Consider the following 57671-nt stretch of genomic DNA (forward strand, 5'->3'; position numbering starts at 1 on the left):
GTGTGTGTCAGTACTCGGTGGTTCTTGCTAAAGATTGATAAACCTGGCTGCTGTCCGGGCGGGGAGTGCTACGCCAGTGGATCACGCCAGGGGTAGTGGCCAGCTCAAACGGCTCGTCGTCGTGCGCGCGATTCAGAATACGCGCGGCGCGCCAGGCCATCAGGCTGAGCTGGGGTTCGGCAATGCCAAGACGGTGCATCCCGGCATTCACGGCGAACAGGCGGTTGCTCTGCGGACCGTCCCATTCAAGGGTGAAATCATTGTTGATGCAGAAGGTTTCGTCGGCGTCCAGACGCAGGCGATGGGAGAGCGGTGCCAGAAACGCAGGCTGCACGGTGCGATAGCCGGTCGCGAAAATCACCACGTCGGTATCGAGTTGTTCACGGCCGCCGTCAAGGTGATGCTGTAACGTCAGGCGCTTGCCGTTCTCCTGCTGCGCGATCGCGGTGACCGAGCGAGAGGGCAGGAGGTGTGCCCACGGTTTTTCCCGCAGCACTTCGAAGCGGTGATACATGGCGCGATAAATCGCCAGCAGAGACTCCGTGGTGATGCCGTCGGAGGTCATCTTCTGCTCGTGCAGCATCTGACGACGCGCCTCTTCGCCAAGCGTGGAGAAGCTGTCTACATATTCCGGTGTGAAATACTCGTTGGCGAAAGCCGCTTCATCCAGCGCGTTATAATTGTTGCGTCGGGAAACCCAGTTCAGGCTCAGTGGCTGACCCCACTCCCCGCGGAAGATATTCAGAAACAGATCCGCACCACTCTGACCTCCGCCGACGACGGTGACGCGCTTGCCCGCTAAGTCCGGCGTGCGCAGCATCATCTCGCTGGCGTGGAAGCAGCTGTCATCCTGCGCCGGAGCGCAGTCAGGCAGGTTAATCTGTTTGCCAATTCCCACGCAGACGTTACGCGCCAGGAAGCGATCGCGCTGAGTCACCACGTCGAACAGACCGTTTTTTTCATCAAAACTGACCTGCTGTACCTGCTGGCTGAAGGACAGGTTAGTGAGATTTTCCGCGGCCCAGCACAGGTAATCGGCAAACTCTTCGCGAGAAACGGTACGCTGCTCGGTGGTCAGAAAACGATAGAACTTTTTACGCTGCACCAGATAGTTAAGAAAACTGTGGCGATTGGTGGGCTCCACGGCGCTCACCAGATCTTTCAGGAAGCTGGTTTGCATATGGCAGTCCGGTACCATCATGCCAGGGTGCCAGGAGAAATGCGGCTTGCGTTCAAGAAACAGCGAACTAAAACCGTCCAGTCCCTCAGCCAGTGCGGCGATGCTGAGGTTAAACGGGCCAATACCAATGCCGATGAAATCATACGTTTTCATTGCGCTGACTCCTGGGAGACCAGAAAAAGAGGGTTATCAAGATCGGTGACATAGTTCGGCAACATGCGGCTGCCGCCATCGTGTTCGGAGAAGGTCAGTTTGACCGGGTTGAGGATCACGCGAATAATTTGCGGCTTAAACAGATCAAACTTCGCGAAGCGTTCGGCGAGATCGGGATGCGCGGCCATATAGCGGTGCAATACCTCGGCCAGGATCTGGTAGAAACGGGTTTCGCTGACGCCGCTTTGCAGGGTAAGGCGTGAAATAAACCGCAGCACCGTGACAAAGTTACCGGTTTGCAGATCGTGAATGATGTAATCCGCACTCAGGCGCGCCGTGACGGACTTCACCTGTTCAGGCAGGCTTGCTGCCTGCGGGAAATCTTCATCCACCAGGCGCATGTCCCCCTGGAAATCTTTCAGCAGGATGCGTTGCGGGATGGCGTCTTTCATCACCAGCGTCACGTTCTGGCCGTGGGCGATAAGCGCCACGCCGTAGCGGCAGAGCAGGTGATAGAAGGGGATGACCGTCGCGTCAAAGAGCTTTTCCAGCCAGGCTTCAGCGGTCAAACCGGATTGGGCGATCCATGCGTCAATCAAGGGGCGTCCGGCGTTATCGCTCTCCATCAACGCAGCCATCAGCACCGCTTCTTCACCCTGCTGAAGATAACAGGACGGATTTTCGCGCCAGATAACCCCCAGCATCTCCTGATAACGGTAAGGCGCTTTCGGCAGCGCGGCGTAACCCGGGTGGGAAAGATACCCGGCCGCGGGCTCGCCAAGCACCTGCGCGCCACAGCGAATAAGCGTGGCATCGCTGGCGAACTGCTGCTGTAACCAGCGTGAGGCCAGCGGGCCAGCGGCAATGTACTTACCCGGAATACCGCGATAGCAGGAGGTGTTGTAAATGGTCAGCGGCAGCTTGATGTCAAACGGCGCGCGGCGGCTGGCATTGGTGAGGGTACGCAACGATTGTTGCGCCAGGTACTCGTCGCCAAACTCGCCCAGCTCAACCATTTCGCCGCGCGCGAGTTGCGCCAGGAAATGGACAGCAATCTTTTGTTGCCACTGCCACGGATGCAGCGGCACGGGCAGCCAGTTATCATCAAGATCCAGCGCCTGCCAGCGGGCATCAAACCGGGCGCGCTCGGCGTTATCCATGGCGCTCGCCAGCAGAGTATTGATATCGCAATCAACATCGCTGCTCCAGACCAGGTGCGCACGTTGCACGGCGACCCAGTGCAGGCGAAAACGGCCACGGTATTCCGGGGCATACTGGCGTAGCGCATCCAGCCCCCAGCCACGGCGTCCCTTGTTAAAGATAAACTTAGGATGGCCGCTCATCAGGCACTGTAATTCGTCCGGGTCGAGATGAATGAGCGCGTCAGCATCCAGCGTTTCGCGCGCCTGTAACAGCTGAATATCACCCCGCAGCGTGGCATAGAGATCTTCCAGATGCTCCGCGGTCTGCGCGTCGCTCATCTCCAGTACCGTCGCAAGCTGCAGCAGTGCAGTTTCTGCGTCCACTGCGTTACCGCTGACGGTGGTCAGGCTCTCGGGGTCGATATGCAGCCAGCCCCAGATCCCGCGCGTGGCCTGGAACTGCCAGGTCTCCGCGCCCATGGTGATTTGCCATCGATTGTCTGCCAGCTGCCGGGCGCTCAGGGTGCGTTCATATTCCAGCTCGGCGAGGATCTTCGCCACCATGTCGCGGTTCACTTTCTGCCAGTACACGTTCACAGTCCCACCTCGCTGAAGAAGCGGTGACGCTGGTTCATGATGAGGCGCGAGCGTTTATGTGGGAAGTCGAACTCTTTTACGGTCTCGAAACCGGCAGACGAAAGATGGCGGAACAGGCGCTGGTTGTCGAAACGCGGCTCGGCAACGATGCGTGTTGTGCGTGGCTCATCCAGCCACAGATAATGGCTCAGACCGCGCAGCCAACTGCGGATATACTGCGCGCCGCGCCAGTTTTCTTCCCCAACCAGCATGTGCAGGCCGCGGTCAAACGGCTGCCAGCGATAGTGACGACCAATACGGTCTTCCGCCGCCCAGTAAATTTCAAAGTAGCCGAACGGCTGGTCATCAAAGCAGCCGATAAGCGGATAACAATAGGTCGAGTCGAGCTGACGGCGCAGGTAATTTTCCTGCTCCGCCTGCGGGCCGGCCATCTCCCAGAAGGCGTTAACGCGCGGGGTGTTCATCCAGCGGGTGAAACGTTCGCCGTCCTGCGCCACATCGGCCACGCGGAAACTCAGGGTGCGTTTAATCTGCGGGTCGTAACGGCGATAGACTTCGCCTTGCGGACGGTGAGGGCGTAGCGGGAAGTAAAGCTGACGGCTTTCATCGAACTGCATGCCGCCGTGGTTCTGGGGCCGTTCTCCCTGCAGCCACAGAGGCAACTGCCAGAACGTTTCGCGCGCCAGATAATCCCCGCTGGCAAGCGTAAACAGCGCCTGCGCCTGCGGTTCATCCTGCCAGGCAGACCAGGGGAGCGTGACGCCGGTCAGTGCCGGTGCGGCGATGAACAGCTGATCCAGCGCGTTGACTAACCAGCCTTCCGGGATACCACTCACGCGCTCAAGCACTGCGCTGCCGTCGAGACCTAACGTCAGGGGCAGAGTGTTCTCCGTTGCGGTGCAGCGAAAGCCATAGCCAGAATGGACGATATTCGCGTTTGCCATCACGCCTTCTCCTTGTAAAACGGGTTGCTAAAGTCGAAATAGATCACTGCCGGATCGGCGATGGTGTTTTCGTTGCGATCGTGCAGGTAGCAGAAAAAGTTGCCTTTACAGTTCCAGGTTGGGCTGTCGAGCACGTAGTCGAGGCAGCGGGTCTGTTTCGCTGTTTTGCGTAATTCGGCCAGTGCGTCACGCACCTGCGCCATCAGGCTCTCTTCGCTGTCGAAACCGGCGGCGGCGAGGGCGGCAGTCACGGCAAGCGTTGAGTTCAGCAGCAGGTAGTAGGGGAAGTAGCGCAGCAGCTGGCTTTCGCCAAAACGGTTTTCCACATCATGTTCACCCGCCTCTTTTAGCCATTCATTGGCCCCTTCAGTCCAGGCGCTGCCCTGACAATCGCGGTAGATCAGCCCGACGGGGAAATCCTGCTGCATCTCAACGAGGATATTTTGCTGGTGCGCCAGCAGAACCAGGCCGTAATCCGCTTCCGCGCTAAACAGCGGAAGTAAAACGCGATCGCAATACGCCTGCACCCAGCAGCGCGCAGCCTCGGCAAGGGGTAAATCCAGGCGATGGCTCAGACGACGTACCGCCGCAACCAGCAGACTGTCACCTCCGTCCGGTGCCGCCTGCGTCAGGCTCACCAGTACGTTGGTCTGGCTCTCTGGCGTCTCGAACAGCAGGTTCACGCGCAGGGCCATCAGGCTCTCTTCCTGGATGACGCCATTTTCATCACGCAGCCCCGCCCAGCCGTCTTCCTGCATAACACGCAGGGTCGGGTAGCGTGCCTGTAAGGTCTGCCAGCGCGCTGTCTTAGCCAGACGCGCCAGGCGCATACCGCGTTTAACCTCTTTCACCGACAGCGTGCGCACGGAGTTGGTCAGGCGCACGCTGAGGGAAAACTTGATCATGTCGCTGTTGGTTTCGCTGTAGAGCGAGCGCGAGGAGCTGGTGGGCAGCCACTGCGCGCCCGCTTCGCCCAAATCCTGCAGGTCGCCGTTAGCCACAAGACGCTGGCACCAGGCCTGACCCAGCAGATGCTCGGCCTGCCACGGATGCATCGGCAGCAGCCAGCAGGTATCGGTGAAGTGACCGAGGAGCTCAGGGGCACTCTGCGCTGCGAAGCGCAGCAGGCGTTCGCGAAGAGAGACGGCCAGGCTGTCGCCGGCAATCAATTCACGCTTAACCGCAAACCAGCGCAGCGGGAAGCGGGAGGCAAAATCAGGCAAATAACGGCGCGCTTCACTTTCGTTAAACGGCTCGTGAGATTTGGGGGCCGGGTGAAACGCATGGCCCACCAGCAGCGCCTGTTCTGCTTGCGCAAAATTCAGCGGTTTGTCACGCAGGGTTGCCCAGTTGTGGCGCAAATCGATGGCCTGCCAGGTGTGGGCATGGCTTTCAAGGGCGCGTTGCTTAAAGCGAGCCAGCGTTTCGGTATCGAGTGAGCCTTTAACTGAAGGTTTTTCCAGAATTAAGTCAATCAGTTGCGTGAAAGTGACGGCGTCACCGCTGTCGCTGTCGCGCTGGATAAGCGTCGCCGGAAAGTGATACTGATGATGCTGAGTCGGAGAGAAATAGCGTACCGGAACCCGAATGGCCTGGGTTGAAGAGAGCGGAATATGAATCTGCGATAGCTCATCCGCAACGGTAGCGGGGAGATAGCGCCAGTCCTTCGTTTCACGCAACAGGGCGTTCAAAAAACACTGGGCCGCAACGTCTGTACCGGCGGAGCGGGGCAGAGTACGCATAGGTGTACCTCATTCCATGATTGATAATAATTATCGTTATGATATGCATTCTGTTTACAGTCGCAACTATTTTTGCAATATTTGTTTTCATAAACTTCATGATTTCCACACATTTATTGACACTATGTTCACATTCTCATGCGCACTTACCCTGAAACACTGACGGAAAACCTCACCCCGAAAGCGAACTGGCCACTGGCGTTATGCGCCGGATTGTTAGGTATTGGGCAAAACGGTTTGCTGGTCATGCTGCCGCAACTGGTCACCCTGACCGGGTTATCGCTCTCCGTCTGGGCGGGGCTGTTAATGTTCGGCTCCATGCTCTTTTTACCCGCATCGCCCTGGTGGGGGCGTCAGAGCGAGCGACACGGCTGTAAGGTCGTGATGCTGGCCTCGCTAAGTGGCTATCTGGCGAGTTTCGTCGTGATGGCGCTGGTGGTCTGGGCGATGGCAAGCGGGATGATGAGTGCTGTCTGGGGGCTGGCGGGCCTGATCCTCTCGCGCACGCTGTACGGCCTGACCGTCTCAGGGCTGGTGCCAGCGGCTCAGACATGGGCCATTCAGCGCGCGGGTCTGGATAAACGCATGGCCGCGCTGGCGACCATTAGCTCCGGCCTCAGCTGCGGTCGTCTGCTGGGGCCGCCGCTGGCGGCGATGATGCTTAGCGTCAATCCGGTGGCACCCCTCTGGTTGATGGCGATTGCACCGTTTATTGCTCTCCTGCTGGTCCTTCGAGAGGTCGCCGAACCGCCGCTGCCGCCTGTCGCGCATCAGGCAACGCATGTGCAGGTTTCAATGCTGCCGTACCTTGTGCTGGCGTTGCTTCTGGCCGCACTGGTGAGCCTGATGCAGCTTGGCCTGTCACCGCATCTCAGCCCTCTGCTGGACGGTAACCCGCGAGAGGTGAGTCATCATGTCGCGCTGCTGCTGAGTCTGGCCGCGCTGGCAACCCTCGCTGCGCAATTTCTGGTGGTCCGTCCGCAGCATTTCAGCCCGGTGACATTGCTCTGCCTGGCCGCGGTACTGATGGTGACGGGACTGGGGCTAATGTGTATTGCCGGTCTGGTGTTGTTCTACGTGGGGATTGTCATGACGTCGCTGGGAGCCGCCATGGCGACGCCGGGATACCAGCTGCTGCTGAATGAACGGCTGACCACCGGAAAAGGGGCGGGAGTGATTGCCACCAGCCACACGCTGGGTTACGGCCTGAGTGCGCTGCTGGTGCCTGTCGTCACGCGTTTATTCGGCGAGGTATTTTTAACGCAGGCCGCCTGGGTGATGGCGCTGATGTTTCTGGTGATGAGCCTATGGGTACGGGCGGTCAATCGTACCCATGTCGACCCGTCTTAATGGAGCTGGTGAGATGAATTGCCGGCAGGATCCTCATTTTGCCGCAGACGCAGCAGAGGGTCTTGCTGATAAAACTGACAGAACCGTTGCCACAGGGCCGGGAAACGGGGGGCGAAAAGCTCAGGCGCGCTAAAGAAATATTCTGACAGCACCGCAAAGCACTCCGCAGGATCGGTTGCCGCATAGGCATCGATGCTGGCGGCACTTTCGCCCACCAGATCTATCTCATCCTGGATATTATCCATTGCCGCATGCAGATCGTGTTCCCAACCTGCAACCTCACGAAGCGGGATCAGCGGTACACCGCTGGCACGATCGCCGTTGCGGGTATCCAGCTTATGCGCCACTTCGTGAATGATCAGGTTAAAGCCTGATGCGTCGAAGGAGTCCTGAATATCAAGCCAGTTCAGGATGATCGGTCCTTGCTGCCAGCTTTGCCCGGACTGCACCACCCGCTGGTTATGCACCAGGCCGAAATCGTCCTGCCATTCATCGTCCACCACAAACGGTGCTGGGTAGATGAGCACTTCATGGAAGCCATCCAGCCACTCAATACCGAGTTCCAGTACCGGCAGACAGAAAAGCAGGGCGATACGCGCGTTTTTCAGGGGATCCAGCTCGAAGCCCTGCAGCGGAACCAGACGTTTTTGCTGCAAAAAGCGATCCGCCAGTTGAACCAGTTTTGATTGTTCATCCGGCTGAAGATTAGCCAGAACAGGGATCGCCAGCGCTTCATCCCACGGCAGCGCCATATTTCGGCCAGCGTCATTCGTTTTCCAGGGCCACTTAATCATCGCTTTGCTCGCAAACTCGTCACTTGAACAAAAGGGGAAGGTAAGGTTCTGTTAAAATGCCAGACATTCGGTCATTGCTTCAATTCCAGCCTCGATAAACTATCACTTCGTACGTAACGGTGGATAGCGGTTTGCTGGTATCACCTTCATTTTGTGAACTCAGTCGAAGCCTAATCTTATGACACTTACCCCATTAAGTTCAGCGTGAAAACCAACTCCTTAAGGAATTTCGGCGCTTCACCGGTTGCGGCAGGACAATAAGCCGCTATTATTTTTGACTTTCGTTCGTATTGCCAGACAGGACATTCAGACGCTATGCCCGTAAATTTTGACCTTAACGATCTTTATGCTTTCAGAGCGTTAGTGGAATACGGCAACTTTCGGGTTGCTGCTGAATCTATCTGTTTGTCCCCGTCAGCACTGAGCCGCAGGATTGAAAAACTGGAAGCGGCGCTGGGAGCGAAGCTGTTTGACCGGACCACCCGCCACGTGGCTCTGACACTGTACGGGCAGAACTTTGCTGAACGTTCAGCGCAGTTGCTCGATAACGTTGAGTCCATGCTGGCTGATATTGATAAAGTGAGTGAAGAGCGGACCGGGCTGATTACCGTCGCTACGGTACCGTCTGCGGCCTATTACTTTATGCCGGATGTCATTCGTCGCTTTCAGTCCCGTTATCCGCGTGTCCGGATTAAGCTCATCGACAGCAGCGCGGGGAATGTCATTGACGCGGTTGCCCGTAGCCAGGCGGATTTCGGGATCTGTTTCGCCGGGAGTTTGCCCTCTGAAATCGAGTTTTTCCCCCTTGTGGAAGATAGCTATGTCGCCGCGTGCAGGCGCGATCACCCTCTGGCAAAAAAGACTCACCTGACGTGGCAGGCGTTTTATCAGCAGGACTATATCATCCTCGACAAAACGTCAGGCAACCGTAACCTGCTCGACCGGATGCTGGGGGATATCGTGCCTGCGCGTCCCAGCGTTTGCGAAACGCGCCATGTGACCACGATGCTCGGTATGGTAGAGGCGGGCATCGGCATTGCTGCCGTGCCCGCCATGTCGATGCCGACGTCAGAGCACTCGCTACTGACGTCTGTCCCGCTCGTGGCACCGGAGGTGAAACGCACTGTGGGGCTGATTCGACGCCGGGGGCGTATCCAGTCTTACATTGCGGCTGAACTGGAAAAACACATTACTGAGCAGTACCGCGGGACGTGACGGGGCTCATCCCCGTGTCGCGAATCACGGCGCTGGACTGTGTCGAGGAAAGGTAATCCAGCAGCGCTTTCCCTTCGCCAGGATGGTCGGCGTGGCGGGTGACGGCGCCAGCAAAGCGGGTGATGTATTGCAGGTTGTCCGGGAGTTTGCCAATAAACGTCACTCCCGGAATCGGCAGCAGTTCGCTGACCTGCTGGAAACCTACCGCGTATTTCCCTTTCGCCACTTCTTCGGCGACGGGAATGCGCTCAACCTTCGTTGCTTTACCCATCACCTCTTTTTCAATCCCCAGCGTTTTGAACAGCGTCTGGCTGACGTATCTGCCGCTGGCGCTGTCGGAGTAGGCGATGGACTCCGCCTGAAGCAGCGTATGGCGAAGTTTCGCCTCGTTACTGATATCCGGGACGTCAGCGCCTTTTTTTACCACCATACCGACAGGGGAGTCCGCAAGTTCCGTGCGTGAGCCTGGCTGAGTCAGGTTGTCCTTTTCAAGTGTTGCCAGCGCATCGCCCACCATGATCACCACGTCGGCTTTTTCCCCGCGCGCAAGCCGGTTAGGAATTGCCTGCGGAGTCGTTCCCATAGACGGGCCGGGAATGAGCACAATGTTATCGCCGGTCTGGCGTTCATATTCCGGTGCCAGCTTTTCAAGGGCGGCTTTAAAACCGCCTGAGATCATGACCGTCACCTCTTTCGCTGAGGCACTGAAGCTCAGGACGGTCAGTATCAACGCGCTGGTGGTCAGTCGAGGAATCAGTCTCATGCCGCCCCCTCTGATTTCACGGTATTTTGCAGCGTCACTGCACGACGACGGTACAGGTAAAGTGTTGCCAGCAGGGCGCACACCGCGGCGAAACTCATCCAGTAGCCGGGAGAGGCTTTATCCCCGGTATATTCTATCAGCGCGGTAGACATTACCGGCGTGAACCCCCCAAATACCGCCGTTGCCAGACTGTAGGCCAGAGAGAACCCCGCCACGCGAACTTCAGAAGGCATGATCTCCGTGAGCGCCGGGATCATCGCACCGTTGTACAGGCCATAGAGGAAAGAGAGCCACAGCAGGACGCTCAGCATCATTGAGAAGCTCGGTGCCTGCGCCAGCAGCGTCAGTGCCGGGTAGCTCGTCGCCAGAGCCAGCAGCGTCATGGCGATAAGCACCGGTTTACGCCCAAAGCGGTCCGACAGCGCACCGCCTATCGGCAGCCAGATAAAGTTGGAAATTGCCACCAGAAGCGTGACCAGCAGGCTGTCCGAGGCGCTGAGCATCAGCACTTTTTTCCCGAAAGTCGGCGCGTAAACGGTGATCAGATAAAAGGCCGTGGTGGTCATTGCCACCATCAGCATGCCGGCAATGACCACCTGCCAGTTACCGAGCAGGGTTTTAAAGACCTGATGCATCTCCAGATGATGGCGGCGTGCATTGAACTCCTCTGTCTCCTCCAGCTTGCGGCGCAGGAAAAAGATAAACGGTACGATTAAGCAGCCGACCAGGAACGGGATACGCCAGCCCCATTCACGAATGGCGCTCTCTGCCATCAGCGCATTCAGCGCAAAACCCATGGCTGCCGCAACCATAATAGCGACCTGCTGGCTGCCGGACTGCCAGCTGGTGTAAAAACCTTTGCGGCCGGGCGTGGCAATTTCTGCCAGATAGACCGATACGCCACCCAGCTCCGCTCCGGCAGAAAACCCCTGCAACAGTCGGCCAGTCAGAACCAGTAACGGTGCCCACAGACCTATGCTGTGATAAGACGGAATAAGCACGATCAGGAAGGTACCCGCCGCCATAATCGACAGGGTCACGATGAGTCCTTTTCTGCGCCCAACCTTGTCGATATAGGCACCCAGTACGATTGCCCCGATGGGGCGCATTAAAAATCCTGCGCCGAAGACGGCAAACGTCATCATCAGGGAAGCAAATTCACTGCTCGCCGGGAAAAAGGTATGCGCGATGTAGGTCGCATAAAAGCCGAAGAGAAAGAAGTCGAATTGCTCGAGAAAGTTGCCGGACGTAACGCGAAGTATCGCGCCCGCTTTCGAGCGAACGGTTGCAGGTGAGGTTGAGGAAAACATGGTTATCTCCAGTTTATTGTTGACGTTTTGCTCGTCTGTTTCTGAAAACTGGATCAAGAACCCCAAATTTATAAGCGCAATTAATACATGGACTGATGCATTTAACGCATCAATAGCGCGTGGTCGATCGGGAGTGATTGTCGTAACAACAACTTAACAATTAATTGATTTTTTATTCACCAGGTTGGGTAAGTCACTGATATTGCCGTTTTGTGACATCGCGCAGAGGCACCTTTGTTTGCAGAGAAGACAAAAGCCAGGCGATGCCTGGCTGTTAACGATGACTCACCGCGACTTACCGCAACGCGTTGGCAATCGCACTGAACATCAGTGAGGCTTCCAGCGGCTGTGCGCTAAACGACGGTTCGGCCTGCGGCCAGGTGGACCACTGAACGATCACCAGATTTTCCGCCTGGTTTACCATGATCATCTGCCCAAAAATGCCCAGCGCCCAGAGCGAGCCTTTCAGCGACTCATTCGCCGCGGGCACCACCTTCGTGGCCGTGACGGGCACTTCGTTGTTCCACCACTGATAGCCGTACAAGCCGGTCGGGTGTGCGTCAGAGACAGAGCCATCAGCCTGCGTCCAGCGTGAGGCGTCTTTCACCCAGTTGTCGGGCAGGATCTGTTTGCCGTTCGGTAGTGTGCCGTTATGCAGGATAAACTCCCCGAAGCGTCCCCAGTCTTCCAGCGTGGCGTTAAAGCCATGCGCGCCGACATCATGCTGACCTTTACGGTAGGCATGCCATACACCGTCGCTCGCCATGCCGTACGGCTGCCAGATGCTCTTCTCAAGATAGGCGGCCAGGGTCATGCCCGTTGCACGCTCAAGCACGTCACCCAACAGCCAGGCGCCACCGGAGGAGTAAGACCAGTGCTGGCCTGCCGGGTGTTCGCGTTTCAGCCCGGACACCAGCTTACGCACGCAGTCATAGGTGCCTGGTTTCGCTTCACACTCGGTGAGCTGCGCGAAATCGGAGGCGGGATTAGTGTAGTCTTCGTTCCATGCCACGCCGGAGGTGTGGGTGATCAGCTGTTTTAACGTCACGCCGTCCCAGGCGGTGCCTTTCAGGTCTGGCTCGTATTGCGTGACCAGGTCGTCGAGTGAGCGAATTTTTCCCTCTTTGAGAGCCACGCCAACCAGCGTTGAGACCACGGATTTCCCGACCGAACGGGAGGTCCAGAGCGTCGTATCCGTATTGCCTTCGCCGAGATATTTCCACGCGATTTTGCCGTCTTTCAGTAACAGCATGCCGCTCACGTTCTGACGTTTCAGGTAGTCCTGCAGGTTATAGGTCTTGCCGTTGACCTGATAGCGGGCGTCAGTGAGCGGTTTCTCTGCGCTGAGCAGCGGCGTGGCGTTGCCGTGATGGAACACATCTCCCGCGTAGTTGCGGTAGTCATTTCGAAAGCCGACCACGCGATCCGCCTGACTCCAGGTGAGCATCTTGTGCGTGTCAGGAAGCTGTTTGTCGAACGGAGCAGGGCAGGTGTTCAGGTCAGTACCGTCGCAGGCCGCCAGCGCGACAGGCGCAAACAGAGCGCTGCACAGGCTAATTACAACGCCCGCCAGCAGCGTGCGGTTCAGTGAAGGATAATTCATCATTTTTCTCGCTGTGATTAGGAACGCCTTCAGTTTAAGAACCCGCGACTTATAATAAAAAACGCGTAATGGGGGAAATTCCCCCCGAAAACTGAATGGAGAGTGGCGTGTCGACGGTAATTTATTCCTTTGCCCAACTGGAAGCGTTTACCGCCGTGGTGGAATACGGTGGCCTGGCAAAAGCGGCGATGAAGCTCGGGAAAGATCGTACGACGCTGCGCGACCTGATTGATTTTCTCGAAGATGGATTAGGGTACAGGCTGTTTGTGCGTGAAGGACGCACGCTGCGTCTGACCCCTGAGGGCGAGCAGCTGCAGCGGCAGGCGCACCTGCTGATGCGCCAGGTGAAAGCCTTTGAGGCATTTGCCAGCGCGGTACCGGAGCGTGCTACGCAGGACATCACGCTGGTTTACGATCCCTTTACCTCGAGGCCATTTTTGCAGGCGCTGATTGGCGAGATGGCGAAGCGACATTTACGTCTGAGCCTGGTCAGCGCCTCCCGGGATGAGGCGGAAGCGATGCTGGCCAGCGGGCAGGCGGATCTGGGCATTTGCCAGGCACGTAATCGCAGTGTGGGTAATGAAATGGAGTGGCGGGCGCTCGGGGCGATCGATATGGATTTCTACGCCTGCAACACGCTGTTCGCTGAAACCACGCAGCCGCTGTCGCTGCTTGAGTTATCGCTGGTGCCGCAGGTGATTATGCACGCCGCCTCGGATGAGCCGGTGGCGCGTCGTCTGCAAATTTCGGGGCACACCCTTTTTACCAACGAGCTGGAGATGTTGCGGGGCCTGCTGGAGCAGGGATGCGGCTGGGGATTTTTACCGACGCATTTCCAGCCGACCGGGTGGAAAAAGGTAAAAAGGCTGCACACCGAAGTGGGCAGCCAGGGGATAAGTCAGACGATGGTGACCATCTGGAAGCCGGGAAGCGACAAGCGAGAGAGGATCGCTGAAACGCTGTCACTGTTACCGGCGTTGTGGAAAAACTCAGCGCTGTGAACACCCATTGCACTGCTGATTCTGGATCTGCTGGAAGAAGTCGTTACCCTTGTCATCCACCAGGATAAACGCCGGGAAGTTTTCCACTTCGATTTTCCAGATGGCTTCCATACCCAGCTCAGGATAGGCCACGCACTCCAGACGCTTGATGCTGTTTTGTGCCAGTACCGCCGCCGGGCCGCCGATGCTGCCGAGGTAGAAACCGCCGTGCTTATGACAGGCATCGGTCACCTGCTGGCTACGGTTGCCTTTCGCCAGCATGATCATGCTCGCACCGTGAGACTGCAGCAGGTCGACGTACGAATCCATCCGTCCTGCCGTGGTTGGGCCGAGAGAGCCTGATGCATAGCCTTCCGGAGTCTTGGCCGGGCCTGCGTAGTAGATTGGATGGTCTTTGACGTACTGCGGCAGTTCTTCACCGTTGTCGAGCAGCTCTTTCAGCTTCGCGTGGGCAATGTCGCGCGCCACGATGATGGTGCCGTTCAGTGACAGGCGGGTAGAGACCGGATGAGCAGAAAGCTGGGCCAGGATCTCCTTCATCGGCTTATTCAGATTGATGCTGACCACGTCGCCTTCGCCCTGTTGACGCAGGGATTCAGGAATATACTGGCCCGGATTGTGCTCCAGTTTTTCAATCCAGATACCGTCGCGGTTGATTTTGGCTTTGATGTTGCGGTCAGCGGAGCAGGAGACGCCCATACCAATGGGGCAGGAGGCGCCGTGGCGCGGCAGACGGATCACGCGAATATCATGGGCGAAGTATTTCCCGCCAAACTGTGCGCCCAGGCCGAGGTTCTGTGCTTCCTGAAGCAGTTCCTGTTCGAGCTGAACATCACGGAACGCCTGACCGTGTTCGTTACCTTCGGTGGGCAGCGCGTCGTAATAGCGCGTTGAGGCGAGCTTAACGGTTTTCAGCGTCGCTTCAGCCGACGTTCCCCCAATCACGAAGGCAATATGGTAAGGCGGGCAGGCCGCGGTACCCAGGGTACGCATTTTCTCAACCAGGTAGTTTTTCAGCTTCGCCGGGGTAATCAGCGCTTTGGTTTCCTGATAGAGATAGGTTTTATTCGCGGAACCGCCGCCTTTTGCCATGCACAGGAATTTATATTCGTCCCCGTCGACGCTGTAGAGATCGATCTGCGCAGGCAGGTTAGTGCCGGTATTGACTTCTTTATACATATCCAGCGCGGCATTCTGGGAATAACGCAGGTTATCTTCGATGTAGGTGTTATAGACACCCTGACTCAGCGCGGCTTCGTCACCGCCACCGGTCCAGACGCGCTGGCCTTTTTTACCCATGATGATCGCCGTGCCGGTATCCTGGCAGGTGGGCAGCACGCCTTTGGCCGCGATTTCAGAGTTGCGCAGGAACTGCAGGGCAACGTATTTATCATTTTCGCTGGCTTGTGGGTCGTTAAGAATCGCGGCAACCTGTTTCTGATGCGAAGGGCGCAGCATAAAGGCGGCGTCGTGGAAAGCCTGCTGTGCCAGCAGCGTCAGCGCTTCGGGTTCCACTTTCAGGATCTCCTGACCCTCAAATTCGGCAACAGAGACGTGTTCTTTGGTCAGCAGATAGTATTCGGTATCGTCGTGTGCGAGAGGGAAGGGGTTCTGGTAGTAAAACGGTTTGTTTGACATAGCGTATTGCTCCAAAAAAATAAAACCGCCGGAGAGGTAGCCCGGCGGTCAGGGATCAGAACATCATGGACATCCACGGATAACCAATCAGCAGCAGGGCCGCCAGGAAGATGGCACCAAAGATGGTGCCGAGGCGCCAGTAGTCTTTGGTTGGCAGGTAGCCGCTACCGTAGTAGATAGGGCTAGGGCCGGTACCGTAAGGGGTGATAATCCCCATGACACCCAGGGAGGTCACCATCAGCAGGACGAACACCTCCATATTCATGCCCGGAATGGTAGAGGCGATGGTCAGCATCGCTGGCAGCAGCGCCGTGGTGTGTGCGGTGGTGCTGGCAAACAGGTAGTGCAGCAGGTAGAACGCCAGCAGCAGTACGATGGTGGCAACACCCGGCGAGATACCGCTCATCAGCAGACCGCCTTCTTTACCCAGCCAGCTAATGAAGCCCGTGGAGGAGAGGCCATCCGCCAGCGCAACCAGGGTGGCGAACCAGACGAAGGTGTTCCAGGCGGCTTTATTCCCGGTGATATCGTTCCACTCCAGCACCCCGGTCCACAGCATCAGACCCACGATTAACAATGCAGCCATCGCCGGTTCAATCCACGCGGCGGCGAAAATCCACATCAGCAGCGCGCAGCAGACGAAAATCAGCAGCAGGATTTCGTTACGGGACAGTTTGCCCAGTTTTTCCAGTTCACGGGTCGCCCACAGTGGCACTTCGTTGTTCACTTTAACTTCAGGCGGGTAGAACCAGTAGGCCAGCAGCGGCATGGTCAGAATCAGCAGCACGCCCAGCGGCAGGAATGCGATAAACCAGGTGCCCCAGGAGATGTCGATCCCCACGGTGCTTTTCACCAGCGCCAGCGCCAGCAGGTTCGGTGCGAGGGCAGACAGGAACATTGAGCTGGTAATACAGGCCGCGGTGATCGCCACCCACATCAGGTAAGAACCAATTTTACGCGCGCTTGGATCGTTCGGTTTTGAACCATACAGCGGCGGCAGGTTAGCGATAATCGGATAGATGGTCCCGCCGCTACGCGCGGTGTTGGAAGGTGTAAACGGTGCCAGCAGCAGGTCCGCGAAGGTGATAGCGTAACCGAGCGTCAGGCTGCGACGACCCAGATATTTCACCAGAATCAGCGCCAGACGGCGGCCGAAGCGGGTTTTGTCATAGCCTGCGGCAAACATGAAGGCACCGAAAATCAGCCATACGGTAGAGTTACCAAAACCGCTCACGGCCCATTTAAAGGAGGCACCCGCCAGTTTGAATTTCGGGTCGGCCAATTGTTCCGGGCTGAACAACACCCACTGGCTGCAGAGCGCAATTGCCACGACGCCGGTCAGGCCAATGACCGCGCCTGGCAGCGGTTCGAAGATTAAACCGACAATCACGCCGACAAAGATAGCGAAGTAGTGCCACGCGTAAGGAGGAAGCCCTTCCGGGACCGGAACAAACAGTAACAGCACGGCAACGACAATGGGCAATGCCATCATTAGCAGACGTTTTGCCTTTCCGTTGGATGCTTGACTCGCCACAGGGGGCGTTACAGCAGTTTTTGTATTCATAGTTTCGCGTCTTAAGTTGTCAGGAATTCGGTTATGCGCTGAAATATTCATTTGCTTTCTTTAGTTTGTTTTTATTTTATTTAGTTACTAAATGTGCGCATTTGCTATTTCAGTAATAGCGATTTAACGCATTTTTGATGCGCTAAATTAAAAATTGATGATATTTATATATTGCGCCTTTGACTGTCTCGATGCTTGATCGCGATCAAAAAAATAGAGTTGCGGTGGTGTTTTTGTTCAGTTGATAATAACCACTCTGGCGTATGTGGGTATTATTTATTTTGATATGTATTTTACTCAATGTTGTTAACATTTCAAATAACCATTTTCATATAACTATTTGTTTTTAATGGTTTGTTTTTGTCTCTTGGGATCGTAAAAAGGTCATTGATACGTTAACAGTGTTTAAAGGATTGTGAATGGAGTAATTAATATTGCTAACACCAATGTGTTATTAATGTTATTGAAGGGATTAAATAGTTTTTTAACTAACGTAATAGCTTTAGAAACTAAAAAAATCATTATATTAGTATTATGACATCGGAATAAAAAAATCGAAATAAAACTGAGCCCGATAACGAATTCTTAATTTTAAAGTTTGGAGTTTCTATTATGAGCACTAACGAACGTATTCTAAGCCCCTTCACATTACCGAATGGTACCGAACTGAAAAACCGTTTGTTAATGGCCCCTATGACGACCTGTACCGGTTATTACGACGGTACGGTGACCAGCGAGCTGGTTGAGTACTATCGCGCCCGCTCAGGCAGTATTGGTACCATTATTGTTGAGTGCTGCTTTGTTGACGATCTCGGTCTCGCCTTCCCGGGTGCGATTGGCATTGATAACGACGAGAAAATCGCCGGGCTGGCGAAGATCGCTGAGGCGATTAAGTCCAAAGGATCTAAAGCGCTGCTGCAGATCTACCACGGCGGCCGCATGGTTGATCCGAAACTGATCGGTGGCCGCACGCCGGTGGGGCCAAGTGCCGTTGCCGCGCCGCGTGACGGCGCCGCCACGCCGGTTGCCCTGACGGGGGAAGAAGTCGAAGGGATGATCGGTAAGTTCGGTGAAGCAGTACGCCGTGCGATTCAGGCGGGTTTCGATGGCGTTGAAATCCATGGGGCCAACACCTATTTGATTCAGCAGTTCTACTCTCCAAACTCTAACCAGCGTGACGACGAGTGGGGTGGCAGCCGCGATAACCGCGCGAAATTCCCGCTGGCCGTGCTCGACATCACCCATAAAATGGTGCGCCAGTACGCCGATGACGCCTTTATCATCGGCTATCGCTTCTCCCCTGAAGAGCTGGAAGAGCCGGGCATCCGCTTTGAAGACACCATGTACCTGCTGGAAAAGCTGGCCGCGCGCGGTGTGGATTATCTGCACTTCTCCGTTGGCGCAACCCTGCGTCCTTCTATTGTCGACACGCAGGATCCGACCCCGCTTATCGAAAAATACCGCGCAATGCGTTCTGACACGCTGGCGCAGGTGCCGGTCATGGGCGTCGGTGGCGTGGTCAATGCCGCGGATGCGAACGAGGCGCTGGAACATGGCTACGATCTTATCGCCGTAGGCCGCGCCACCATCGCCTATCCGGACTGGACAGACCGCATCGCGGCGGGAGAAACGCTGGAACTGTTTATGGACAGCACCCGACGCGAAGCGCTAAGCATCCCTGAGCCGCTGTGGCGTTTCTCGCTGGTGGAGGCGATGATCCGCGATATGAGCATGGGTGAATCGAAATTTAAACCGGGCATGTTTATTGAGAATGTTCGGGACGATAGCAATGAACTGGTGATTAACGTCAGCCTGGAGACCGACCGCATCGCCGACATTGAACTGGCTTCTGGCCCGACCCAGGACGTTGAGTTTGTCACCAGCTTCGAAGAGATCCGCACCCGTATTCTGGATGCAAACACCCCGCACGTGGATGCCATTACCGGTGCAACCAGCCAGAGTGAAGCGGTCAAAAAAGCGGTGTCCAAAGCCATGCTGAAATCCAGCAAAGCGCTGGCAGCCGAAGAGGGTGTCGACCCGAGCGAGACCCGAAGCGTTGACGTTGTGGTGGTCGGTAGCGGTGGCGCGGGTCTGGCCGCAGCAATCCAGGCGCATGACGAAGGCGCAAGCGTGCTGATTGTCGAGAAAATGCCCTCCATCGGCGGTAACACCATTAAAGCGTCTGCGGGGATGAACGCCGCGGAAACACGCTTCCAGCGGGTGAAAGGAATTCAGGACAGCAAAGAGCTGTTCTATCAGGAAAGCCTGAAAGGCGGTAAAAACAAGAACAACCCGGAACTGTTGCGCCGCTTTGTGGAAAATGCCCCGCAGGCGATCGAGTGGCTGGCGACCCGCGGCATTATGCTCAACGACATCACCACCACCGGCGGGATGAGCATCGACCGTACTCACCGTCCAAAAGACGGTTCTGCGGTGGGCGGCTATCTGATTAGCGGCCTGGTGCGTAACGTCAACAAACGCAACATCGAGGTCATGCTCGATACGTCGGTCAGCGACATTCTCTTCGAGAACGGCGAAGTCACCGGCGTACGTCTGACCACGGAAGAAAACGAAACCCTTACCGTAGCAACCAAAAGCGTCATTGTGGCTACCGGTGGTTTCAGCGCCAATAGCCAGATGGTGGTGAAGTACCGTCCTGACCTGGAAGGTTTCGTGACCACCAACCACAAAGGGGCGACAGGGGGCGGTATCGCGCTGCTGGAGCGTATTGGCGCCGGTACGGTCGATATGGGGGAAATCCAGATCCACCCAACCGTTGAGCAGAAAACCTCGTACCTGATTTCCGAATCCATCCGCGGTGGCGGGGCGATTCTGGTGAACCAGCAGGGGAACCGTTTCTTCAACGAGATGGAAACCCGCGATAAAGTCTCTGCACAAATTATCGCCCTGCCGGAGAAATACGCTTACATCGTCTTTGATGAGCATGTCCGCGCCAAAAACAAAGCGGCAGATGAGTACATCGCCAAAGGGTTTGTCACCAGCGCCAGCTCACCTAAAGCGCTGGCTGAAGCCCTGGGTATGGATTACCACGCTTTCCTGGCGACCCTGGAGCGTTACAACGGCTTTGTTGAAAAACAGCACGATGACGATTTTGGCCGTACGACCGCGCTGCGTGCGCCAATCAACGAAGGGCCATTCTATGCCATTCAGATTGCGCCGGGTGTGCACCACACCATGGGCGGTGTGACCATTAACACCGAAACCTGCGTACTGGACAGCAACCACAACGTGCTGCCAGGGGCATTTGCGGCCGGTGAAGTGGTCGGTGGTATCCACGGTGGTAACCGCATCGGGGGTAACGCGGTGGCAGATATCATTATTTTTGGTACGCTTGCCGGACATCAGGCGGCGATGCGCGCGAAAAGGGCGTAAGTCAGCCGTAAGGGTATGCCGGATACGCACCGTGTATCCGGCATTTCAACCAGGGAGCTTGCACCATGTCTTCTGACCACCGCGTCTACAGTTACTCCGCCGTTCTGATGGGATCGCCCATTCTCCTGAAGCTTTTCGCTCATGATGAAGCCCTCGCTTCTCGCGTTTTTAGACTGATTAAACAGTATGAAGACCTGCTGACCGTCAACCGTGCCAGCTCGCAGGTGATGGATATCAACCATGCTGCCGGTCTGCATACTGTCACCGTCAGTCGCCCGGTTTTTGAGCTTATCCGCTGTGCGAAAGCGGCAAGCCAGTTCAAGGACAGCGCATTCAACCTGGCCATCGGCCCACTGGTGAAACGCTGGAAAATCGGTTTTCGGGGAGATAGCGTTCCGCCTGCCGATGAAATCGCGTCGTTGCTCGCCATTACCCGTCCTGAGGATGTGGTCCTTGATGAGGCCAGCAGCAGCGTGTTCCTGACCCGGGCGGGCATGGAGATTGATCTGGGGGCCATCGCCAAAGGCTATATCGCCGACAGAGTGCGCGATTACCTGCGTAAAGAGGGCGCTCAACTGGGGCTTATTAATCTTGGCGGTAATATCCAGACGCTGGGTTCACCGGAAGGGGGCTGGAGCGTGGGGCTCAAAAAACCGTTCGCCGGGGAGGCGCTGATCGGTACGATGAACGTAGAGAACATGTCGGTGGTGACATCGGGTACCTACGAACGCTTTTTTGAGCAGAACGGCAGGCGTTATCACCACATACTTGACCCGCGCACCGGCTATCCGTTGGATAATGAACTGGACAGCGTCACCATCATTTCGAAAAACTCCATTGACGGTGATATCTGGACCACGCTGATGTACGGCATGGGCGTCAGTAAAGGCTGTTCAGCGCTGCGTGCACGACCCGACATTGAAGCAATCTTCGTGACCAAAACAAAAGAAGTGGTGCTCTCTTCAGCGCACCACTTCCGCTTTACCTTGCTGGATAACAGCTACCGCGTTACTGACAGTACTGCTTGAGCAGTGCCGTCTGTTCGGGCTGCAGGCGATAGCGATACACTGGCCGCCCGGTGGCACCGTAGTGAATGCTGGTGAACAGAATGTTGATTTGCGCCAGCCAGATCAGGTATTTGCGACAGGACACGCGCGAGATATTAACCGCGTTTGCCAGATCATCGGTGGAAAACTCCGTCTCCGGGTGCGCATCAATCCACTGACAAATCGTACGCAGCGTTTGCGGCGTTAACCCTTTCGGCAGTTTTTTACTGTCCGCCAGTTCCGGCGCACCGCCGTGGATCAATCTGTCGACGTCGGCTTGCTCATAGTACTGATGCGATCCCATCAGGCTGTGCTTTGCCTTCCAGCCGTTCAGCGCCTCTTCAAAACGCGGGAACTGGAACGGTTTAATCAGATAATCCACCACACCGTAATGGATGGAGGTCTGGATGGTGGCGGCATCGGCGGCGGAGGAGATCATAATGACATCGATCGGCCGGCCTGAGGCACGGATGACGGGAAGGAGATCCAGCCCGTTATCCTGCTGCATATAGACATCCAGCAGCACCAGATCGACAGGCTGGCTGGGGTCGTTAATGATGGCCCTGGCCTGGTTGAGCGTGGAGGCGACGCCGCAGCAGCTAAAGCCTTCAACACGGTTGACATACAGACGGTTGAGGTCGGCCACCATGGCGTCATCATCGACAATTAACACATTTATCACGCGATATTCCTCTCGCTATCCCAGGGGATGTGAACAAAAAATTGGGTAAATACGCCAGGCTCAGACTCGACGGTAATGTCTCCGCCCAGGTTCTGGATCTGCTGACGAGCAAGGAACAGCCCAACGCCGCGATTTTCGCCTTTGGTTGAGAAGCCCTTTGTAAAAACAGCCTCGAGCTGAGCCGGATCAATACCGGGGCCATCGTCGCTGACTTCGCAACTGAGCCAGCCATTCTGATAATGTAGCAGCAGGCCAATTTCGCCTTCCTGCTGTCCTTCCATCGCGTCGAGCGCGTTTTCAATGAGGTTACCCAGCACGGTAATCAGCACCGCAACCTGCTCTTCGTTGGCGGTATCCGGTATCTGGCACTCATCGGCCAGCGTCAGGGCGATCCCTGCTTCCTTAGCCCGGTTGATTTTACCCAGCAGGAACCCGGCTATCACCGGAGATTTAACTTTGCTCTGAATGGTACCAATATCGGTCTGATAATTATGCGCCGTCTGGATGATGTACTCTTCAAGTTTGTCGTAGCGCTTCATATGCAGCAGACCGAGGATCACGTGCAGTTTGTTCATAAACTCGTGCGTATGGGAGCGCAGGGCATCGACATAATTGACCATGCCATCGATACGCTGCATCAGCTGGCTGATTTCCGTTTTATCGCGAAAAGTGGTGATGGCACCAATAACCCGCTCCTGGCTTTTAACAGGCACCATGTTGCACAGCAAGAGTCGCCCGTTGCAGCTGATCTCCTGATCCTTGCGTGCAATGCCACTCTTCGAGACTTCCCGCAGGCTTGCCAGAAGGGGAGCACTGGCATTTTCGGTCTGTTTGCCGGAAGGCAGAAGCAATATTTCTCTGGCGGTGTGGTTAATCATCGTCACCCGGCCCTGAATATCCACGGCCAGTACCCCTTCGCGAAGCGACTGCAGCATCGCCTGCCGCTGTTCGAACAGCGCCGAGATCTCATACGGCTCAAGGCCGAACAGGATACGTTTGAGCACGCGAACCAGACCCCAGATGGCCAGCGAGCTCATCAATATACTGAATAATATGGTCCAGACGGCGTTAAGCCGCCCGCGGGCAATCTGATCTTCCACTTTTTTAAGGGAGATACCGACCACCACCACGCCGATTTGCTCGTGCTGGCTATCAAAGACGGGGGTGAAGACGCGAAGCGCTTCGGCGAGGGCACCCCGGTTAACGGCGACATGCTCCTTTCCTTCCAGCGCGGGCGTCAGGTCATCGCCGATAAAGTGCAGACCTAGCAGGGCTTCGTTCGGGTGCGAGTAACGAATACCGCGCATGTCGGTGACGACGGTGAAGAGCAGGTCGTTGCGCCTGGTGACCGCCTGGGCGATGGGTTGAATAATATCCGCCTGGGGAGCCTGCATCAGACCGCGTTGAATTTCGGGACTGTCGGCCAGCGTTCGCGCGATCCCAAGGGCCGTATCCTTAACATCATCGCGGGTGGCGCGGGTGATTTGGACGGAATAGAGCGCAAATACCAACAGCAGCACAGAACCGATAATCGCGCACACCATTAACGTGACCAGGGTGTTCAGTTTCATGGGGCGCTTGCGCGTCAGGGGGAAGGGCTGCAAATCGCTCATCAAAACTCCGCGATGATTAAGAAAGGGGTAATTATCGCCGATGACGCGCGTTTCTTAAAGCCATGTAAAGGCATGGATTCGGTCCTCTTTTCGTGACCCTCCTCGCAGGTCACCTGTCTAAAACACTTTATAGTGTAGGGGTACTCATAATAAGGAGGTTGTTTATGAGCATTACGCTTACCGGTTCGGTCAAGGAAAGACGGCACGCCAGCACGATGAATATCGATAGATTGTCCACGCTGGACATGCTGAAAGTCATTCACCAGGATGATGCCCTCATCTCCGCTGCAATAACCCCATGTTTAACAACGATCGCCCGCGTGGTGGATAACGCCGCTGCGACCCTGAGTCACGGTGGTCGTCTGGTCATTGTTGGCGCCGGCCCGTCAGGCCGTGTCGCGCAGCAGGCAGCCGATGAGTATGCCCCGGGAAAAACGCCAGTGATCGCCATAACGGCGGGAGAGGAGGCGGGCAGCTACGAGCGCGGTGTCGCCGACCTGCAGGCCATCAAATTTGGTGAACAGGATATGATGCTGGCGGTCACCGTCAGCGGCAAAACACCGTGGGTCTGGGGCGCGATGCGCCATGCGTGGTCGTTGGGTTCCCCGGTCGCGGCTATTACGGATGACGCGCAAAGTGAAGCCGCGCAGCTGGCGAGCATGGTGATTGCCCCGGAGCTTGGCGCGGACGCGATCGCGGGTTATATCAATACCAAAGCCGGGATCGCACAAAAAATGATCCTGACCATGATAACCACCGGCCTGGCGGTTCGAACCGGACGCGTGTTCAGCAACCTGCGCGTGGATCTGGACGCCAGCAACACCAAATGGTCTGAACGGCAAATTGCCATCGTCATGGAAGCGGGGGGATGCACCCGGTCAGCGGCGAAAGCCGCGCTGGAGAGCTGCAACCATAACTGTAAAACAGCGGTGCTGATGGTGCTGACAGGGCTGGATGCCTGGAAGGCGCATGAACTGTTGGCGCAGAATAACGGCTTTATTCGTCTGGCACTGCAGGAAGCTCCGTAACATTTCTCTGTTGAATAAAAAAAAGCCCGCGATGCGGGCTTTTATCATAGTGGGAAGTTAGAACTGGTACGTCATACCTACGCCAACGATGTCATCTGTAGAGATGCCATTTGCTTCGTAGAAGCTTTCGTCGTTGTCCAGCATGTTGATTTTGTAATCAACATAGGTGGAGAAGTTTTTGTTAAAGTTGTAGGTCATGCCGACGTCGATATAGTTAACCAGATCCATGTCGCCATGCTGGCCCTGTGGGTTACCCGCATTGCCAGGATAAGTCATGTCCTTGCCTTTGGAGTAAACCCATGCCAGGGACGGACGCAGGCCGAAGTCGAACTGGTATTGCGCTACGGCTTCAAAGTTCTGCGTCTCATCCGCAATCCCGGTATCGCCATATGGCGTCATATTACGGGTTTGCGCATACATCATCGCCAGATAAACGCTGTTGGCATCATATTTCGCGCCAACGGTCCACGCTTCCGCAGTCTTACCGCCGGCGAAACGTGCGCTGTCTTGTATACCCTTCGCTTCCTGCTCATTGGTACGGTCAGAAGAGGAGTAGGCCGCGCCTAAGGTCAGGCCAGACAGATCGCCGGAGAAATCATAGGTCGTGGACATACCGAAGCCGTCACCGTTCTGGAAACGCACGTCGTTATGACCGTTCTTGGTCCCTTCCTGATCTTCTGTTGCGTCCTGACCTTCGTTTGCCCCCTGATACTGCAGCGCAAAGTTCAGACCCTCAACCAGGCCGAAGAAATCGGCATTACGGTAGGTCGCCACACCGTTTGCACGGCCGACCATGAAGTTGTCGGTCCAGGTATAAGAATCGCCCCCAAATACGGGCAGCATATCGGTCCAGGCTTCAACATCATACACGACGCCGTAATTACGACCGTAATCGAATGAACCGTATTCGCCATATTTCAGGCCAGCGTACGCCAGACGGTTAAAAGAAGTATCACCGGCGTCTTCGGTATTATTGGCGTAGGTTTTATATTCCCACTGGCCATAACCAATAACATCGTTAGTGATTTGTGTTTCGCCTTTGAAACCAATTTGTACATAGGTTTCATCGCCATCATCCCCAGGGTGATCAGAGAAGGTATGACGCGCATCGATCTTACCGTACAGATCAACTTTATTGCCGTTTTTGTTATACATTTCAGCTGCATGTGCTGCGCCAGCCATTAATAACGCGGGTACGAGAATTGCCAGAACTTTTCTTTTCATTATATATTCCCTTTAAAGATAATTAATATGAATATATGTAATCACTCTCTGTCATTACAGAATTGATACTATTCTACGCAATGTCATTTTGGTTCAAAAATAAATGTAATTAAAATCGTAGAAATATTGCAAAATATTTCTATCTGTCGCTTTATTTTTCTGGTGAATTAGAGTTTAGGATATATAGAAATAAATTATCATTAAGTATTTAGCGGCAGTATTATTTAATATCTCCAATTGATATTAAATATATTTCCTCGGGAATGCAGGGTACACGCGTCCCTGTCAGGACAAGCCGTGATAGCGGCGGGGAAAGTTGCTATTGTAGCCGTTTTAACAACAGGACGTGATGATGGAACTTACGCAGTGGCAGTCTCGCTTTGAGCGTTGGCTCGATGAAAACCACGCGACCCACGACGCCGCGCATGATATTTCGCACTTTCGTCGTGTCTGGATGACGGCACAAAAAATCATGGCGAACCAGGCGGTCGATTCACTGGTGGTACTGACCGCCTGTTATTTTCATGACATTGTCAGCCTGCCGAAAAACCATCCCCAACGCAGTCAGTCATCACGTCTGTCGGCCAGCAAGACGCTCGACATTCTGCGTCGCGATTTTCCGGATTTCTCCTCTGAACGCTATGCGGCCGTGGAGCATGCCATTGAAGCGCACAGTTTTAGCGCCGGTATCGCGCCGCAAAGTCATGAAGCCAAAATTGTTCAGGATGCTGACCGGCTGGAAGCGCTTGGTGCTATTGGTCTTGCGCGCGTCTTTGCGGTATCGGGGGCGCTGGGCGTGGCGCTCTTTAACGCTGAAGACCCGTTTGCCGATGCGCGCACCCTTAATGACCGCGCCTTTGCCCTCGACCATTTTCAGACCAAGCTGCTGCGCTTGCCTGATACAATGCACACAGACGTGGGGCGCGAACTTGCGCAACACAACGCCGATTTTCTCATCCAGTTTATGGCGAAATTAAGTGCCGAATTACAGGGCGACTGCCTGGGGCTGGATACCCAGGTGCTGAGCCGCTTCCGTCGCAGTTTGAGCGAGTGAACTGTGGTAATCTGTTTCCAGTCTTTATTCTCCGGTTAAAAGAATGCAGGAAAATCGATCAGTGAGTGAGCCCGCGCCAGAGCAGGCTGAGAAATCAACGGCAACGGTGCAGGCTTTATTGCGCCAGCTGCTGGATATCTATGATGCTAAAACGCTGGCGAATCAGCTGGTGGCGCACGGTGAGAGCCACTGGAGTCCGGCAATCCTGAAGAGACTGCTGACCAGCGAGCGGGCAGGGCAGCGTCTGAGTGAGGGCGAGTTTCGTTACCTGCAAAACCTGCTTCCGCGTCCTTCAGCCGCGCACCCGAACTATGCCTTCCGTTTTATCGATCTGTTTGCCGGCATTGGCGGCATTCGACACGGGTTTGAGGCTATTGGCGGGCAGTGTGTGTTTACCAGCGAGTGGAACAAACATGCGGTCCGTACCTACAAAGCCAACTGGTACTGCGATCCCCATGAACACCGTTTCAACGCCGATATCCGTGATGTTACGCTGAGCCACAAAAGCGGCGTGAGTGATGAAGAGGCGGCTGAGCACATTCGCCAGTCAATTCCGGCCCATGATGTCCTGCTGGCGGGCTTCCCGTGTCAGCCTTTCTCGCTGGCCGGCGTGTCGAAAAAGAATGCCCTCGGACGCGCCCACGGTTTTGCCTGCGATACGCAAGGCACGCTGTTCTTTGATGTTGTCCGCATTATCGATGCCCGTCGTCCGGCGATTTTCGTGCTGGAGAACGTCAAGAATCTCAAGAGCCATGACGGCGGGAAGACCTTCCGCATTATCATGCAAACGCTCGAGGAGCTGGGGTATGACGTAGCGGACGCTCAGCATATGGGCGCGGATGACCCGAAAATCATCGACGGTAAGCATTTCCTGCCGCAGCACCGCGAACGCATTGTGCTGGTTGGTTTTCGCCGCGACCTCAAACTGAAGGGGGATTTTACCCTGCGGGATATTCCCTCTTTATATCCTGCGCGTCGCCCAACCGTGGCCGACCTGCTGGAGCCTGTTGTCGACGCGAAATTTATCCTCACCCCGGTGCTGTGGAAATACCTCTACCGCTATGCGAAAAAACACCAGGCCAAAGGCAACGGTTTTGGCTTCGGGATGGTTAATCCGAACGATCCGCACTGTGTGACGCGCACGTTGTCCGCTCGCTACTATAAAGATGGCGCAGAGATCCTGATCGACCGGGGCTGGGATAAAGCGCTGGGGGAGAAAGATTTTGACGATCCCGATAACCAGCGTCACCGTCCGCGCCGCTTAACGCCGCGTGAATGCGCTCGGCTGATGGGGTTTGAGACCCCGCAGGGTTACACCTTCCGCATTCCGGTGTCGGACACCCAGGCTTATCGGCAGTTTGGTAACTCGGTGGTTGTTCCCGCGTTTGCGGCGGTGGCAAAACTGCTGGCCTCCCGCATCAGACAGGCCGTGGCGTTACGTGAGAGTGAGGCCGTCAATGACGGATGTTCACAATAAGGCGACGCGCAGTAAAAACATGCGTGCCATCGGCACGCGTGATACCGCCATTGAAAAGCGGCTAGCCGGGCTGCTGACCGAGGCGGGGTTTGATTTCCGCGTGCAGGATGCCGCGCTTGCGGGCCGTCCGGATTTCGTTATCGATGCGTATCAATGCATCATCTTTACCCACGGCTGTTTCTGGCATCACCACGACTGCTACCTGTTTAAGGTTCCCGCGACGCGTACGGATTTCTGGCTGGAGAAGATTGGCAAGAACGTCGCGCGGGACAACCGTGACCTTAGCACGCTTCTCGCGCAGGGCTGGCGGGTGTTGATTGTCTGGGAGTGCGCGCTGCGCGGCAGATTAAGACGTAACGATGCCGACCTGACAGAACGGCTGGAAGAGTGGATCTGCGGCGGCGGGCAGGCCGCGCAGATCGACACCCAGGGTATTCACCCGCTTACGGTTTCTCCACCTCACACGGCGTAACAACCGGCTTCGCAGGAAGCAGATATTTCCCCAGCGTTACCAGCACAACGGCAAAGACAATCACGCCCAGCGCCAGCCATTCCACGGGAGATAACGTTTCGCCCGCAAAGCTGGTGCCCAGCAGTACGGCAACCACCGGGTTCACGTAAGCGTAGCTGGTCGCGATCGCCGGCGAGACATTGCGGATCAAGAACATATAGGCGTTAATGGCGATGACAGAGCCAAATAGAGCCAGGTAACCCACGGCCAGGAAGCCCGAAAGGTCCGGCATGGCTGTCAGTTTTTCGCCCGTCAGCGTTGAGGCAATCAGCAGCACAATTCCCGCCGCGAGCATCTCAATCGCGCCCGCCATCATGCCGGTCGGTAGCTCAATTCGTGAACCGTATACCGACCCAAATGCCCAGCTCATGGAGCCGATCAGGATAATCACTGCGCCCCACGGATTTCCGCTCAGGTTACCGCCGCTGTTGAGCAGGATGATCCCGGCAAGCCCGATCCCAATCCCTACCCATTCGAGCTTGCGGGTGCGGATGCCGAAAAGACGGCTAAAGCACAGGGTAAACAGCGGGACGGTCGCGACCACGACGGCGGCAATTCCGGACGGCACGTTCTGGTGCTCGGCGACCGTCACAAACCCATTCCCTATGGCCAGTAGCAGCAGGCCAATCAGGGCGGCATTGAGCATCGGGCGAAGCGGAGGCAACTTATGGCCCCGTAACAGCAGGAAGGCCATCAGTAACACGCCCGCCGAGAGAAAGCGTACGCCCGCCATCATGAGCGGCGGCCAGCTCTCCACGCCGATACGAATGACAAAGTAGGTGGAACCCCAGATGATATACAGCGAAAAAAGTGCCCCAATGAGCGGTAGCAGTTGCCGGAAACGCATAATCCCTCGCGACAAAATGAAAAGGTCGCTGACAGTAAACGCCAAAACTATCGGCCTGGCGAGCGCTTTAATTGTGTAGTTGATGTGAATTTTTTGTTGACGCGAGGTGCCTGTTTCCGGGTTTACACTTTTGCTCCATACTATTCACTTAATTACCAAAAAAAGAAGGAATGAGATTTTGGCAGGAAGTAGCTTATTAACATTACTGGATGATATTGCCACCTTACTGGATGACATTTCGGTGATGGGAAAACTGGCGGCGAAGAAAACCGCCGGGGTTCTGGGAGACGATTTATCGCTCAACGCCCAGCAGGTGAGCGGCGTTCGGGCCAACCGTGAATTACCGGTGGTATGGGGCGTAGCGAAGGGTTCATTCCTGAATAAGGTGATCCTGGTGCCGCTTGCGCTGCTGATCAGCGCGTTTATCCCTTGGGCGATCACGCCGTTGCTGATGATTGGCGGCGCATTTTTATGCTTCGAAGGCGCTGAGAAGATCCTGCACTCGTTCGCCGCACGTAAGAACAGCGACACGCCGGAAATGCGCCAGCAGCGTCTTGAGGCGCTGGCCGCGCAGGATCCTAAAACCTTCGAGCGTGATAAGGTGAAAGGTGCCATTCGTACCGACTTTATTCTGTCGGCGGAGATCGTGGCCATTACGTTAGGTATTGTCTCTGAAGCACCGCTTCTGAACCAGGTCCTGATCCTCTCCGGGATCGCCATTCTGGTCACGGTGGGGGTGTACGGGCTGGTGGGGCTTATCGTTAAGCTGGATGACATCGGCTACTGGCTGGAAGAAAAATCGAGCGCTATCGCTAAAGGTATCGGCAAAAGCCTGCTGGTGACCGCGCCCTGGCTGATGAAGAGCCTGTCAGTGGTTGGCACGCTGGCGATGTTCCTTGTCGGAGGCGGTATTGTGGTTCACGGTATCGCGCCGCTGCACCATGCTATTGAACATTTCGCCTCGACGCAGGGCAGCATAGTGGCGGCAATTCTGCCCACGCTGCTTAATCTTGTGCTGGGCTTTATCATTGGCATTATCGTGGTTGGGGCCGTAAAACTGGTCGAAAAAATCCGCGGAACGTCGCACTAATTGTTACCTGTTGCGGGGTGCAAAAAGATCATTCCTCGTCTAAATTGAAAACGTTTCACCCTGATACAGGAGGCAGGTATGGTCTTTTTGGTCAGTGATGAAGTTAAGCCTAAGAAGGGCGGCCCACGTATGATTGTCACCGGGTATTCCAGCGGTATGGTGGAATGCCGGTGGCACGACGGTTATAGCATCAAGCGGGAAGCGTTCCGTGAAGATGAGCTTCAGCCGGGAGACGGGCAGCGCAAGCGAGACAAGGCTTAATGACATAACGCCCGGCTTTGCCGGGCGTTTTTACCTTCCGTATCCGGCGTCGGGCAGTAATCAGGGAGTGTGTGTGCAGCGCGAGACCTTTGTTGTAAGACGATCTTTTCTGCAATGGCTGCATATGCGTAGCAATCCGGGGTTGATTGTTAATCTCTGTTTTCTCATCGTACTGATATTTTCCACGCTCCTGACCTGGCGAGAGGTGGTGGTACTGGAAGATGCGTATATCTCCAGCCAGCGTAATCATCTGGAAACGGTAGCCACTTCGCTGGACCGGCAGTTACAGTACAGCGTGGATAAAATGCTTTTTTTCCGCAAAAGCATGCGTGATGCCATCCAGACGCCGCTGGCCTTTGATGTCCTTTATGAAGCGATTTCACGCTTTAACGCCTTTCGCACGCGCCCCAGCTGGCAGCTCGCCGTTGATAAAAAACGCACTCTCCCCATTAACGGCGTGTCGGATGCGTTCGTCGAAAAAACCACGCTGTTGAATCGTGATCCTGAGCGTATCAGCAATGAAATTTCTGCCGCCCTCGAAGTGGGGTATTTACTCCGACTGGCGTCCTCGGTGGGGCAAAGTGAAGAGCGGGTAATCTATGCGTCACGCGCCGGGTTTTACCTTGCGACGGACGCGCCTGAACAGACGAGTGATATTAGCCAGCGCTATTACTATCTGGTTACCCAGCCGTGGTTTACCCAGCAGTCTGAACGTAACAATCGCGCTCGCGCGGTGCGCTGGTTTATCTCCAGCCCGTCGCCCTGGACCGGTGGTGAACGGATGATCACGGCCAGCGTGCCGATCTATTTTGACCATTACTGGTATGGCGTTGTGGCGATGGATTTCTCATTGAAGACCATGAAACATCTGCTGGAAGAGGCAACGCAAGAGCGTACAGAGGGGGAATATCAGCTGTACGACACCCGGCTGAATATGATTGCCACGTCAGAAGAGGCCGGCAGCCTGGTGAACCGGTTTGACGAACGCGAAACGGCGCAGATAGCACACGCAATCGAGAACGATACCGGCGGGGGGATCCGTCTCGGAAGCCGCTTTATCAGCTGGGAGCGGCTCGACCACTTCGATGGTGTGATTTTACGCGTTCATACCCTGCATGAAGGTGTGAAGGGGGACTTCGGCAGTATCAGTATCGTGCTGGCGCTGCTCTGGGCACTCTTCACCGCCATGCTTCTAATCTCGTGGCTGGTTATCCGTCGGATGGTCAGCAATATGTACACGCTTCAGCACTCTTTGCAGTGGCAGGCCTGGCACGATCCGCTCACCCGCCTGAATAACCGTGGTGCCCTGTTTGAGCGTGCCAAAATGCTGTCGGAAAAATGTCGGCAGCAGTCGCTGCCGTTCTCTGTGATTCAAATCGATCTCGACCATTTTAAAAGCATTAACGATCGCTTTGGCCATCAGGCCGGGGACAAAGTGCTTTCCCATGCCGCGGGCCTGATTGGCAGCGCACTGCGCAAGAATGATGTTGCCGGACGCGTGGGTGGGGAAGAGTTCTGCGTGGTACTGCCCGGCAGCGGGCTTGAAGAGGCGAGGGGGATTGCGGAACGCATTCGCTCACGCATCAACAGTAAAGAGATCCTGGTGAAAAAGAGTACCACCGTGCGTATCAGTGCCTCACTGGGGGTAAGTAGCGCCCAGGAAAAGGACAATTACGATTTCGAACAGCTGCAGTCAGTGGCGGATGCCCGGTTGTATCAGGCCAAGCAGTGCGGGCGTAACCGGGTGTTCTGGCACGATCAGGATAAGAAGTGATCCAGCCCCTCCTGCCAGCCCGCGGGTCCGGGCTGTTGCGTGTGGTACACCCGGGCGGGGTTATCGTCACGTAACGTGATGCCCTGCCGGTTAATGCCCTTGATCACCACGGCGTAGTCCACGCTGTCCAGCAGCGGGGCATCATTTGGACCATCGCCAAGCCCCAGGGTGACCGGCACAATGCCTTCCCGCTCACGGTACTGCTCAATCAGCCAGTCAACCGCAACGTCTTTACCGCAGCGAGCATCCAGAACATGCCAGAAGCGGGCTCCCTGCAGGCATTTCAGGCCGCACTGCGCCAGCGCCTCGTCAAATTGCGCCATTTTTTCATCGCTGTCGCGCCAGATGAGCGTGACGGAGGCTTCGTGTCGGCGCGCGAGGGTCGAACGATAGCGCGTCAGCCCCGTCCACTCGCTGATAACCCGTTCGTCGACGTCATCAAAGGTGGTGAATTTAAAGCCCCTCTGCTGGCGAATCTGGTCGATCAGCGGGCGAATGTCACGGTGCGTCATCCCCCTGATGTGGCGTCGACCTGTCTCCCAGCGCACGTCGGACTGAATCACCGCGCCATTCTCAGCTATGAAGGGTAACCCCTCCAGACCCAGATCCTGCTGGATATCCAGCATTTCTGCTGCGGTCTTGCTGCTGCAGAGAATAACCGGCACCTGATTATCCTGGAGGGTGTCCAGCCAGGGCATGGCCGGTTGCCACTCGTACGTATGAATATCGAGCAACGAGCCGTCGAGATCGGAAAAGATCAGCAGGCTATCCTGCAGTGAAGGCATAACGACTCCTGATAACTGGCAAACTGCCGCCTAAGAATATTCCTAAAAAAATTCCTAATGCTTAAGTGAGGCAAAAGGGTATCTCTCCTGCCAAACCCGCATGCGGCGCATGTTGTCCCTCATAACTAAATTTATTATGTACCAAATATTATATTCGCCATGAGAATATATGCTTGTCATACAAAATGGTTGAGGATAGTGTTTTGTGTACATCAGATTTCCTGGTGTAACGAATTTTCAAGTGCTTCTTGCATAAGCAAGTTTTGATCCCGGCCATCCCCATGACCGGGATTTTTTTCGTCCTAACGATTTGCTTCAGACACGCTAAAATCGTGGATATCAAGCTCGAAGGCCTCCGCCAGTTCACGGTAGGTGTGATAATCCCTTCCGTTCACAATGACCCTGTCTGAATTGTCGTCTGAACGACGGACTTCTGACTCACTGATCTCATTGATGGCGGCCAGCAGGGCATCGACATCCACCTCAACCTCGCGTTTGATGGTGTCGCTGTACTCTTTGTCGGTCTTCATTACGGGGTACCTCATTTTGCCGTCTCCAACCGTAAGTATAGACTGCGCACAAAAACGCCATTCACACCGGGCAGCGATGCCAGTTAAGGCGTTTTGTTCTACACTGGCTCAAAACCAGAGGAGGAACGTATGAAGGTCAACGATCGGGTAACCGTTAAAACGGACGGTGGGCCGCGCCGCCCGGGTGTGGTCCTGGCAATTGAAGAGTTTAGTGAAGGCACGATGTACCTGGTATCACTTGAAGACTACCCGCTCGGCATCTGGTTTTTTAACGAACTAGGACACCCGGATGGCATCTTTGTAGAGAAAGCGCAATAGCATGGCGTCGGGTGGCGACTGGCGCGCCCGACACTGTCCGCAGAAGCAAAAATCTCTGGCCAGGCCAGAGATCAAAGGTAGGGTGCAAAGGGTTTTTTTAGCGACTAACGCATGTTGACGAAAATCCCGTTCGTCACATTATCGGTGAGGCGTACCACGTGATAGATCACTTGCTTATTATGCGTTTTAATTTTCCTTTTAATATTTCCTTTATGTGACGAAACGGTTTTGGCTTTAATATTCATCTGGTCTGAGATCTGAATAGTCCCTTGCCCTGCCATCCACATTCGCAGCATGCTTGATTCAGTCCTGCTTAATGATAGGGTGGGTAAGTTAACCGCTCCTACATTTTTAACTTCTTTATTCAAATAATCACCCAGAATGTCATCCAGCGACTCTGGTTTAATCGATTTAGAACTGATCAATAAATTTTTACGAACCAACAAATACTCATCGAAATGGATATTCGCGATCGCCATAAAAACAATAAACAGGGTTTTTGGATGCTGATTAATGATTTGCTTAATGTGCTGACTGTTGGCTGGATCGTGAATGAAACAGTCCTCATTAATAAACACCACGCCTGGTTTAAGTTCGTCACAAGCGGCTGCGAGTTCGTCAACGGTGTGTGCATCGTTGATGTCTCTCTTTCTTACCCCTCTGCTTGCCAGGTACCCGGTTAACCCTAGCCGGGTGTAGCTGCATAAATCCATAATGATCGTTGACATGGCATACCCTCACTCAATGCGTAACGATAATTCACCATCTGCCTGAGAGCTCATAACAGCCATACGGGATGGAAAAAATTAATAAACCTGTGAGCATGACAAAGACTTTCAGGCGGACTCACTATCCCGTAAAGTTACGTATAATTTGCCAGGAATCTTCTTAAAGTAAAGTAAATATTAAGTATTGTGAGGTGGTTAGAAACAATTAAACCGCGTCAGATATATCCTGGAAGATGTTTTTCACATTTTATTTTAGGAATATCCTCAGAAAGACAATATCAACTGTGAGGGCTATTATTTACGCGGTAGCTCACTGATAATATCTGCTAACAGATTGAATATCTCGCCGAATAAGTGCTCACAGAAGGGGGCGATAAGGGGCATCAGTAATGACATTAATAAAATACCGACCGTCAGCGTCAGCGGAAAACCAATGACGAACACTGAGAGCTGCGGTGCCATTCGGTTGAGTAAGCCTAAGGCGAGGTTAACGGTCAGCAGCAGGGCGATGATCGGCAGCGCCAGCATCAGGCCGTTCAGGAAAACAAGCCCGGCCGCACGCGTAAGCGCCAGAAACGCGTTGCTGTTCACCGGGTTTTCCCCAATCGGCAGCGTATGGAAAGTATCCACCAGCATGGAGATGAGCCACAGATGGCCGTTGAACGACAGGAACAGCAGCATGGCGAGCAGATCGATAATGCGCGCCAGCACCGGCATGTTGAGGTGGCTACCGGGATCCACAAACGTGGCGAATGATAAACCCATTTGCAGGCCAATCAGTTCGCCGGCGGTCCGCACGGCCGCGAAGGCAAGCTGCATGGTAAAGCCTACGGCCACGCCAATCATCACCTGTTGCAGTGCAACCCACACCGCTTTCGCCGAGAAGATCGGAATATCCACGGGCGGGAGAGAAGGGGCGACGATAATGGTGATGATGATGCCCAGCCCCACTTTGACGCGCTTGGGTATCGTTTTCTCACTGAGAATGGGGGCCGTTGTAATCAGCGCTAGGATACGCAGCATCGGCCAGAAATAGACGCCAAGCCATTGAACCCACTGGTCACTGGTGAAGTGCAGCATCGTCGGGTCAGCCGATGATGTACGGCAGATTGGTAAACAGGTTGCGCATATAGTCCAGCAACAGGTTCAGCATCCACGGCCCGGCAACGATAATCGCCACGAACACGGCGATGATTTTTGGGATAAATGACAGCGTCATTTCGTTAATCTGCGTGGCGGCCTGCAGGATACTGATAATCAGACCGGTCACCAGCGCGACAAGCAGTAACGGCGCGGCAACGGCTATCGCGATTTTCATCGCTTCCGTGCCCATCATCATGACCGATTCTGGCGTCATTACGGCTCCTTAACTGTAGAAACTCTGCGCCAGCGAACTGACCAGCAGTTGCCAGCCATCGACCAGGACAAAGAGCATGATCTTAAAGGGCAGGGCAATGGTGGCCGGGGGCACCATCATCATCCCGAGCGCCATCAGAACGCTGGCGATCACCAGATCGATAATCAGGAACGGAATAAAGATGGTAAAGCCAATCTGAAAGGCCGTTTTCAGCTCACTGGTGACATACGCAGGCAGCAGAATACGCATCGGAACGGCTTCCGGTCCCTGAAGCTCGCCGGTATTGGACAGGCGGGCGAAGAGTGCCAGGTCGGCTTCCCGGGTCTGGCGGAGCATAAACTCCCGCAGCGGCTGAGCCCCTTTATCGAGCGCCTCCTGCATGGAGATTTTATCTTCGCTAAACGGCTGGTATGCGTCGGTATAAATCTTGTCGATAACCGGCGACATAATGAAAAAGGTTAAAAACAGCGCCAGACCCAGCAGTACCTGGTTAGGCGGCGCGGACGGGGTGCCCAACGCATTGCGCAGCAGACCAAAGACGATGATGATTCGGGTGAAACTGGTCATCATCAGCAGGATCGCCGGAATAAACGTCAGCGAGGTGATGAAAACCAGCGTCTGCACCGGCAGCGACCAGCTTTGCCCGCCGCCTGCAAGAGGGGTTGAGACCAGACCGGGCAGTTGCGCGTAAACCGCAGGGGCAAACAGGCCGACGCCCGCAAGCGTAAGGGATAACAAACGGCGCATCAGGATCTCCCGGAACGCTTAAGCAAACTCTTCATGACGGACTGAAAATCCGCAGGGACTTCTGCGCGCTCGTCACCCGTTGCCGGGGCTGGCGGCAGTTTATGCAAGACGTTGATGCTGGAGGCAGTCACGCCCAGCACCAGCCGTGCATCTTCCACATCGACAACGACCACGCGCTCGCGTGGCCCCAGTGTCGTGCTGGCGCTGACCTTCAGACCGCGGGTGCCGGCGGTTTTACCCGCCAGGCCGAAGCGCTTCGCCAGCCATGCGACGATAAGAATAAAGGCAATAATACCGAGCAACGCGCCACTCACCTGGAGCAGCGGAGAGCCGGGAACGGCAGAGGGCTGTGATATTGTTGCCTGGGTTTTCATGCTTAACGGCTCAGACGACGCATACGTTCAGATGGCGTAATAATGTCGGTGATGCGCACGCCGTATTTATCGGCAACCACCACGACTTCACCCTGGGCAATGAGATAACCGTTGATCAGAATATCCAGCGGTTCGCCGGCGAGACCGTCAAGGGCCACCACGGAACCCTGCGTCAGACGCAGCAGCTCTTTAATGGTCATGCGGGTGCGGCCCAGTTCCACGGTCAGCTTAACCGGGATATCCATAATCAGATCAATATCCTGCAGCGTACCGCTGACATCGCCGCCGCCGAGCTGCTGGAACACAGCATCCGCTGCACTTTTGGCCGGAGTCGTTTTTTGCTCGTTTAACGCGTCAGCCCACAGATCGTCCAGTGCTCCGCTGTTTTCATCGGACGGATTGTTCATGTCACTCATTTGGGCTGTTCCTCATTCAGCGAATTCAATATCGGGTTGATCAAGTGCTCAACGCGTAACGCATACTGACCGTTAATTGTGCCGTACTGACTTGTCAGCACGGGGACACCATCCACATGGGCAATAATGCGGTCGGGTTTTTCTATCGGCAAAACATCGCCGGGTTGTAATTTCAGGATCTGGGATAAGCGCAGCGGGATATCCGCGAAGCTCGCCACCAGTTCAAGCTGAGAATGCTGAACCTGACGCACCAGGTTTTCACGCCAGTTCTGATCTTCGTTGCGTGAGTTCTCCAGCGGCGGGTTGACCAGCAGTTCACGCAGCGGTTCGATCATGCTGAACGGCAAGCAGATGTTGAACTCACCGGTCAGGTTACCGATCTCCACATGGAACGGGGTATTCACGACGATATCGTTCGGGGAGGTGGTGATATTGGTAAATTTCACCTGCATCTCAGAACGTACGTACTCCACTTCCAGCGGGTTAATTGCTTTCCACGCGTCGCTGTAAGATTCCAGCGCCAGCTTCAGCATGCGGTTGATGACGCGCTGCTCGGTGTGGGTAAATTCACGCCCTTCCACTTTGGTCGGGAAACGCCCGTCGCCACCAAACAGGTTATCCACCGCAATGAACACCAGGCTTGGCGAAAACACCACCAGACCTGTGCCGCGCAGCGGTTTCAGGTGGATCAGGTTAAGGTTCGTTGGCACCGGCAGGTTGCGGGCAAACTCATGATACGGCTGGATGCGGATCGCACCGACCGTGATATCCGGGCTACGACGCAGCAGGTTAAACAGCCCCATACGGAACTGACGTGCAAAACGTTCGTTAATGATCTCCAGCGCCTGCAGACGTTCACGTACTACGCGGCGCTGGGTATTGGGATCATAGGGACGAATATCGCTATCGCCGCCAATACCCGGTTGCGGATCATCGTTCTTATCGCTGTCGCCGTTAAGAAGCGCGTCGATTTCTGCCTGAGAAAGAATACTGTCGCCCATGTCGTTACCGCAGTATGAAGGCTGTATACAGAACGTCAGTGACTTCCTGCTTGGGTTGACCGTTTACCAGCGGGGTTGCCAGCGTCTGTTTAATGGCGTCGACCAGCTTTTGCTTACCGTCATCGGTAGCAAGCGTTGAGGCGTCCTGACGAGAGAACAGCAGCAGCAGACGGCTACGCACTTCAGGAAGATAATCATTCAGGCGCGCACGCGTGGCTTCATCTTTCAGGCGTAACGTAATACCCACATACAGCACACGATCCGCATCACCCAGATTCACGGTGAAGGTATCCAGTGGGAAGAATACCGGTGCCGGCGGAGGAGGCGGTTCGGCTTTGGCCGCAGCGGTAGAAGGTTCCTGCTGCATACGCCAGTAACTATAGCCCGCGGTAGCGCAGGCGGCGAGCGTGATTAACACCAGCAGCGGGATCCAGATGGAACGCTTGCTTTTTTTGGTGATCGCGGAGTCAGTCATCTGATACGAGCTTCCTGTTTCGGTACAGCTTAATAAGGTGATTATCCCGTGTCCTGCTGTCGTCAAAGCGTGGAAAAGACGGGGATAATCACGCTACCTCGGGCGTTTAGGCAAAGATGTCTACGGCACTGTTGCCACGCGCCGCGGATTGCAGGGCGGCAGGGGCAGGCAGTAACTCATCGCTCTCCTCATTAAAACCGCCGGTATTACCGGAACGTGAAGCCTGTTGCTGCTGTTGAGAGGAGGACTGCTGCTGTCCGGCAAAGCTCTCGCTGCTGACACTGCTTTGCGCGAGCTGAATGCCACTCTCAGCAAGCGACGTGCGCAGGACCGGCAGTGCAGCTTCCAGGGCCGCACGCACGTGGCTGTGCGCCGACACCATTTGCAGCTGTGCCTGGTTATCATCCAGTTTCAGGGTAATCTGGACCTGGCCCAGATCTTCCGGGTGCAGACGCAACTCTGCGGTCTGCTGGCCCTGTTTCGTGAACAACGTAATGTGCTGACTCAGAGATTGCTGCCACTCCTGGGTTCCCAGCGGCTGGCTCAATACCGGTGCCGTGGCAACGGTTGCGGCAGCGTGGCTGGTGACGTTGCTGGAAATGACGGGCGCAAGCGTTGCGGTCGGGGCTGTTGAAGAGGGTGAACTGGCGAGATCCTGCTTCTCAGCGGCGGCGGCCACGATCGGGGTCGCCGGTGCGTTGACCGGTTGAGACGGATCGGCGTTTTGCGCCTGCGCCTGATAAGTCGACGCTTGTTGCGCTTTTTCATGGCCCGCCAGCAGGGTGCTCATGGACTGTTGACCTGCACCATTTTGCGAAAGCGCGGCAGCGTTCAGCGTTGATTTCGCCGTCACGCCAATACCTGTCGCGCCAGAGGCCACCGGCGTTGCCGTCTGCGGGTGGGGCAGCATCGCCATCAGCGCGCTCAACCCTGCCAGCTCTTCTTCGCTCAGCTCGCTTTTGCTGTCATCCTGCGTTTTCACCGCGCTCAGGGTCTTCAGGGCATCACCTTTTGAAACCGGCACCAGCCCGGAAACGAGGGTTTCCAGCGGGGTGGCTGCTGTCGGTTCATCGCCTGTCAGGGCTGGCTGACGCGAGAGCAGGTTGGCTATTTTGGCCTGCAGGGTGTTCTCTCCCCCGGTTTCCTGAGCAACTTTTGACAGCTTACTGCCGGCTGCTTTCAGGTCAGCCAGCGTCAGCGGCGCATCGTTGCCCTGGCCTGTTGCGTCCGTCAGGGCGCTTGCCAGCAGAGAAAGAAAGTCTTGTGCACCGTCGGTGCCTTTCCCTGTTTGCATGCCGCCCGACAGGTCGCTGTCGGTCATCAGCAGTTGTTGCAATGTGATCATTCCGGTTTCCTCATTGATGCGCGCTGGGCAAACTCATCCATTTTCTTCTGATCCAGACGGTTTTCCGCCAGGGTCGTTGCCGCGATCTGTCGGTCCTGTAAGGTCTGCCAGGCCTGCAGTCGCTGCTTTTTCTCGCGCCAGAAATTCAGCGCGGTGTCGACTTTCTGGGTCCACTGGTTAAGCTGCTGGCGATGCTGTTCTATCGCCTTTTCCAGCGTCTGAATAAACTGCTGATAGTTAATCCAGCGCTGGCTTCCAATGCCTTGTGTCATATCGGTATTGAGGTTGGTGCGATATTCATGCTGATAGTCGATTAACATCTTCAACTGCTCTTCAGCCTGCTGGCACCCGCGTCGCATTGCACCGAGCTGCAATGCGGCATCATCAACTTCTTTCTCAGCCAGATCTTTCAGCGTTGATAACGCGCTGTTTTGCGCCATGACCTTCGCCCTCCACCTGTGTTACACCTGCGGGAAAATCAGCTCCAGTGCCTGGAGTGAGTCTTCCCAGTCGGCGCGTTCAAAAATACCTTGTTGCAAAAACGCCTCCAGCTGCGGCCACAGGCTAATCGCTTTGTCGAGCATCGGGTCGCTGCCTTTGGCATACGCCCCCACGCTCACCAGATCGCGGTTGCGCTGGAAGCTGGAGAGGAGTTGTTTGAAGTTACGCACGCGGGCGTAGTGCTTCTCTGTGATCAATGCCGTCATTGCACGGCTGATTGATGCTTCGATATCAATTGCCGGGTAGTGACCGGCTTCGGCCAGACGGCGCGATAACACAATATGACCGTCGAGGATCGCACGCGCGGAGTCGGCAATCGGGTCCTGCTGGTCATCGCCTTCGGTCAGAACCGTATAAAAAGCGGTGATTGAGCCGCCGCCGCTGATGCCGTTTCCTGCACGTTCGACCAGCGCCGGGAGCTTGGCAAAGACCGAAGGCGGATAACCTTTGGTCGCCGGAGGTTCTCCGATGGCGAGAGCGATTTCACGCTGCGCCATCGCATAGCGGGTCAGGGAGTCCATAATCAGCAGCACGTGCTGGCCGCGGTCACGGAAATCTTCCGCGATACGGGTGGCATACGCAGCACCCTGCATACGCAGTAACGGTGAGACATCCGCCGGTGCGGCGATGACCACCGAGCGGGCACGGCCTTCTGCGCCGAGAATGTTTTCAATAAAGTCTTTTACTTCGCGACCACGTTCACCGATCAGACCCACGACGATGACATCGGCCTGGGTGTAGCGTGCCATCATGCCAAGCAGGACGGATTTGCCCACCCCTGAGCCGGCAAACAGGCCCATACGCTGCCCGCGGCCTACGGTCAGCAGGGCGTTAATCGGGCGCACGCCGGTGTCGAGGACATGTTCGATGGCGGTACGCTGAAGGGGGTTAAACGGCTGGGTGATCAGCGCGCCGGTTTCGGTGGTGTCCGGCGAGGGCAGGCCGTCCAGCGGTTTACCGCTTCCGTCCAGAACGCGGCCAAGCAGGGCAGGGCCAAGCGGGAGCTGTTTCCCGCTTTGCAGTCCATCGCCGCTGATGTTTTTCGCATACACGCGCGCACCGGGCAGAATACCTTCAACTTCTTCAAGGGGCATCAGGAACAGGCGTTGGCCGTTAAAACCGACGACTTCGCTCTCAACTTCACGCGTCTCTTGTCCATCCTGACGCTCAATCACGCAGGTGGCTCCCAGCGGAAGCTGCAGGCCAGTGGCTTCCAGCACCAGGCCGGTGGCACGCGTGAGTCGTCCGTAACGGCGAACGGACGGCAGCTGCGTCATCTTCGCTTCAAAATTATCGAGCGTGTTGAGCCAGCGGGTGAGGCGTGCAGTCATCAGACGACTCCCGGTGCTGCCAGGCGGCACAGTTCCTGCCAGCGGGTCGCAACGCTGGCATCCAGGTCGCCTTCATCGGCAGAGACCTTGCAGCCTCCGTGATGCAACGACGGGTCGCCGCGCAGACGCCAGCCGTGCAGGCTCAGCGTCGCGCCCAGACTCTCTTCCACGCGCTGGAGGTCGTCCGGATGCACGCGCAGCTGCGGTTTCCCACTGAACAGCGGCTCCTGCTGAAGCAGGCCCTGAATTTGTTTAATCAGCGCGGTGTTGTCCACCGCCGGCGCGTGGCCGATCACCTGACGGGCGGCTTCCAGCGCCATCTGCATCAGCCTTGAGGCAATGACGCTGTCCAGTGCATCCAGCGTGTGCTGAAACTCGCTGACCAGCTGCTGCATACGGGCGTGAAGCGGAGCCTGTTGCTGGCGCGCCTGTTCAATGCCGTGTTCTAACCCTTTGGCCAGACCTTCCTGATACCCCTGATCGTGGCCTTTCTGGCGTCCTTCGTTCAGGCCAGCCGTGTAGCCCTGCTCATGGGCCTGCATCTGCAACTGGGCCAGCATCTGCGCGCGCTGCTCTTCTTCGCTCAGCTCAGGCTGCTCGACGTCCGGGTCGCCCTCTTCGGGCGACAGCACGGCGGGTGTGAACTCTGACAGGGGAGGCGCCAGATCGTCGGGCGTCCAGCGCTTCCACGGCAGTTCATTAGACATAGGTGTCGTCTCCGCTGCCAATCACCATCTCGCCGGTTTCCGCCAGACGACGAACGATAAGCAGGATGGCTTTCTGTTCGTTTTCCACCTGAGACAGACGGACCGGGCCACGGTTGGCAAGGTCGTCGCGCAGGATATCTGCCGCACGCTGAGACATGTTGCGCAGGAACTTCTCGCGCAGCGGCTGCTCGGCACCTTTGAGGGCGATAAGCAGCGACTCGGAGTCCACTTCCTGGAGCAGGCGCTGGATGCTGCGATCGTCCACTTCGACCAGGTTTTCGAACAGGAACATCTCGTCGATAATTTTCTGTGCCAGCTCGCCGTCGAATTCGCGAACGGCGGTAATGACCGCTTCTTCCTGCTGCGTTTTCATCAGGTTGATGATCTCTGCCGCCGTTCTCACGCCGCCCATTTTGCTGCGCTTGAGGTTCTGGCCATCGAGCAGGTTGTTCAGCACTTCGGTCAGCTCCGCCAGCGCGGCTGGCTGGACACCACCGAAGGTCGCGATACGCAGCATCACATCGTGACGCAGGCGCTCTTCGAACAACGCCAGAATATCGGCCGCCTGGCCACGTTTGAGGTGGACAAGAATGGTGGCGATAATCTGCGGGTGCTCATCGCGGATAAGGTCGGCGGCACTCTGCGGTTCCATAAAGTTGAGCGTCTCGATACCGCTGGCGGTATCGCGCGTTTCCAGAATGTCTTCCAGCAGGCTGGCAGCACGCTCTTCGCCCAGCGCCTTGACCAGCACGGAGCGCAGATAGTCGTTGGCGTTGACGTTGAGCGCGGCAAACTGTTCGGCTTCCTGCTCAAATTCAGACAGCACTTCCGTCAGCTGTTTGTTAGAGATCTGGCGTACGTTTGCCATTGCCGCACTGAGAATCTGTACTTCGCGCTGGGAGAGGTGTTTGAACACCTCGGCCGCACGGTCTTCGCCAATGGTCATCAGCAGGATGACGCTTTTATCGGTGCCTGAAAGCGTGTTACTCATGTTCGTTACCCATCCACTGGCGGATGACCAGCGCCACGACGCGCGGATCGTTATCTGACATTTCGCGAATGCGCTGGCTCATGACCTCGGCGCCCATACGCTGGTTAGCACGGCGTTGCTGCATCTGTTCGTCTTTGCTGAGGCGAACTTCAACCGCATCTTCCACTTCCTGACGGGTACTGACCTGTTCGCGCGCCGCTTTTTCAGCTTCTGCACGACGCTGGAGCTGAGGACGAATGCCCTTACGCCACAGCAGCCACGCGACAATCAGAACCAGCAGCCAGCGACCTGCGGACAGCAGCTGATCGATAAACGCCTGCTGTTGCCAGAACGGCAGTTCGCCACCTGACTCTTCAACCGAGTTGAACGGTGAGTTCACCACGTTGAGCGTGTCGCCGCGCTTCTCGGAGTAACCCATCGCTTCACGGGTCAGGTCTTCAATCTGTTTCATCTGCTCAGCGGTCAACGGCAACGGCTTGCCATCCGCCAGCGTCTTGTAGTTCACCACCACCGCAACCGACAGACGCTGTACATCGCCCACGTTCAGTTTGGTGTGGCGGATAGTACGGTCCACTTCGTAGTTGGTGGTTTCGTTACGACTGCTGGTACGCGGACCGGCGGTGCTGGCTGTTGATGTGGTCTGCTGATTCGTTTGCTGACCGTTCTGCTGATTAGCCGGTGGCGTTGAGATTGGCGCCGCGTTAGCCGGTGCTGGCTGGTTAGACAGTGCGCCCGGCACACCGCCTGGGTATGCGCCGCCAACCTGTTCGTTTTCATTGACCTGACGAGAGCGCATTACCGCCTGAGCCGGGTTGCCATTCGGGCTGTATTGCTCTTCGGTCTGTTCTTTATTAGAGAAGTCAATCTGCGCGGTAACCTGCGCATGCACGTTGCTGTTACCCACGACCGGGCCAAGGATGGCTTCGATGCGACGCTGCACGCGACCTTCCACATCCGCGGCATATTTCAGCTGCGCGTCATTCAGATCGCGGCCTGCGGTATTGGACTGGGTCAGCAGATGACCACTTTGATCAACCAGCGTCACGTTACCCGGCGGGAGACCGGCAACGGCGCTGGAGACCAGATGGGTCACCGCGCTGATTTGTCCTTCATCCATTGCACGGCCAGGCTGGAGGTTAACGGTGACTGAGGCCGACGGGGATTTCTGCTCGCGGACAAACAGGGAGGGCTTAGGCATGGCCAGGTGCACACGGGCACTCTTCACCGGACCCAATGTTTCAATCGTACGGGCCAGCTCACCTTCCAGCGCACGCTGGTAGTTCACCTGCTCGCTGAACTGGCTGATACCGAATTTTTCCTGATCCAGCAGTTCAAAACCAACCGCACCGCCCTTTGGCAGTCCCTGTTGCGCCAGGCGCAGACGAAGTTCGTGCACCTTATCAGCCGGTACCTCCAGCGCACCGCCGTTATCCGCAAAGCGATAAGGGATGTTCATCTGGGTAAGCTGGGTGACGATAGCACCGCCATCCTGATCGGAAAGGTTACTGTAAAGCGTGCGGTAATCAGGGCTTTTCGCCCACAAGACCATCGCTACAAGGATCGCAATTGCGGCAGCGCCTGCCACGATCAACGGGATTTTAGGATTCGCGCGAAGGCGGTTCATCCACTCGAGTGATTTATTTTGTGGCGCTGTCGATGCTGTTGCACTCATTGCGCACCTCTTAAATCCTGGTGGTTTACGTTATTCGTGTAGAGAAACAAAACTGACTCCCGGGTCGGCAAACACGACAAAAGTTCCATATTGATGGCCCTGCCATTATTTGATGATTCAGGATTTTCTATGCGTCAAATAACCTGGTTTTTTCACGCTATTTACCGCCATTATCTTATTGACAAGCTGTTAGTCTTGACCCCGTAAAAAACCATTCAGGGGAGAGTCATGGCTATACAGGGTATTGAAGGGGTGATCAGTCAGTTGCAGGCAACGGCGATGACGGCCCGTAATCAGAATGTGGCAGAACAACCGAGCATCAGTTTTGCAGGACAACTGCACGCCGCGCTTGACCGTATCAGCGATACCCAGACCGCCGCACGTACTCAGGCGGAGAAGTTCACCCTCGGCGAGCCGGGCGTGGCACTGAATGATGTGATGACCGATTTGCAAAAAGCCTCGGTTTCCCTGCAGATGGGGATTCAGGTGCGTAATAAGCTTGTGTCTGCTTATCAGGAAGTGATGGGGATGCAGGTTTAAGTTATCTAACCTAATGCTATTTATAGTTAATTATTGCCCTCATACATGTTGTGGGGCATGGGCGGGGCAAAGCTAATGACATTTCGTTTTGGACAGGCGTCTCATCCGGTCATTTTTCGTCTTCCAGAGCTGGGCCCTCCCCGACACATATCATCAGTTTTGTTACGTCTTCATGATGCAAACATGTGTTTCACCTGGACTGGCCTGATAAAATGTAACTCCTTTATTTTACAGGGATAGAAAAGTGAAAAGTTTGTTTCTGTTTTTTTCTGCAATTTTACTGGCAGGTTGTTCCGCCAAATACAGCACAAATAATATTCAGGAGCGTACAGAATCCCTGTCAAAAGATGCTCCAGTTGCGATCTCTCAGCCAACTGACGGCGTATATGAAACACATACTTATTCTGGTTCTGGCAAAGCAACGGCGGATGCTGTAAAAGCGGCATTTTTGCGGTATTCAGATAATGTGACAGTTTTTAATGACTGTGATGATCTCGCATGTCTGAAAAACCGGCATACACTCAGCCGGGGATATTATGTGGTCCCACAGATACTGCACTGGGAGGATCGTGCAACTGAGTGGTCCGGCATTCCAGACAAGATTGAAGTGAAAATCACTGTTTATAATGCTGAATCTAATAATCGTGTTGCATCAACCATTATCAATGGCAAAAGCAAGTGGGCTACCTTCGGTGGCGATCACCCACAGGATTTGTTGCCAGAACCTGTAAGCGCGTTTATCTCGAGTCTGTATTAATTCTCCCTCAAACTGTCATATAAAACCCCGTCTCAACGGGGTTTTGACAGGCTTCAGTAAAGTCCTCATTCCTTATGTTAAGACCCGTCGATCTTCGCTGGCAGCCTAAGCGCTTTAATGCCACAATATTTTTTTCTTCGAATGCAGGAAAGATGATGAAAAAAATAGCAATTGCTGGCGCGCTGCTGGCACTGACCGGGTGCGTTCAGGTGGATAACTATCAGGAAGTGATCAAACACCCCGTCCCGGCGCATCTGGCAGGGTACTGGCAGTCAAAAGGGCCGCAGAGCAAAATGGTGAGCCCAGAGGCGATTGCCACGCTGGTGGTGACGGAGGAGGGCGATACGCTGGACTGCCGTCAGTGGCAGCGCGTGATCGCTGTACCGGGTAAAATCATGCTGCGTTCAAACAGTTATTATAACGTCACCCGCAAGCTGGATATTTATCCGCTGGAGCGCGATGGCTCTGTTCTTGAGTATGATGGTATGGAGCTACAGAAGGTCGATCGCCCGACGGTAGAGTGCGCAGATTATCTGAGCAAAAATCCGCTTGAGAGTAAACTTCCGTAGTGCATGTTGCCGGGTGGCAGCTTCGCCTGACCCGGCATTCAATTCACGTCAGATGCTTTTACAACTACAACGCATCCTCAATCACCCACACGCTGACGCTTCCACCTTTGCAGGTAAAGGTGCCTTCGCCATCCGCTGCGGTAGTGACCGTTTCTTCGCGATTGCCGAGAAAATCACGCCACGTTTTGTTGCCGTAGTTTTCACCCAGACAAATCACTTTCTCGCCGTCATCGCCATTCGACATCACCACCACACAGCCAGGATCGTCTTCGGTGCCGCTGCGGCTGAAGGCGATACAGTTTGGGTGATCGAAGAACAGCGTCTGCACACCGTGGGCAAAACGCTGGCGGGCGAGGATCAGCTCGTGAAGCTGCTCGATGACCGGCATATCAATATGGTAGGTTTCGCCGTCACCGCCCGTATCGTCATAGCTGGCACCGAATAAATCCGGATAAAAGACGCTGGGTACTCCGTTTTCACGCAGCAGGATCAGGGCATAGGCCAGCGGTTTAAACCACGCTTCAACCGGCGCTTCCAGTGCCTGCAAAGGCTGAGTGTCATGGTTGGCAACCAGAGTTACCGCATGGAACGGATCGGCTTCGACCAGGGTGCCGGTAAAGATTTGGCTCATGTCGTATTCCCGACCCTGGCGCGATGCTTCGTGGAATTTCATCTGCAGGGGGGCATCGAACAGCATCGTCTTGCCATCGACCTGGTCAATATAGGCCTGCAGTTTATCCACTTCGTGGGACCAGTATTCCGCCACGATAAACAACGGTTGCGTTGCAACTTCCTGAACGTGTTCAATCCACTCCTTATAAAACCAGGCGGGAATGTGTTTGACGGCGTCCAGACGAAAACCGTCACAGCCAGTTTGTTCCATGACCCAGCGGGCCCAGTATTTGATCTCCTCGGTGACGGCATGGTTGCGAAAATCAATGTTTTCGCCCATCAGGTAATCAAAATTACCCATCTCATCATCAACCTGGTCGTTCCAGCCTTCACCGGTGTAGTCGTTGACGATTTTAAAAATGCCGTCTTCATCGGGGTTTTCAATATGGTCGACGCCGCTGAAGCATTTGTAATCCCAGATAAACTGCGAATATTGCCCGGCACGGGCAGGGAAGGTGTAGCGTGTCCAGGCTTCACACTCAATGATCTCATCGTCGATCTGCGTGCGATCCTGTTCGTTGACGCGCTGAACGCGGACGGGTTCTTTCTCGTCCGCGCCCATTTTGTGGTTAACCACCACGTCAAGGAGGACGGCGATCTCATTACTTTTGAGTGCGTCGATGGCCTCCAGCAGCTGAGCTTTGTCACCGTACTTGGTGGCGACGCTGCCTTTCTGGTCAAACTCACCGAGGTCGAAGAGATCGTAAGTGTCGTATCCGACCGAGTACCCGCCGGATGCGCCTTTACAGGCTGGCGGCAACCAGATCATATTGATGCCGATTTCGTTAAGATTGGGGGCTAACGCCGTGACCTCTCGCCACAATTCACCGCCCGCAGGGTAATACCAGTGAAAACATTGTAACAGGGTGGGGTTTTTCATCGTCCGTGCTCCAGAAGCCGTTTGGCAGACTTCTGGAGTATGGATCAAGAATCGCTAATGTGAATTAATGATTCATCTCTCCGGGAAATAATATGTTGCCTGACAACTTCCCGTAGGTAACGTTAACGTTTTTTTGCTTGTTGGTTTGGGCAATAAGACCGCTCAACTCACTCATTCTTTCCTGCAACAAATCCTTGAGGAGGAGCTCATTCTGCAGCACCTGATTCAGTATCACCATCGCCTGATCCTGGATGTGTTTGCTGTCGGGCGGAAAAGGAGTCGTACTGATCTCTTCAACCAGCGAAACGTATGCAACCTCCTGTTCGATGAGCTCATCCCATTTCCCGGATTGAGCAAGGCTCAGCATTGTATTGCTAAGCGCATAAAGAGCATGCCACTTTTTAAGGGATAAGCTGGAGTCGTTCATTAAAGTTAATCCTGCTTGGGAGTATAACCCGGGCCGATTTGCTTCCAGGCGTCGGAAATATTGAGCAGCAGAGCCTCGACTTCGGTAATCGCCTCGATGTCATTGCGCAGATTGGCATGTAACAAACGGCGTACCATATAGTCGTAAAGCGCAGAAAGGTTGCGGGGGAGTTCTCCTCCCACATCCATATTTAACCCAGCCTTAAGGCCATTTTCGATAATATTAATGGCCTTAGACAGGGCCTCTCCTTTTGCCGGGATGTCCCCCTGCTCAAGGAAAAGGCGCGCCCGGATAAGCGCGCTATGGATACCGTCGAACAACATGACAACCAACTGGTGCGGGCTGGCACTCAAGACAGCAGATTCAAGACCTACCTGCTGATAGGCTTGTACACCAGATTTGCTATACATATCGTTTCCTTTCTTACTTACTGCTGAACTGTTGGGTCAAATAAGTGGCCGTGCCGTTGAATTTTGTGACCAGCTTATCTAAATCGTTAAATTGCTTTTTATAGCGCGCCATCGTGGCTTCAATCGTCAACTCCATCGCGTCATAACGTTTACCGATGGATTTGAGCGTGGCGTTAATACCGTCCTTCGCATTCTGAATAACGCCTTCTTTGCCGACAGACGTGCTCAGCATATCGGTTAGCTTGTTATTCATCTGGGTAGCGAAACCGGTCGTTTTCCCGTCACCCACAAAATAGGCCTGTACACCAGCCGGATCGTCCGTGAGGATCTTGGTTAATTTCTTATCATCAATTTTCAGGTTGCCAACCGCGCCGTCCGCGCCTTTGACCGGGTCCTGTGTGATGCCAAGTTGGGCCATAATGGCATAGGAACCGCTCTGCACATTGGTCAATAAAGCACGCAGATCGGATTGTACTCCGCGGATAGTACTGTCACCCATCAGTACGCCGTTATTCGAAGACTGGGCGGTTGCACCCACCGCAGGTGGCTCATATTTCGTCAATGAGGCAATGGTGGACTGCAGAGAGTTATAGGCAGTTACCCATTCTGTAATGGCTTTTTTGTTATCGTCTGTAGAGCGGGTTACGGTCAGGGTTTCATCGGCTGTGCTCTGTGCTTTCAGGGTTAATGTTACCCCTGGAATGGCGTCAGTGATGGTATTGGTCTGGCGGACAATCTGGATACCGTTGACGTTAACGACGGCATTTTGTGATTTTACCTGTTCGGTAAGTGCGCCACTGCCAATGATGCCTTTCAGCGTATCGTCGCCGGTCACTGTTACCGTCATATCAGAATCGGTACCGGTGGTTTTGGAGGTCAGCATCAGACGATAGTCGCCATCATCCGCTTTCACCACACTTGCCGAGACACTGCCGTTGGCAGCATTAATGGCTTTAGCGATCCCGTTCAGGGAGGTATCGCCATCGGCCAGGGTTACCGTCAGTGGTTTACTGTCAGCGCCTGCCTGGGTAATGGTAATGGTTCGGCTGTTGGTGCCCGTGGTGCCACCTAACTGCTTAGTATTGCTGTCGATAGTGCCTGGCGTGGTTGTCAGCACCTGGCCTTTAGCAATCTTGCTCACGTTGACTGTCACATCACCAACGTTAGCGCCGGAGGTACTGATAGCCGAAAATGCAGTATTGGTGCTGCTAATGGAGGTTGAGTTCCACGTATCTGTTTTTGCGAGCTTAGCAGCTGCGGTTTGCAGATTCGTCAGGGCGCTTTGTAATTTGCCGTAACCGGTAATCTGCGCGTCGTAGGTGGTTTTTTGCTTGGCAATAGCCGTCAATTTTGTTTCTTCTGCTGCCTGCAGCTTATCGTACAGATCTGACAGGCCGGGCATGCCCACCCCGAGATTACTGATAGTCGCCATGTAGTGTTCCTTCTTAATGGATGTTTCAGTCGTTTATCGGCCCGTTCGACGAAAAGTTTACGGCAAGCTTAAAAAATATATCGCTGAATAAGCGACCTAAATGACGCGTTTTAAATCAACAGGGTGCATGACGAAGAAATATACCGAAGAGAATAAGACGGTGATTTTTTGCGTTAATCTTTTATTCATCATGCACTCTGTAGCCGCTTTAGAGCAAAATAAATCTTTATAAAACAAATAATTAAATATTTTCTTCGATATTTTCTAAAGTCTGCTGTTCGAGCGTCGATAACCTTGTTGACGGTGAGAGACGCCGTGAGTGTTAGGCACCGACCCTAGAAACCATTTTTGAAGGAATTAAAATTATGGCAGTTATCAATACTAACCTGTTGTCCCTGACCACTCAGAACAACCTGAACAAATCTCAGTCTTCTCTGGGCACTGCTATCGAGCGTCTGTCCTCTGGTCTGCGTATCAACAGCGCGAAAGATGACGCTGCTGGCCAGGCGATTGCTAACCGCATGACCTCCCAGATTAAAGGTATGACCCAGGCGGCGCGTAACGCCAACGACGGCATCTCCCTGGTTCAGACTGCTGAAGGTAACCTGAACGAAATCAACACCAACTTACAGCGTATTCGTGAGCTGTCTGTTCAGGCTGCTACCGACACCAACGGTTCTTCTGACCTGACTTCCGTCAACACTGAAATTACTCAGCGTCTGGCTGAAATCGACCGTATCGCGGGCTCAGCTAACTTCAACGGTAAAAAACTGCTGGACGGCTCTGTATCTACCGCGCTGAAAATTCAGGTTGGTGCTGGTACTTCTGCTAACGACACCATCTCTGTAGACAGCAACGCGCTGATCAACGCGACCTCTGGTACCCTGAGCGCTGGTCTGAGCACTGCAATCTCCGATAACGCCTCTGCACAGGCTGTTATCTCTGCTGCTGATGCTGCAATCGCGAAAATTGATACCGCGCGTTCTAACATGGGTGCGATTCAGAACCGTTTTGAATCTACCATCAACAACCTGAACAACTCTATCAATAACCTGTCTGCTGCTCAGTCCCGTATCCAGGACGCTGACTACGCTACCGAAGTTTCCAACATGTCTCGCGCGCAGATCCTGCAGCAGGCTGGTACTTCTGTACTGTCTCAGGCAAACCAGGTTCCTCAGGCTATGCTGTCTCTGCTGCGTTAATCGCCGCGTCTGTTTCATAAAGGTTGCTGGAGACAGCAACCTTTTTTTTGCCCGCCAGACAATCTCCGAAATAAGCCATTATTACCGGGGGTGTTCCTTCCATTATCTCGAATATTCCCTTGTACGATGGGTAAGAATCGCAATCTTACTAAGAGAATCGGGATGAACAAGTTCGAGCGTACACGATCGCTGCATCAGTATTACCGTGATGAATTTTCACGGCTAATCTTTTTGCCAGAAACGGATGCATTGCCTGCGCATGTTGTAACCGAAATCCTGCACTATAAAAATTCTGATATTGCCACGCTCGAACCCCAGATCATGGACGCAACGACCGATCTGGATGCACAAAAAGAACTCGCTGTTAAGCGCATGCTGTGCGCGATCGCTGCAGCAAACGCCGCGTTTGATTTTAAAAACCAGGGCAAGCCAACACTCTTTTCGCAAGAGCTGAGTGAAACCATTACCGGTTGGGTCGTAGAGGCGCTTCAGCATGACGACAGCATAAATCTTCTGGTAGCGGGTATTCAGGTTTTCTTCCGTATTAACGAAATTGACGCCGCCTTATTCCTGATTTCAAACTACTACGCGGTGGTGAGTCCATCCCCAACCGTGATGAAAATATTGCTGTTAGTGTGCCTGATGGAAGATGATTTTAATCAGATGCAGACGCTTATCCAGCAGCTAACCGCCGATCCTGAACATATTGGTGAAGACGCGTTAACGATGCTAATGATCGTCACGGGGATTCATAAACTGGGTGGCTGCCCTGAAACGTTCATCGATTTCTCCGCCCTGAACATGCCTGATTATGAGCCTGATTTTTCGCACTACGAGTGGCTTCTTCCGGCAGAGGAAAACGGAAAAACAACGGTTCTGGTAGCGTGCGACAAACGCTATTACTTCGATCACGCCCTGACGCTGTTAGGTTCGATCTTCCATACCAACGGCGACCAGCTTAACGTTCACCTGCATCTTTATAACCCTGATGATGAGACAAAGGCGCACGTTCATTCGCTGCACCAGCATTTTCCGGGAATGGTGATATCGGCGACAGCCGAAAAGATTGCGCCCGTTTTTGGTATCAATGTCTGGTACGCCTCAAGACGTTTTGTTTTCCTCAGCTATGCACTGAGCGTGTTCACCTCTCCAGTTATTGTTCTTGATGCAGATTGTCTCGTTCGTAAGAACTGGGCCGATATTAAGCAACATCTTCCTGATAAGGAAATTGTCCTCTCTTACAGTAACGGCGCACCGCCATGGGAGCAGGTTCCCGCCGGCTTTGTCTATACGGCTCCGGGGACGCTTTCGCGTAAATACCTGTCGCTTGTTGCGACATTTATTGACTGGAATCTACGCCGCGGCAATGCGGAGTGGTTCCTCGACCAGGTCGCACTTTCTGTCGCGCTGGATGCACTGCCTGCGGTTGAGCAGATGGCCATTCATCGCGAGCCGCTGGAGAAACTGATCGATATTCGCTACACCGACGCCACGTTCAGCTGGACAGTGACCACGCAAAAATCAGGCGGCGAAGCGTACCAGAACTACAAAGCTGCGATGCAACAAACCTATTTTTGCTAACCACTGAACTCATGGAACTTTCTCTGTATGTTGTATCCAGATAATCGATTCACGCTATCGGGTCTGCAGGCCGCCGCTGCCCTGTATCAGTTTCCTGCCGGGGCACCTGAGAATGCACGCGTCCTGGATTTAGGTTGCGGACAGGGCGAGGTGTTGTTATCCGCTGCGCTGGCCTGGCCTGATTGTGTCGGGATAGGTATTGATATTAACGAAGACGCTATTGCAGCGGGGCAGAGGCAGGCGCAGCGTCTGGGTATCGTCAGTATTGAACTGGTTGCGGCGGGTCTTAACGATGTGCTGAGCGTGTCACCGGGTGAGTTCGATTACATTCTTATTCGCGGGGACTTTATTCCTGCAGGCATGCCAGAGCGTGACGCGCTGTTGCAGTGGTGTCGTCGCCACCTGTCGGCGTATGGCATTATTGCCATCCACCAGATTTTTACCCCGCCTGAATCCGCGGCACAATACGTTCAGGATGCGTTGGCCTTCCACGCACGCCTTGCGGGCCGGTCAGATGAGAAGGTTGCTTTTGCTCGTGGTATGCTCAGCTATCTGGCATTGACCCAGCCGGAAGGGGAGATCAAAGACTATGTGCTCGCGATGGAGCGCGTTGACGACACGACCCTTATTGAGAGCCTGGCAAGCGCCACGCACATCTCCGGGCAGTTCCTTCAGTTCACCGATACTCTCTCATCCTGCGGGCTGCGCTACGTGGGGGATGCGCTGCCTCAGTACGAAACGGGTGAGAGCTTTAGCGAGCAAATTCATCAGCTGCACGCACTGGTCTCATCTGGGCAGGCATCGATTGCCGCGCAGCAATATCTCGATTTTGCCGTCAACCGTCGCGAGCGCGTCAGCCTGCTTTCCCGTGATAATACTGTTAACGCGGCGGCGCTGGATTTTACCCGGTTAAACACGCTGCACTGGGCCGGTGATTTCAGACGTTGCCGCAACGATCGCGGCGAGATCGTCAATGCTCACACCAACGCTGAAGGGAAATTTTTCTCGACGCAAAATACCACGACGCTGCATATTCTCGATCTGCTTGGCGGCGCATGGCCGCTGAGCCTGTCATTTGATCAACTGGTGAGCAACGCTCGTCTTCCCGAAAAAGAGGAGGATGTCTCCCAGAGCGTACTTGAATCTCTAAAAGATCTCTTTCTCAACCAAATTCCGGGGCTCCACTGGGCGGGTTCACCGGGGCCTTACAATGTTCAGCCTGAAAGTGAACTCACGTTAATTGCTCCTCTTCTGGTAGGGCAAGACTTTGACATCATGCTTAATCTCTGGGGGGAGCGTGTGACCCTCAGTGACGACGAACGGGAGTTCGCGATTGCCGGCATGGATGTGAATCAGGCCAGAAGCCGAGAGTGCTTTTCTGCACTGAAGGCGAAAGGACTATTGAAAGGTACCCCTGAAGCTTGGCGCAAAGCACTGCAGCGTTTTTTGCGTCTGGGGGATGTCGACTACCTTAAAAGCAACATTGATACGCTTTTACTGCTTAATGTCGGATCGCAACAGGGCGGTTTACTTGTTGACGGGCAGATTATGGCAGGGGAGAGGGATGAACAGGATCCTGGCATCGATCTCATTTACCAAAACGTAAACGCGCTGATTGCCGCAGGTCTGGCGAAAGACGCGCGCGATTACATTACGGGACAGATTGAAAACGATCCTCATAATCTGCATCTGCTTCGCTGCTCTTCCCGTGCAAGCCTGCTGATGGGCGACTGGGACGAGGCTCTGTTGGCACTCTGCCAGCTCATGAGCCGCTACTCTGCTGGGCAGGATATCTGGTTCGACCTGGCAACCGTGCTGCAGAAAAAAGGTGAGCTGCATTATGCCGCCCGGATCCTGCAGGCGCTGCTGCGGTTGAATAAACATAATGCGTCATTCTGGAATACGCTGGCGGTGGTTTATCATGCGCGTCGCAATATGGCCATGGCTGAACGCTGCGCCAGGGAATCGTTGCGCTATAACGCCACGAATCCGCTGCATCTCGCGATGATGGGCATTATTCTCAGTGATAATCAGAAACTGACGGAAGCACGCTATTTCCTCGAGAAATCGCTCGAGTTTGCGCCGGGTGATTTTGACTGTTTCACCAGCCTGCTGTTTGTTCTTACCCACGATTTTTCTGTCTCGCCGGAAGTGCTTTTCAATCGCCATCTTGCCTATGGTGAACTGGTGACCGAGTGGGCGACAAACTTCGACCTGGCGCTGCCGTGGCAGGGTAGTAAGGATCCTGAGCGGCCGTTGCGCGTCGGCTTTGTCTCCGGAGACTTCCGTAACCATCCCGTAAGCCGCTTCCTGCGCCCGTTCTGGGACGGCATGGATCGGGAGCGGTTTTCCCTCTACGGATATAGTACGCTGGATAAAGATGATGCCGTCACGGAGCACTTCCGTAACACCTCGACGAAGTGGTTATCTGTTACCCATCTCAATAACGTTGAGCTGGCAAAACAGATCCACAGCGACGGGATTGATATTCTTTTTGATCTCTCGGGTCATACCACCGGGACGCGTTTACCCGCGTTTGCCTTTAAGCCTGCGCCGGTGCAAATCACCTGGCTCGGTTACCCGGGCACGACCGGGATGCGGCAGATGGATTACCGCATTATCAGCACCGGGTTTGTCAGGAATGCTGCGATAGACGCTCAGTTCACTGAAAAGCTGATCGCGATTCCACTCGATAACTTCTTTGAGCCGGATGCTTCCAGCCCTGACGTCAATGCCTTGCCAGCCCTAACGAACGGCTGGTTTACCTACGGTAGTTTCAACCGCCCGAAAAAATTGAATGACCAGGTCTTTGCGTTGTGGGCGCGCATTCTGCTGCATAACGCCACGTCACGTTTGCTGATTGGTTTTATGGATGACGATGCGATGATCGCCCGCTACCGCAAAAAGCTCAATGCGCTGGGCGTATC

The 57671-nt window shown here is 54.9% G+C and carries 52 protein-coding genes and 1 pseudogene (1 of these 53 only partly in view); 19 read left to right on the forward strand and 34 right to left on the reverse strand.

Annotated features, from left to right (window positions below):
- Positions 1-7 precede the first annotated feature (7 nt).
- Genes QRN24_RS07805 through QRN24_RS07820 form a run of 4 tightly spaced genes read right to left on the reverse strand, consistent with a single transcriptional unit; the run spans position 8 to position 5758 of the window.
- Positions 8-1333 carry a lysine N(6)-hydroxylase/L-ornithine N(5)-oxygenase family protein gene (locus QRN24_RS07805; protein ID WP_032678487.1) on the reverse strand — a complete coding sequence of 442 codons (1326 nt, stop codon included), beginning with the start codon at positions 1331-1333 and terminating at the stop codon, positions 8-10.
- The gene (iucC, locus tag QRN24_RS07810; RefSeq protein ID WP_284942595.1) at positions 1330-3072 is read right to left on the reverse strand and encodes an aerobactin synthase IucC; all 1743 of its coding nucleotides are present in this window, start codon (positions 3070-3072) and stop codon (positions 1330-1332) included. The genes QRN24_RS07805 and iucC overlap by 4 nt, the downstream gene beginning before the upstream one ends.
- The gene (locus QRN24_RS07815; RefSeq protein WP_284942596.1) at positions 3069-4016 is read right to left on the reverse strand and encodes a GNAT family N-acetyltransferase; all 948 of its coding nucleotides are present in this window, start codon (positions 4014-4016) and stop codon (positions 3069-3071) included. Before QRN24_RS07815 ends, iucC begins: the two co-directional genes overlap by 4 nt.
- The gene (locus QRN24_RS07820; protein ID WP_284942597.1) at positions 4016-5758 is read right to left on the reverse strand and encodes an IucA/IucC family protein; all 1743 of its coding nucleotides are present in this window, start codon (positions 5756-5758) and stop codon (positions 4016-4018) included. Before QRN24_RS07820 ends, QRN24_RS07815 begins: the two co-directional genes overlap by 1 nt.
- Before the next feature lie 138 nt (positions 5759-5896).
- Here QRN24_RS07820 and QRN24_RS07825 point away from each other — a divergent pair, with 138 nt between their 5' ends.
- Positions 5897-7108: an MFS transporter gene (locus QRN24_RS07825; protein ID WP_284942598.1), complete on the forward strand. Its 1212-nt coding sequence runs from the start codon at positions 5897-5899 to the stop codon at positions 7106-7108.
- Here QRN24_RS07825 and mtfA read toward each other — a convergent pair.
- Positions 7105-7902 carry a DgsA anti-repressor MtfA gene (gene mtfA, locus QRN24_RS07830; protein ID WP_014170764.1) on the reverse strand — a complete coding sequence of 266 codons (798 nt, stop codon included), beginning with the start codon at positions 7900-7902 and terminating at the stop codon, positions 7105-7107. The two genes, QRN24_RS07825 and mtfA, sit on opposite strands and share 4 nt — an antisense overlap.
- 315 nt (positions 7903-8217) lie before the next feature.
- On the opposite strand from mtfA, the gene psrA reads away from it, so the two are divergent.
- Positions 8218-9117, forward strand: a complete 900-nt coding sequence (psrA, locus tag QRN24_RS07835; RefSeq protein WP_014170763.1) for an L-proline-binding transcription factor PsrA — start codon at positions 8218-8220, stop codon at positions 9115-9117.
- Here psrA and QRN24_RS07840 read toward each other — a convergent pair.
- From QRN24_RS07840 to QRN24_RS07850, 3 genes are all read right to left on the reverse strand, one after another.
- Entirely contained in the window at positions 9092-9880 is a 789-nt protein-coding gene (locus QRN24_RS07840) for a substrate-binding domain-containing protein (RefSeq protein WP_063156604.1), read from the reverse strand. The two genes, psrA and QRN24_RS07840, sit on opposite strands and share 26 nt — an antisense overlap.
- Entirely contained in the window at positions 9877-11190 is a 1314-nt protein-coding gene (locus QRN24_RS07845; RefSeq protein ID WP_020883317.1) for an MFS transporter, read from the reverse strand. Before QRN24_RS07845 ends, QRN24_RS07840 begins: the two co-directional genes overlap by 4 nt.
- A gap of 295 nt (positions 11191-11485) precedes the next feature.
- On the reverse strand, positions 11486-12793 hold the full coding sequence (locus QRN24_RS07850) for a serine hydrolase domain-containing protein (protein ID WP_284942636.1): 1308 nt from the start codon (positions 12791-12793) through the stop codon (positions 11486-11488).
- Positions 12794-12888: 95 nt separating this feature from the next.
- On the opposite strand from QRN24_RS07850, the gene QRN24_RS07855 reads away from it, so the two are divergent.
- Positions 12889-13794 carry a LysR family transcriptional regulator gene (locus QRN24_RS07855; protein ID WP_113656033.1) on the forward strand — a complete coding sequence of 302 codons (906 nt, stop codon included), beginning with the start codon at positions 12889-12891 and terminating at the stop codon, positions 13792-13794.
- Here the strand turns inward: QRN24_RS07855 and fumA are convergent.
- Positions 13783-15432, reverse strand: coding sequence for a class I fumarate hydratase FumA (fumA, locus tag QRN24_RS07860; RefSeq protein ID WP_025203790.1), 1650 nt, complete (start codon positions 15430-15432; stop codon positions 13783-13785). The two genes, QRN24_RS07855 and fumA, sit on opposite strands and share 12 nt — an antisense overlap.
- Positions 15433-15487: 55 nt before the next feature.
- The gene (locus QRN24_RS07865; protein ID WP_072126457.1) at positions 15488-16996 is read right to left on the reverse strand and encodes an anion permease; all 1509 of its coding nucleotides are present in this window, start codon (positions 16994-16996) and stop codon (positions 15488-15490) included.
- 612 nt (positions 16997-17608) lie between these two features.
- On the opposite strand from QRN24_RS07865, the gene QRN24_RS07870 reads away from it, so the two are divergent.
- Positions 17609-20389, forward strand: a complete 2781-nt coding sequence (locus QRN24_RS07870; RefSeq protein ID WP_250369042.1) for a flavocytochrome c — start codon at positions 17609-17611, stop codon at positions 20387-20389.
- Positions 20390-20454: 65 nt separating this feature from the next.
- Complete coding sequence (locus tag QRN24_RS07875; protein ID WP_284942599.1) at positions 20455-21417, forward strand: FAD:protein FMN transferase; 963 nt, start codon at positions 20455-20457, stop codon at positions 21415-21417.
- On the opposite strand, the gene dcuR is transcribed toward QRN24_RS07875, so the two are convergent.
- Together dcuR and QRN24_RS07885 are read right to left on the reverse strand one after the other, a co-directional pair.
- Positions 21398-22117, reverse strand: a complete 720-nt coding sequence (gene dcuR / locus QRN24_RS07880) for a two-component system response regulator DcuR (protein WP_014170753.1) — start codon at positions 22115-22117, stop codon at positions 21398-21400. The two genes, QRN24_RS07875 and dcuR, sit on opposite strands and share 20 nt — an antisense overlap.
- Positions 22114-23730, reverse strand: a complete 1617-nt coding sequence (locus QRN24_RS07885) for a sensor histidine kinase (RefSeq protein WP_020883323.1) — start codon at positions 23728-23730, stop codon at positions 22114-22116. Before QRN24_RS07885 ends, dcuR begins: the two co-directional genes overlap by 4 nt.
- 164 nt (positions 23731-23894) lie before the next feature.
- Here QRN24_RS07885 and QRN24_RS07890 point away from each other — a divergent pair, with 164 nt between their 5' ends.
- On the forward strand, positions 23895-24758 hold the full coding sequence (locus QRN24_RS07890) for an N-acetylmuramic acid 6-phosphate etherase (RefSeq protein WP_020883324.1): 864 nt from the start codon (positions 23895-23897) through the stop codon (positions 24756-24758).
- A 57-nt stretch (positions 24759-24815) separates the two neighbouring features.
- Here the strand turns inward: QRN24_RS07890 and ompC are convergent, their stop codons facing one another.
- Positions 24816-25982: a porin OmpC gene (ompC, locus tag QRN24_RS07895; protein ID WP_059306564.1), complete on the reverse strand. Its 1167-nt coding sequence runs from the start codon at positions 25980-25982 to the stop codon at positions 24816-24818.
- 352 nt (positions 25983-26334) lie between these two features.
- On the opposite strand from ompC, the gene QRN24_RS07900 reads away from it, so the two are divergent.
- The 3 genes from QRN24_RS07900 to QRN24_RS07910 all read left to right on the forward strand — a co-directional run bounded on the left by QRN24_RS07900 (position 26335) and on the right by QRN24_RS07910 (position 28985).
- Complete coding sequence (locus QRN24_RS07900; protein ID WP_279262263.1) at positions 26335-27036, forward strand: phosphohydrolase; 702 nt, start codon at positions 26335-26337, stop codon at positions 27034-27036.
- A gap of 61 nt (positions 27037-27097) precedes the next feature.
- Complete coding sequence (locus QRN24_RS07905) at positions 27098-28513, forward strand: DNA cytosine methyltransferase (RefSeq protein ID WP_279261408.1); 1416 nt, start codon at positions 27098-27100, stop codon at positions 28511-28513.
- Positions 28494-28985, forward strand: a complete 492-nt coding sequence (locus QRN24_RS07910) for a very short patch repair endonuclease (RefSeq protein WP_032678473.1) — start codon at positions 28494-28496, stop codon at positions 28983-28985. The genes QRN24_RS07905 and QRN24_RS07910 overlap by 20 nt, the downstream gene beginning before the upstream one ends.
- Here the strand turns inward: QRN24_RS07910 and yedA are convergent.
- Entirely contained in the window at positions 28957-29871 is a 915-nt protein-coding gene (gene yedA / locus QRN24_RS07915; protein WP_020883329.1) for a drug/metabolite exporter YedA, read from the reverse strand. The genes QRN24_RS07910 and yedA overlap by 29 nt on opposite strands.
- Before the next feature lie 178 nt (positions 29872-30049).
- Between yedA and QRN24_RS07920 the strand changes: the two genes are divergently transcribed.
- From QRN24_RS07920 to dgcQ, 3 genes are all read left to right on the forward strand, one after another.
- Positions 30050-30961 carry a DUF808 domain-containing protein gene (locus QRN24_RS07920; RefSeq protein ID WP_279261407.1) on the forward strand — a complete coding sequence of 304 codons (912 nt, stop codon included), beginning with the start codon at positions 30050-30052 and terminating at the stop codon, positions 30959-30961.
- A 78-nt stretch (positions 30962-31039) separates the two neighbouring features.
- The gene (locus tag QRN24_RS07925; RefSeq protein WP_014170745.1) at positions 31040-31222 is read left to right on the forward strand and encodes a YodC family protein; all 183 of its coding nucleotides are present in this window, start codon (positions 31040-31042) and stop codon (positions 31220-31222) included.
- A gap of 73 nt (positions 31223-31295) precedes the next feature.
- Positions 31296-32996: a cellulose biosynthesis regulator diguanylate cyclase DgcQ gene (gene dgcQ, locus QRN24_RS07930; protein ID WP_032678471.1), complete on the forward strand. Its 1701-nt coding sequence runs from the start codon at positions 31296-31298 to the stop codon at positions 32994-32996.
- Here dgcQ and QRN24_RS07935 read toward each other — a convergent pair.
- Both QRN24_RS07935 and yodD read right to left on the reverse strand, forming a co-directional pair.
- Positions 32981-33781: a mannosyl-3-phosphoglycerate phosphatase-related protein gene (locus tag QRN24_RS07935; protein WP_284942600.1), complete on the reverse strand. Its 801-nt coding sequence runs from the start codon at positions 33779-33781 to the stop codon at positions 32981-32983. The genes dgcQ and QRN24_RS07935 overlap by 16 nt on opposite strands.
- Before the next feature lie 302 nt (positions 33782-34083).
- On the reverse strand, positions 34084-34311 hold the full coding sequence (yodD, locus tag QRN24_RS07940; protein WP_008500310.1) for a YodD family peroxide/acid resistance protein: 228 nt from the start codon (positions 34309-34311) through the stop codon (positions 34084-34086).
- A 129-nt stretch (positions 34312-34440) separates the two neighbouring features.
- Between yodD and dsrB the strand changes: the two genes are divergently transcribed.
- The gene (dsrB, locus tag QRN24_RS07945; RefSeq protein WP_020883333.1) at positions 34441-34629 is read left to right on the forward strand and encodes a protein DsrB; all 189 of its coding nucleotides are present in this window, start codon (positions 34441-34443) and stop codon (positions 34627-34629) included.
- 104 nt (positions 34630-34733) lie between these two features.
- Here the strand turns inward: dsrB and rcsA are convergent, their stop codons facing one another.
- From rcsA to fliF, 14 genes and pseudogenes are all read right to left on the reverse strand, one after another.
- Positions 34734-35357 (reverse strand): transcriptional regulator RcsA, encoded by a 624-nt coding sequence (gene rcsA, locus QRN24_RS07950; RefSeq protein WP_008500313.1) that lies wholly within the window; start codon positions 35355-35357, stop codon positions 34734-34736.
- A 278-nt stretch (positions 35358-35635) separates the two neighbouring features.
- Positions 35636-36437 (reverse strand): annotated as a pseudogene (fliR, locus tag QRN24_RS07955) (flagellar biosynthetic protein FliR).
- A 7-nt stretch (positions 36438-36444) separates the two neighbouring features.
- Positions 36445-36714, reverse strand: coding sequence for a flagellar biosynthesis protein FliQ (gene fliQ / locus QRN24_RS07960; protein WP_008500315.1), 270 nt, complete (start codon positions 36712-36714; stop codon positions 36445-36447).
- Between the two features lie 9 nt (positions 36715-36723).
- Positions 36724-37461 (reverse strand): flagellar type III secretion system pore protein FliP, encoded by a 738-nt coding sequence (gene fliP, locus QRN24_RS07965; protein ID WP_008500316.1) that lies wholly within the window; start codon positions 37459-37461, stop codon positions 36724-36726.
- Positions 37461-37835: a flagellar biosynthetic protein FliO gene (gene fliO, locus QRN24_RS07970; protein WP_014170739.1), complete on the reverse strand. Its 375-nt coding sequence runs from the start codon at positions 37833-37835 to the stop codon at positions 37461-37463. The genes fliP and fliO overlap by 1 nt, the downstream gene beginning before the upstream one ends.
- 2 nt (positions 37836-37837) lie before the next feature.
- On the reverse strand, positions 37838-38251 hold the full coding sequence (gene fliN, locus QRN24_RS07975; RefSeq protein WP_014170738.1) for a flagellar motor switch protein FliN: 414 nt from the start codon (positions 38249-38251) through the stop codon (positions 37838-37840).
- Complete coding sequence (gene fliM / locus QRN24_RS07980) at positions 38248-39252, reverse strand: flagellar motor switch protein FliM (protein ID WP_014170737.1); 1005 nt, start codon at positions 39250-39252, stop codon at positions 38248-38250. Before fliM ends, fliN begins: the two co-directional genes overlap by 4 nt.
- Positions 39253-39256: 4 nt before the next feature.
- Complete coding sequence (fliL, locus tag QRN24_RS07985; protein WP_020883336.1) at positions 39257-39727, reverse strand: flagellar basal body-associated protein FliL; 471 nt, start codon at positions 39725-39727, stop codon at positions 39257-39259.
- A 106-nt stretch (positions 39728-39833) separates the two neighbouring features.
- Positions 39834-41072 (reverse strand): flagellar hook length control protein FliK, encoded by a 1239-nt coding sequence (gene fliK, locus QRN24_RS07990; RefSeq protein WP_284942602.1) that lies wholly within the window; start codon positions 41070-41072, stop codon positions 39834-39836.
- Positions 41069-41512, reverse strand: coding sequence for a flagellar export protein FliJ (gene fliJ / locus QRN24_RS07995; protein ID WP_014170734.1), 444 nt, complete (start codon positions 41510-41512; stop codon positions 41069-41071). Before fliJ ends, fliK begins: the two co-directional genes overlap by 4 nt.
- Positions 41513-41533: 21 nt before the next feature.
- Positions 41534-42904, reverse strand: a complete 1371-nt coding sequence (gene fliI / locus QRN24_RS08000) for a flagellar protein export ATPase FliI (protein WP_032678467.1) — start codon at positions 42902-42904, stop codon at positions 41534-41536.
- Positions 42904-43611 carry a flagellar assembly protein FliH gene (fliH, locus tag QRN24_RS08005; RefSeq protein WP_032678466.1) on the reverse strand — a complete coding sequence of 236 codons (708 nt, stop codon included), beginning with the start codon at positions 43609-43611 and terminating at the stop codon, positions 42904-42906. Before fliH ends, fliI begins: the two co-directional genes overlap by 1 nt.
- The gene (gene fliG, locus QRN24_RS08010; RefSeq protein WP_014170730.1) at positions 43604-44602 is read right to left on the reverse strand and encodes a flagellar motor switch protein FliG; all 999 of its coding nucleotides are present in this window, start codon (positions 44600-44602) and stop codon (positions 43604-43606) included. The genes fliH and fliG overlap by 8 nt, the downstream gene beginning before the upstream one ends.
- Positions 44595-46274 carry a flagellar basal-body MS-ring/collar protein FliF gene (gene fliF, locus QRN24_RS08015; RefSeq protein ID WP_014170729.1) on the reverse strand — a complete coding sequence of 560 codons (1680 nt, stop codon included), beginning with the start codon at positions 46272-46274 and terminating at the stop codon, positions 44595-44597. Before fliF ends, fliG begins: the two co-directional genes overlap by 8 nt.
- Positions 46275-46502: 228 nt before the next feature.
- Between fliF and fliE the strand changes: the two genes are divergently transcribed.
- From fliE to yedD, 3 genes are all read left to right on the forward strand, one after another.
- Entirely contained in the window at positions 46503-46814 is a 312-nt protein-coding gene (gene fliE, locus QRN24_RS08020; protein WP_014170728.1) for a flagellar hook-basal body complex protein FliE, read from the forward strand.
- A 244-nt stretch (positions 46815-47058) separates the two neighbouring features.
- Positions 47059-47571: a DUF4823 domain-containing protein gene (locus QRN24_RS08025; RefSeq protein ID WP_047955788.1), complete on the forward strand. Its 513-nt coding sequence runs from the start codon at positions 47059-47061 to the stop codon at positions 47569-47571.
- 155 nt (positions 47572-47726) lie between these two features.
- The gene (gene yedD, locus QRN24_RS08030) at positions 47727-48140 is read left to right on the forward strand and encodes a lipoprotein YedD (RefSeq protein ID WP_284942603.1); all 414 of its coding nucleotides are present in this window, start codon (positions 47727-47729) and stop codon (positions 48138-48140) included.
- A 64-nt stretch (positions 48141-48204) separates the two neighbouring features.
- Here the strand turns inward: yedD and amyA are convergent, their stop codons facing one another.
- The 4 genes from amyA to fliD all read right to left on the reverse strand — a co-directional run bounded on the left by amyA (position 48205) and on the right by fliD (position 51961).
- Positions 48205-49692, reverse strand: coding sequence for an alpha-amylase (gene amyA, locus QRN24_RS08035; protein ID WP_020883341.1), 1488 nt, complete (start codon positions 49690-49692; stop codon positions 48205-48207).
- A gap of 64 nt (positions 49693-49756) precedes the next feature.
- Positions 49757-50119 carry a flagella biosynthesis regulatory protein FliT gene (gene fliT, locus QRN24_RS08040; RefSeq protein ID WP_014170725.1) on the reverse strand — a complete coding sequence of 121 codons (363 nt, stop codon included), beginning with the start codon at positions 50117-50119 and terminating at the stop codon, positions 49757-49759.
- Positions 50120-50124: 5 nt separating this feature from the next.
- Positions 50125-50529 carry a flagellar export chaperone FliS gene (gene fliS, locus QRN24_RS08045; RefSeq protein ID WP_014170724.1) on the reverse strand — a complete coding sequence of 135 codons (405 nt, stop codon included), beginning with the start codon at positions 50527-50529 and terminating at the stop codon, positions 50125-50127.
- 13 nt (positions 50530-50542) lie between these two features.
- Positions 50543-51961 carry a flagellar filament capping protein FliD gene (gene fliD / locus QRN24_RS08050; protein ID WP_032680745.1) on the reverse strand — a complete coding sequence of 473 codons (1419 nt, stop codon included), beginning with the start codon at positions 51959-51961 and terminating at the stop codon, positions 50543-50545.
- Positions 51962-52326: 365 nt separating this feature from the next.
- Between fliD and QRN24_RS08055 the strand changes: the two genes are divergently transcribed.
- The 3 genes from QRN24_RS08055 to QRN24_RS08065 form a co-directional block, all read left to right on the forward strand.
- Complete coding sequence (locus QRN24_RS08055) at positions 52327-53163, forward strand: flagellin N-terminal helical domain-containing protein (RefSeq protein WP_284445072.1); 837 nt, start codon at positions 52327-52329, stop codon at positions 53161-53163.
- 162 nt (positions 53164-53325) lie between these two features.
- On the forward strand, positions 53326-54744 hold the full coding sequence (locus QRN24_RS08060) for a hypothetical protein (protein ID WP_284942604.1): 1419 nt from the start codon (positions 53326-53328) through the stop codon (positions 54742-54744).
- A 27-nt stretch (positions 54745-54771) separates the two neighbouring features.
- A protein-coding gene (locus QRN24_RS08065; RefSeq protein WP_284942605.1) for a bifunctional class I SAM-dependent methyltransferase/glycosyltransferase crosses the window boundary here: on the forward strand, positions 54772-57671 show its 5' portion. It continues 436 nt past the right edge of the window; only the first 2900 of its 3336 coding nucleotides appear in the window; the start codon lies at positions 54772-54774; the stop codon falls past the right edge of the window.

Source organism: Enterobacter sp. MEB024 (assembly GCF_030209635.1).
Classification (GTDB): Bacteria; Pseudomonadota; Gammaproteobacteria; order Enterobacterales; family Enterobacteriaceae; genus Enterobacter; species Enterobacter ludwigii.

Coding starts and splice junctions, on each gene's coding strand:
- QRN24_RS07805 (WP_032678487.1), bottom strand. CDS start 1,333: ATGAAAACGTATGATTTCATCGGCATTGGTATTGGCCCGTTTAACCTC.
- QRN24_RS07815 (WP_284942596.1), bottom strand. CDS start 4,016: ATGGCAAACGCGAATATCGTCCATTCTGGCTATGGCTTTCGCTGCACC.
- QRN24_RS07820 (WP_284942597.1), bottom strand. CDS start 5,758: ATGCGTACTCTGCCCCGCTCCGCCGGTACAGACGTTGCGGCCCAGTGT.
- QRN24_RS07825 (WP_284942598.1), top strand. CDS start 5,897: ATGCGCACTTACCCTGAAACACTGACGGAAAACCTCACCCCGAAAGCG.
- mtfA (WP_014170764.1), bottom strand. CDS start 7,902: ATGATTAAGTGGCCCTGGAAAACGAATGACGCTGGCCGAAATATGGCG.
- psrA (WP_014170763.1), top strand. CDS start 8,218: ATGCCCGTAAATTTTGACCTTAACGATCTTTATGCTTTCAGAGCGTTA.
- QRN24_RS07840 (WP_063156604.1), bottom strand. CDS start 9,880: ATGAGACTGATTCCTCGACTGACCACCAGCGCGTTGATACTGACCGTC.
- QRN24_RS07845 (WP_020883317.1), bottom strand. CDS start 11,190: ATGTTTTCCTCAACCTCACCTGCAACCGTTCGCTCGAAAGCGGGCGCG.
- QRN24_RS07850 (WP_284942636.1), bottom strand. CDS start 12,793: ATGAATTATCCTTCACTGAACCGCACGCTGCTGGCGGGCGTTGTAATT.
- QRN24_RS07855 (WP_113656033.1), top strand. CDS start 12,889: ATGGAGAGTGGCGTGTCGACGGTAATTTATTCCTTTGCCCAACTGGAA.
- fumA (WP_025203790.1), bottom strand. CDS start 15,432: ATGTCAAACAAACCGTTTTACTACCAGAACCCCTTCCCTCTCGCACAC.
- QRN24_RS07865 (WP_072126457.1), bottom strand. CDS start 16,996: ATGAATACAAAAACTGCTGTAACGCCCCCTGTGGCGAGTCAAGCATCC.
- QRN24_RS07870 (WP_250369042.1), top strand. CDS start 17,609: ATGAGCACTAACGAACGTATTCTAAGCCCCTTCACATTACCGAATGGT.
- QRN24_RS07875 (WP_284942599.1), top strand. CDS start 20,455: ATGTCTTCTGACCACCGCGTCTACAGTTACTCCGCCGTTCTGATGGGA.
- QRN24_RS07885 (WP_020883323.1), bottom strand. CDS start 23,730: ATGAGCGATTTGCAGCCCTTCCCCCTGACGCGCAAGCGCCCCATGAAA.
- QRN24_RS07890 (WP_020883324.1), top strand. CDS start 23,895: ATGAGCATTACGCTTACCGGTTCGGTCAAGGAAAGACGGCACGCCAGC.
- ompC (WP_059306564.1), bottom strand. CDS start 25,982: ATGAAAAGAAAAGTTCTGGCAATTCTCGTACCCGCGTTATTAATGGCT.
- QRN24_RS07900 (WP_279262263.1), top strand. CDS start 26,335: ATGGAACTTACGCAGTGGCAGTCTCGCTTTGAGCGTTGGCTCGATGAA.
- QRN24_RS07910 (WP_032678473.1), top strand. CDS start 28,494: ATGACGGATGTTCACAATAAGGCGACGCGCAGTAAAAACATGCGTGCC.
- yedA (WP_020883329.1), bottom strand. CDS start 29,871: ATGCGTTTCCGGCAACTGCTACCGCTCATTGGGGCACTTTTTTCGCTG.
- QRN24_RS07925 (WP_014170745.1), top strand. CDS start 31,040: ATGGTCTTTTTGGTCAGTGATGAAGTTAAGCCTAAGAAGGGCGGCCCA.
- QRN24_RS07935 (WP_284942600.1), bottom strand. CDS start 33,781: ATGCCTTCACTGCAGGATAGCCTGCTGATCTTTTCCGATCTCGACGGC.
- yodD (WP_008500310.1), bottom strand. CDS start 34,311: ATGAAGACCGACAAAGAGTACAGCGACACCATCAAACGCGAGGTTGAG.
- dsrB (WP_020883333.1), top strand. CDS start 34,441: ATGAAGGTCAACGATCGGGTAACCGTTAAAACGGACGGTGGGCCGCGC.
- rcsA (WP_008500313.1), bottom strand. CDS start 35,357: ATGTCAACGATCATTATGGATTTATGCAGCTACACCCGGCTAGGGTTA.
- fliQ (WP_008500315.1), bottom strand. CDS start 36,714: ATGACGCCAGAATCGGTCATGATGATGGGCACGGAAGCGATGAAAATC.
- fliP (WP_008500316.1), bottom strand. CDS start 37,461: ATGCGCCGTTTGTTATCCCTTACGCTTGCGGGCGTCGGCCTGTTTGCC.
- fliO (WP_014170739.1), bottom strand. CDS start 37,835: ATGAAAACCCAGGCAACAATATCACAGCCCTCTGCCGTTCCCGGCTCT.
- fliN (WP_014170738.1), bottom strand. CDS start 38,251: ATGAGTGACATGAACAATCCGTCCGATGAAAACAGCGGAGCACTGGAC.
- fliM (WP_014170737.1), bottom strand. CDS start 39,252: ATGGGCGACAGTATTCTTTCTCAGGCAGAAATCGACGCGCTTCTTAAC.
- fliL (WP_020883336.1), bottom strand. CDS start 39,727: ATGACTGACTCCGCGATCACCAAAAAAAGCAAGCGTTCCATCTGGATC.
- fliK (WP_284942602.1), bottom strand. CDS start 41,072: ATGATCACATTGCAACAACTGCTGATGACCGACAGCGACCTGTCGGGC.
- fliJ (WP_014170734.1), bottom strand. CDS start 41,512: ATGGCGCAAAACAGCGCGTTATCAACGCTGAAAGATCTGGCTGAGAAA.
- fliI (WP_032678467.1), bottom strand. CDS start 42,904: ATGACTGCACGCCTCACCCGCTGGCTCAACACGCTCGATAATTTTGAA.
- fliH (WP_032678466.1), bottom strand. CDS start 43,611: ATGTCTAATGAACTGCCGTGGAAGCGCTGGACGCCCGACGATCTGGCG.
- fliG (WP_014170730.1), bottom strand. CDS start 44,602: ATGAGTAACACGCTTTCAGGCACCGATAAAAGCGTCATCCTGCTGATG.
- fliF (WP_014170729.1), bottom strand. CDS start 46,274: ATGAGTGCAACAGCATCGACAGCGCCACAAAATAAATCACTCGAGTGG.
- fliE (WP_014170728.1), top strand. CDS start 46,503: ATGGCTATACAGGGTATTGAAGGGGTGATCAGTCAGTTGCAGGCAACG.
- yedD (WP_284942603.1), top strand. CDS start 47,727: ATGAAAAAAATAGCAATTGCTGGCGCGCTGCTGGCACTGACCGGGTGC.
- amyA (WP_020883341.1), bottom strand. CDS start 49,692: ATGAAAAACCCCACCCTGTTACAATGTTTTCACTGGTATTACCCTGCG.
- fliT (WP_014170725.1), bottom strand. CDS start 50,119: ATGAACGACTCCAGCTTATCCCTTAAAAAGTGGCATGCTCTTTATGCG.
- fliS (WP_014170724.1), bottom strand. CDS start 50,529: ATGTATAGCAAATCTGGTGTACAAGCCTATCAGCAGGTAGGTCTTGAA.
- fliD (WP_032680745.1), bottom strand. CDS start 51,961: ATGGCGACTATCAGTAATCTCGGGGTGGGCATGCCCGGCCTGTCAGAT.
- QRN24_RS08055 (WP_284445072.1), top strand. CDS start 52,327: ATGGCAGTTATCAATACTAACCTGTTGTCCCTGACCACTCAGAACAAC.
- QRN24_RS08060 (WP_284942604.1), top strand. CDS start 53,326: ATGAACAAGTTCGAGCGTACACGATCGCTGCATCAGTATTACCGTGAT.